The following is a 57,671-nucleotide window of genomic DNA, read 5'->3' as shown; positions in this document are numbered from 1 at the left end:
TTTATTATTTGATAATATTTGTCAATTCCGGAAATCATTAACAATTGCTTAAACAATTGTGGAGATTGTGGTAAAGCATAAAATTTTCCTAAATGGTTTCGACTGGGGACTAAATAATCTCTAGCGCCTTCAGGAGTAGATTTGGTTAAAAATGGTGTTTCAATATCTAAAAAATTTTTTTTTGTCATAAAAGTTCTTATTAAATAAGTAACTTGACTTCTAACTTTTAAATTTTCAAACAAATTCAATTGGCGAAGATCTAAATAACGGTATTTTAATCTTAAATCATCACTATTATTATTTAAATGATCTAATGGAAGTGGTTGTGAAATATTAAAAATATTTATTTTTTTAGCTAATATTTCTATTTCTCCAGTATTTATTTTTAAATTTCGATTTTTAACATCTCTTTTTTTTACAATTCCTATAATTTGAATACATGATTCATTTTTTAAACTTAATGCTTTTTTGAAAGCAGAATGATTATCGGATTCAAAAATAACTTGTACAATTCCCGTATAGTCTCTCATGTCTATAAAAATAAATTGACCAAAATTTCTTATTTTATTTACCCAACCAGATAACACTACGGATTTGTCTAAATCAATTATTCTAATATTTCCACAATATTTAGTACGCATAAATTGTCTGTAAAATTTTATTTCTAATAATTTCTTCTTATAAGAGTTTGTTATATAAATTTTTACTAAAATTAGTTTTTAGAAGAAATAATTAAAAGAATTAATTAAAAAATTTCTAGGTAATTATTATAGTTTTTGATAAAATTAATAGATTTTTTAAAATTTTTAGAGTCGTTAAATTAATATTAAAAATTTTATATAAATTAACGACTTCTAAAAATAATTCTACCTTTTGTTAAGTCATACGGTGTTAATTCAATCGTAACTTTATCACCTGTTAATATTCTAATATAATTCTTTCGCATTTTTCCTGAGATATGCGCTGTAATAATATGTTTATTTTCTAGTTCTACACGAAACATTGTATTTGGTAATGTATCAATAACTATTCCTTGCATTTCAATATTATCTTCTTTAGGCATTTTTTTTCTCTGGAATGATAAAATAATAAAATATTTTTTATAAAATTATAACTGATACTAGTCACTTTGACTAGTATGTTTTTAGAGTATAGAAATATTTGATTTTTTTAATTATAACAATTTAAGTAACGTTCACTATCTATTGCTGCCATGCAGCCACTAGCAGAAGATGTAATTGCTTGTCTATATACATGATCTGTAACATCTCCTGCTGCAAAAATACCTGGAATACTTGTTTGTGTGTAGTTTCCATGCTTTTCTTGTTTAATTTTAATATATCCATTTTCTATTTCTAATTTATTTACAAAAATATCTGTATTTGGAACATGACCTATTGCAACAAATAATCCAGATACAATTAATTTTTTTTGAATATTTTCTTTTAAGTTCATGTTATTTATTATTAAATGTGTAACACCTGATTTATTTCCTAATATTTCTTTTATAGTATGATTTAAATAAAGTATTACTTTTTTGATTTTCACTAATTTTGCTAATCGATCAATTAATATTTTTTCTGCTTTAAAATTATTTCTTCGATGTATTAAATATATTTTTTTTACAAAATTTGATAAATATAATGTTTCTTCTATAGCTGTATTTCCTCCACCAACTACTGCTATTTCTTTATCTTTATAAAAAAAACCATCACATATAGCACAAGTAGAAACGCCTCTTCCTTTAAACTCTTCTTCTGAATTTAACCCTAAATATCGAGGATTTGAACCAGTAGCAATAATTACTGAATCAGCTGTATATTTATCTTTTTCACCTAATAAAAAAAATGGTTTTTTATTAAATTCTACTGAAATAATTTTATCAGGTATAATTTTTGTTTGATATTTTATTGCATGTTCATACATACGATGCATTAATTCTGACCCAGTAATTTGATTTTTATCTCCAGGCCAATTTTCAATTTCATTAGTATTCATTAATTGGCCTCCTTTATTATCTCCAGTAATGAGCACTGGATTTAAATTTGCTCGTGCTGCATATATAGCGGCAGTATATCCAGCTGGACCTGATCCTAAAATAATAATTTTAGTATGTTTTATATTTTGCACGTTGCTTCCTTTTATAATAAAAATATTAAATTAATTGTTATAATTATTTTTTGCAACTTTATGAACGATAAATATATACATTCATATAAAAACTTTATTATTTAATTTTAGCATTACTATAGTGTAATATAGTAAGATAAAATCATAAAATAAAAAATTTTTAAATATTTATTTGATTAATATAATTAAATCGTTAATTATAAAGAAAAATATAATCAACATATCTAAAATTTTTATCATTTTGTTAAAAAGATATAAAACTATGTTAAATCCTTATTTATTACGTAACGAATTACTTTCAGTAGCAAAAAAACTGTTAAAAAAAGGTTTTAAATTAGATATTTCATTAATATCTAAGATGGAAAATAAAAGAAAAAAAATACAAATACAAACTGAAAATTTACAATATGAACATAAATTATTATCAGATTTATTCAGAAAATCAAAAATTTTAAAAGAAAATAATGAAACTTTAAAAAATAAAATAGCAAAATCTAATCAAAATTTAGATATATTAAAAAATGAATTGAATCTTTTAAAAGAAAAAATTTATAATTTTTCTATATCCATACCTAATATACCATCTCAAGATGTTCCAGAAGGAATTGGGTCACATAATAATAAAGAAATAAAATATTGGGGTAAGAAAAAAAAATATGACTTTATTGTTCAAGATCATATAGAAATAGGTAATAAACTGAATCAAATAGATTGGAAATCTGCAGCTAAAATATCAGGTTCAAAATTTGTTGTTATGAAAGGAAATATTGCGCTTTTGCATAGAGCATTGAGTCAATTTATGTTAGATTTTCATACTACTCAACATGATTATATAGAAACACATGTTCCTTATTTAGTAAATTATGATTCTTTATATGGTACAGGACAATTGCCTAAATTTAGTGATGATTTATTTCATGTTAATACTGCAGATAAAAAAAAGTATATGTTAATACCTACAGCTGAAGTTCCTTTAACTAATTTATTTAAAAATGAAATATTAGATGAAAAATATTTACCTATTATGTTAACTGCTTATACACCTTGTTTTAGATCAGAAGGTTCTTCTTATGGGCGTGATAATAAAGGTTTAATTCGATTGCATCAGTTTGATAAAGTAGAACTTGTGCAAATTGTTCAACCAGAATTATCTATGCAAGCATTAGAAATATTAACTAATCATGCAGAAAAAATTTTACAACTTTTAGAGCTTCCCTATAGAAAAGTTTTATTATGTGGTGGAGAAATGGGCTTCTCTGCAGCTAAAACATATGATTTAGAGGTATGGTTTCCTTCTCAAAAAAAGTATAGAGAAATTTCATCTTGTTCAAATATGACTGACTTTCAAGCACGTCGCATGAAAACTAGATATCGAAAAAAATTAGAAAAAAATAATCATTTTGTACATACATTAAATGGATCTGGTTTAGCTGTAGGAAGAACACTAGCAGCAATATTAGAAAATTATCAACAAGAAGATGGTCGGGTAAAAATTCCAAAGATATTACAAAATAAATATATGAAAAATATCAAATTTATAAACTAATTATATTTATAATAATTATTGGTGAGATGATGAATTCAATTTATAATTTTAGTGCTGGACCAGCTATGATTCCTAAAGATGTTCTTAAGAAGGCGCAAAAAGAATTAAAAAATTGGAATAATTTAGGATGTTCTGTTATGGAAATTAGTCATCGTACTAAAGAATTTCATCAAGTGATTAAAGAAGCAGAAGAAGATTTAAGAGATTTATTAAACATACCTGACACTTATAAAGTATTATTTTGTCAAGGAGGAGCTAGAGGTCAATTTTCAGCGATTCCTATGAATTTATTAGGGAATCTTTCAAGAGCTGATTATATTAATAGCGGTTATTGGTCTAATTCTGCATTTTTAGAATCCAAAAAATATTGTAATTCTAAAAATATATTAATTAGGAAAACAAAAAATAACAACATTTATCTTTTAAAGCCTTCAGAATGGAATATCAGTAATATTTCTGCTTATATTCATTATTGCCCTAATGAAACTATAGATGGATTATCATTATATGAAGAACCAAGTTTCCAAAATAAAATAGTTGTTGGAGATTTTTCATCATTTATTCTATCACGATCAATTAATATTAACAAATATGGATTAATTTACGCTGGTGCTCAAAAAAATATTGGTCCTTCAGGAATTACAATCGTTATTATTAGAAAAGATTTAATAGGATATGCTTCTAAACTATGTCCATCTGTTTTTGATTATAATATTATGCATCAATATAATTCTATGTTTAATACACCACCTACATTTGCTTGGTATTTATCAGGTTTAGTATTTAAGTGGCTTAAACAACAAGGTGGAATAAAAAAAATTGAACAGTTAAATAAAAAAAAATCAGACTTATTATATCAAGTGATAGATAATAGTCATTTTTATATTAACAATATAGATAAAAAAAATAGATCTCAGATGAATGTTGTGTTTCATTTGTTTAATTCAGAATTAGATAAGATATTTTTACAGGAATCAAATAAATTTGGTTTATATGCTTTGAAAGGACATTTTATAGTTGGTGGTATGAGAGCTTCAATTTATAACGCCATGCCTATCGAAGGTGTAAAAAAATTAGCAAAATTTATGTTATTTTTTGAAAAAAAATATGGATAAAAGTTTTTTATTTCCAAAATAAAGAGTGTATATGTACTATGCAAAATTTTTTAAAATTAAATCCAGTATCTTTTGTTAATGGTATTATTTATTTACCTGGATCAAAAAGTATTTCAAATAGAGTTTTATTATTATCAGCCTTAACTAATGGCACAACTACTATTAGTAATTTACTAGATAGTGAAGATACTCAATATATGCTATCTGCTTTAAAAAAAATAGGCATTTTTTATTCTTTGTCAGATAAAAATAAAACTTGCTACATTCATGGTAACAGTCAATCATTTGAAGTAAAACATCCTATTTCATTGTTTTTAGGTAACGCTGGAACAGCTATTAGACCACTTCTTTCTGCTTTTTCATTATACACAAATAATGTTACTTTAACAGGCAACAATAGAATGCATGAAAGACCTATTAAACATCTTGTTAATGCTTTACAACAAGGTGGCGCAATTATTGAATATAAAAATAATTTAGGATATCCCCCAGTTTCTACAAAAGGCGGTTTTATAGGTGGTTTAATTACATTAAATGGAAGTATTTCTAGTCAGTTTTTAACTTCATTATTAATAATTGCTCCACTGGCATTAAAAAATACAACTATATTTATAAAGGGAAATTTAGTTTCTAAACCCTATATAGATATTACAATAAAATTAATAAAATTATTTGGCATAGATATTAGACATGATTCTTATTCTGTATTTTATATTACAGGAAATCAACAGTATAAAACACCAGGTAATTATACAATTGAAGGAGATGCTTCTTCAGCTTCATATTTTCTAGCTGCTGCTGCAATTAAAGGAGGATCAGTTAAAGTTGTTGGAGTTGGAAAAAAAAGTATTCAAGGTGATATAAAATTTGCTACTGTTCTTGAAAAAATGGGGGCAATTATTAATTGGGGTGATTCTTTTATTATATCTACTAAAAGTAAATTAAAAGCAATAGATTTAGATATGAACCATATTCCTGATGCAGCTATGACTATTGCTATAGTAGCTTTATTTGCTCAAGGAACGACTATTCTTAGAAATATATATAATTGGAGAGTTAAAGAAACAGATAGATTGTCTGCTATGACAAAGGAATTAAAAAAAGTTGGAGCAATAGTTAAAGAAGGTAAAGATTTTTTATCTATTACTCCCACTGATAGTTTAAAATCAGCTGAAATTAATACTTATGATGATCATCGTATGGCGATGTGTTTTTCATTATTATGTTTATCTAATGTTGGTGTTAAAATAATTAATCCTAATTGCGTAATTAAAACTTATCCAAAATATTTTCAAGATTTTTTAACTATTTGCAAGAGTCAATAAATATAATAAGTTTTTTAAAATAATAATACTTAATAGGTAATATCTTGTTTATTTCAAATATTTTATATGTATAAAAATATGAATAATAATATTCCTGTAATTACAATTGACGGACCAAGTGGTTCTGGAAAAAGCACTTTATGTAATGTAATAGCAAATAAATTAAATTGGTGTATTCTGGAATCTGGTGTAATATATAGACTATTAGCAGTTCTAATATTAAAAAAAAATATTCCTATTATTGAAAAAAATATAATTTCTATTTTAAACAATTTTAATTTTGCTTCATTTAAAAAAAAAAATAAAACTTCTAAAATAATTCACTTGCAAATAGTTGGAGAAATAGCTTCTAAGTTAGCTACTTTTTCAAAAATTAGAGAAATTTTGCTTTATAAACAAAGATATTTTCGAAAATTACCTGGTTTAATAGCAGAAGGAAGAGATATGGGAACAATAGTATTTCCTGATGCTATTATTAAGTTCTTTTTAACTGCTAATTTGGAAACTCGTGTTGATCGAAGAATACAACAATTGAAAAAAACAGGATTAACTGTTAGTTATAAAGAATTGTTCCAACAAATACAAATTCGCGATGAACGCGATCAAAATCGATTAATTTCTCCTTTATACCCATCAAAAGATGCTATAATATTAGATTCTACTAATATGACACTTTCTGAAGTCATCGAATACTCTATGAAAGAAATTAATAAAAAAATAATTATATGATTCAATGTAAAATTTAGAATTTAAATTCCAAAAAATAAACTTTATAATAAGGATTATTATAATATATAAAACAAGCTCATTTTAACATGAAGTTAAAGTGAACATTAATAAAAATTTTTTAACATTATTAATATGAATGAATCTTTTGCTCAATTATTTGAAGAATCACTAAAAGAAATTAAAACACGTCCTGGTTCTATTATTCGTGGTGTTATTGTTTCTATAGAAAAAGATATAATTTTAGTTGATGCTGGTCTTAAATCCGAATCTGCAATTCCATTGGAACAATTTAAAAATTCTCAAGGTTTAATTGATGTAAAAGTTGGAGATTATGTTGATGTTGCTTTAGATGCGATTGAAGATGGTTTCGGGGAAACACTTTTATCTCGTGAAAAAGCAAAAAGACATGAAGCATGGCTAGTTTTAGAACAAGCGCATGAAACATCAAAAACTGTAACTGGTATAATTAATGGAAAAGTTAAAGGTGGGTTTACTGTTGAATTAAATGATATACGTGCATTTTTACCTGGTTCTTTAGTTGATATTAGACCTATTCGAGAAACTATTCATCTTGAAGGCAAAGAATTAGAATTTAAAGTTATTAAATTAGATCAAAAAAGAAATAACGTAGTTGTTTCACGTAGAGCTGTTATTGAGTCAGAAAATAGTGCTGAAAGAAATCAATTGCTTGAAAACTTGCAAGAAGGTATTAAGATTAAAGGAATTGTAAAAAATCTTACAGATTATGGAGCTTTTGTAGATTTAGGTGGTGTAGATGGATTATTACATATTACAGATATGGCATGGAAAAGAGTTAAACATCCAAGTGAAATAGTTAATGTTGGTGATGAAATTCATGTTAAAATTTTAAAATTTGATAAAGAAAAAACACGTGTATCTCTTGGACTAAAACAATTAGGAGAAGATCCATGGATAGCTATTTCTAAACGTTATCCTGAAGGAATTAAATTAAGTGGTCGTGTCACGAATCTTACAGATTATGGTTGTTTTGTTGAAATCGAAGAAGGTGTAGAAGGATTAGTGCATGTATCAGAAATGGATTGGACTAATAAAAATATTCACCCTTCTAAAGTAGTTGTTGTTAATGATATAGTAGATGTTATAGTTTTAGATATTGATGAAGAACGTCGTCGTATTTCACTTGGATTAAAACAATGTAAAATTAATCCATGGCAAGAATTTTCTGAAACTCATAAAAAAGGAGTTCATGTTGCTGGCAAAATTAAATCTATTACAGATTTTGGCATTTTTATTGGTTTAAAAGGCGGGATCGATGGGTTAGTACACTTATCTGATATTTCTTGGATAGTTCCTGGTGAAGAAGCAGTTAAAGATTACAAAAAAGGCGATGAAATTTCAGCAGTAGTATTACAGGTAGATGCAGAACGAGAGCGTATTTCATTGGGTATCAAACAATTAGGAGAAGATCCTTTTAATACATATATTTCAAATTGTAAAAAAGGAACGATAATTAACGGAAAAATTAAATCTTTTGATAATAAACAAGTTATTGTAAAATTATCAGAAGGTGTTGATGGAAATGTTAAATTTTCCGACTCTTCTATTCAATATGAAGAGTTTATAAAAAAATTTAAAATAAATGATAATATTTCAGTAAAAATTTCTAATTTTGATCGAAAAAATAGAAATATCAGTTTAAATATCCATGTTATAGATAATAATGATGACAAAAAAGATATAAAAAATAAATTAAGCAATAAACAAAATGATGAAATATTCTCTAATGTAATGGCAGAAGCTTTTAAAGCTGCTCAAAATACTGAGTAATTACTTAAAAGTAAAAATATATTTTTTATAATTAAAATTATCTAAAGTAAATAAATTTTAAAATAGAGGATATATGATAAAGTCAGAGCTATTCGAAAGAATTTCAAAAAAAAAATCATATTGAAAATAAAATAATAGAACTAGCTGTAAAAGAAATGTTAGAACATATGTCTTTCGCATTGGCTCACGGTAAAAGAATAGAAATTCGAGGATTTGGAAGTTTTTCTTTACGTTATCGAGTCTCTCGTGTAGGTCGAAACCCTAAAACTGGAGAAATAATTAAGTTGAGTGCAAAATATGTGCCTTACTTTAAACCAGGAAAACAATTACGCAACCGAGCTAATATATATAAATAAAAATTTTTAACATTTGATTTTAGAAACTAAGTTAATATATTTTTATAAACAACTTAGTTTCTATATTTTATCACATTTATTTAAGCATTACTTAAATATTATCAAAGAGTATTAAAATGAAAAAAAACTTTATTGTAGCAAATTGGAAATTAAACGGAAATATTGAAACAATTTCTAATTTCTTAAAATATTTAAAATTAAAAATACCACTTTATTCACAGTATAATAAAATTGTCATTGCACCTTCAACTATATATCTTGAAAGAGTTTATAGAAAAATAAAAGATATAAATGTTTTTCTTGGTGCTCAAGATGTCGATATAAACAAAAAAGGAGCTTTTACAGGAGAAACATCTATATTAATGTTGGAAGATATTGGTGTTAAATATGTTATTGTTGGGCATTCTGAAAGACGTTTTTTTCATAATGAAACGGATAAATTAATTGCAAAAAAATTTGGTTTAATTAAAAGTTTAAATTTAATTCCTATTTTATGTATAGGAGAAAGTGCAAATGAAAAAAAACAAAATAAAACTGAAAAAATTTTAAAAAATCAATTAGATGTGATATTTGAGTATTTTGGAGAAAAAGCGTTTATAAATGCAATAATTGCATATGAACCTATTTGGGCAATTGGAACAGGCGTATCAGCCGATCCTATATATGTTCAATCAATACATAAACTTATAAAAAATCATATTAATAAATATAATGCAAACAATATAGAAAAATTAATTGTTCAATACGGTGGTTCTGTTAATTCTAAAAATGCTAAAAGTTTTCTTGAGCAACCTGATATTGATGGATTACTAATTGGTAGCGCTTCTTTAATGCATAAAGAATTTTTAAAAATTCTTAAAATATCAAATGATATTTTATGTAAATAACTAATTATTTATAAATTTTTTATATATCCATCCACCTAAATTTATACCTGATATTGGCGCAATTATAGATGTTAAAAAATATGAGAAATAACTATTATTTACTCCAGTAAAAGCTATTTTTCCCCATCCTATTAAACTTAAAAAAATTCTAGGACCTAAGTCATGCGCTGGATTTAAGGTAATGTTATTTAAAGATCCTAAAGATATATTAATAATCGCAACTAATATTCCTATTAAACATGGGTTAAATTTTTTTTGAATAACAAAAAAATTTTTTTTATCATTAATTATCATAAGTGCAATAATAAAAAATATTGAAATAATTATTTCTAATATAAAATTACGTATAAGAATATAATTTTTTTGAGGATAAACACAAAAAATTGAAGCTAATTGCAGACTTTCTTTCGTTCCCCGTGTGATATTATATTTATGTTCGAATGATATTAGTAAATTATGATAAATATAATATATTAATATTGTAAAAAAAAAAGCACCAGAAATTTGAGAAATAATATATGGAATTACTTTTTTTTTATTAAATTTATAAAATAACCAAAAAAAAATAGTAATAGCTGGATTTAAGTGGGCTCCAGATATTGAAATACTTAAATAAATTGACAAAGCTACTGAAAAACCCCAAATAATACTCATTTCATATTTATTAAAATGAAAATTTGTTAATTTTGATGCTGCTAAACATCCAACTCCAAAAAATATTATTAAACCTGTTCCTAAAAATTCAGCAATGCACTGTTGTAATATATTTTTTTTACTACATATATTCATTATTTTAATACCTATATAATTTTATTATATAATTGTTTTTTTAGATTAAACAATAAAAATCAAAATTTAGAGCGCCGGAAAAACCGGCACTAATTTTATATTAATAAAGTTTTTTAGCAGTAATTAACCAATCTTTTTTAAACACACGTTTCATATTTTTTAGCGCATTTGTGATGTCATTAAACACCATTTTTTCGTTTTGAATACCAATACATTTACCCTTATAACCTTTAATTAATAACTCTACAGAATAAGCACCCATTCTAGAAGCTAATATACGATCATATACTACTGGAGCACCTCCTCTTTGTATATGACCTAATATGGTAGCTCTAGTTTCACGGTGAGTTTCATTTTCAATATATTTAGCTAATGCTTCCACATCACATATATATTCTGTAATTGCAACTATTGCGTGTTTTTTGCCTTTTGCAATACCTGCTTTTATTTCTGAAACTAATTCTTCTTTTGTATATTTAATTTCTGGAAGCACAATAAATTCACAGCCACCTGCAATTGCTGCAGCTAATGTTAAATCGCCACAATATCTTCCCATAACTTCTACAATAGAAATACGCTGATGAGATGAAGAAGTATCTCTTAACCTATCAATGGCTTCAACAACAGTCTCTAAAGCAGTAAAATAACCAATAGTATAATCAGTACCTGCTACATCATTATCTATAGTCCCTGGAATGCTAATACATGGCATTCCCATCTTCGTTAATTTTTGAGCACCTATATAAGATCCATCACCTCCAATAACAACCAATGCATCTATCTTTCTTTTTTGAAGATTTTTGATAGCTATACTTCGTATTTCATTTTTATAAAAACCAGAAAATCTAGCAGAACCAAGAAATGTTCCACCTCTATTAATCATATCTGATACACTATATCTATCTAATTGTATCATTCTATTTTGATATAATCCTAAATACCCATCATAGATTCCAAATACTTCTAATTTTTCACTTAATGCTGTTCTTACTACTCCCCTAATTGCCGCGTTCATTCCAGGAGCATCGCCACCACTAGTTAATACTCCAATTCTTTTAATCATAATAATCTCGTTTTTAACTACTATAAAAAATTATTTTCTATATATTTAATATTTAAAAATATACGTCTATAAATATATTTTAAATATTTTAAGATAATATATTAATTTATATTGAAATTAAGAATTAAAGATATTAAAAACTTTTAGCTAATTCTGATTGCATAATTTAAATATATATGTTTTATCAAAAATATATCTTCTCTTATGTAAATAAGAGATAATATATAATATGTGTTGATTTTAAATCGAAAAATGTGTTTTTAAATAATTTATTTTAAATAATACCATTTAGTAGGAATGTATTTTTTATCAAATTCTAAAACAATTGGAACTGCGGTTGGGATTTCTAATTCTATAATTTTTTTATTATCAATTTCTTTCAAATATTTTATTAATGCTCGTAATGAATTTCCATGTGCTACAATTAGTATTTTTTTTCTATTTTTTAATTGCGGATAAATAATTTTTTCCCAATAAGGAATTACTCTTTTTATAGTTATTTCTAAACTTTCTCCTTTCGGAAGTTTATTGATATCAACATTAGAATAACGTATATCATTTCCTGGGAAACGTTTATCTTTTATATCAATTTGAGGAGGGATAATATTAAAACTACGTCTCCATAAAAGAACTTGTTCATGTCCATATTTTTGAATGATTTCATTCTTATTAAATCCTTCTAAGGCACCATAGTGTCTTTCGTTTAAACGCCATGATTTTTGAACTGATAACCAAGGTTGATTTATTTTTTTAAGAATATATTGTAAAGTATATATTGCTCTTTTTAACATAGAAGTATGTGCTTGATCAAAAAAAAATTTTTCTTTTTTTAATAATAAACCTGCTTTTTTAGCTTCATTTTTTCCACGCTCACTTAGATCCGAATCATGCCATCCAGTGAATTTATTTAATTGATTCCATTCACTTTCGCCATGTCTAATTAAGACTATTTTATTCATTACTTCATCCTTTTTATTTATATAGATAAGATGTATTTTTTATCAAAATATTTTAATCAATTTTTATTCGTATGTCATTATTTCTTTAAAATAAAACATATTTTTATATGTATTAAAAAATTAAAGATTATATTTTATGAAAAAATAAAAAAATTTTTTTAAATTAAATATTTAGATAGAAAATAATAAAAGTACAGTTTATTTTTAAATACTGTACTTTTAATATGTATGAAAAATGAATTGTTAAAATTTTTTAATTTTTTTAAACATCAATTAAAATACGATTAAAATCTTCTAATATATTTTTTATTTTATTTAAAAAGCTTACAGATTCTTTACCATCAATTAAACGATGATCGTAAGATAATGCTAAATACATCATGGGAAGAATTTTAATTTTTCCGTTTATTGCCATTGGACGTTCTTTGATAGCATGCATTCCTAGTATAGCTGTTTGAGGCGGATTGATAATTGGTGTAGACATTAAAGATCCAAAAACACCACCATTAGTTATGGTGAAATTTCCTCCAATTAGTTCTTCTATTTTTATTTTATTGTTAAGACTTTTAATAGAAAATTCTTTTATTTTTTTTTCTATATCTGCCATTGACATTTGATCGGCATTTCTTAACACTGGAGTTATTAAACCTCTAGGTGTTGAAACAGCAATACTAATATCAAAGTTTTTATAAAAAACAATATCTGTATTATCAATAGTAGCATTTATTTCCGGAAAAATTTTTAATGCTGCTATTACTGATTTCACAAAAAAAGACATAAATCCAATACGAACACCATATTTTTGCTCAAAAGATTCATTATATTTTTTTCGTAAAGAAATAATTGACTGCATATTTACTTCATTAAAAGTAGTAAGCATAGCTGTATTATTTTTTGTTTGTAATAATCTTTCAGCTATTTTTTGACGTAATCGAGTCATTTTGACTCTATAGGTATTATTTGAATTATTAAACGTATTATTTAGATTAGAATTTTCGTGAACATTTTTTTCAATATCTTGTTTTCTAAATATATAATTTAACTGATTAGGTATAATAGAAGATTGATCGATATTATTAATTTTAATAAAACGTCTAGCAGAAGGTGTAAAATAATGGTTGATATTTTTATTTGAAGCAAAATTAATATGCTTGTTTCTTTCAGGGGTATCAATTTTATTTATAGAAATTTTTTTTTCTTTTGTTGTTGATTCTGTTTTTTTTTTTCAATGTTACTTATTTTAGTTATATTTCCTATTATTTGAGTTGATTTAACAATTGAACCTGTTTTTTCTAAAATAACACTTAATATTCCATCACATGGAGATGATACTTCTAACATTATTTTATCTGTTTCAATATCGACTATATTTTCATTAGAATATACTGTTTCTCCTATTTTTTTATGCCATTTTGCTATTACTGCATCACTCACAGAATCTGGTAGATCTGGAACAAGAATATTAATTTTATTCATTTTTTATTCCTATTATTTAAGTAAGCGTTAAATTTAAAGCATTATATATTAATTGTTCTTGTTCTTTTTTATGTAGTGTAATATGACCTACTGCCGGAGCTGCAGAGGATGAACGACCAATATAATTTAGTCTAGAGGAAAATGGTAAAATATCATATAAATAATTTTTTATATAAAACCATGCGCCTTGATTATATGGCTCTTCTTGACACCAAATAAAATCTTTAATATAAAAATATTTTTTTAATATATTTGATATTTCACTAATAGGAAATGGATATAATTGTTCAATACGAATTATAGCAATGTTCATGATGTTATTTTTATTTCTATATTCTAAAAGATCATAATATATTTTACCAGAACAAAAAATTACACGTTTAATTTGTTTTAAATTATTACTAATTTCATCTATTATTTTTTTAAAACTATTTTTTATTATATCTTTTAAAGAAGAAGCAGCCATCGAATGTCGCAAAAGAGATTTAGGAGTAAAAATGATCAATGGTTTATAAATATTTTTGAATGCTTGTTTTCTTAACAAATGAAATATTTGGGAAGATGTAGTAGGAATACAAATTTGTATATTATTTTGGGCACAAAGTTGAAGAAATCGTTCAATTCGACCTGAAGAATGTTCTGGCCCTTGTCCTTCATAACCATGAGGTAAAAAAATAACTAAATTAGATTTTTTATTCCATTTTTGCTCACCAGAGCTAATAAATTGATCAATAACTACTTGTGCTCCATTAACAAAATCTCCAAATTGTGCTTCCCAAATAGTCAAAGTATTTGGAGAATATAATGAATATCCATATTCAAAAGCTAAAACTGCTTCTTCTGATAAAACAGAATCCCAAATTTCAAACTTTCCTTGATTATTTTTAATATGTTGTAATGGTATGTAAATAGATCCATTGCTTTGGTCATGAATACAAGCATGACGATGAAAAAAAGTTCCCCGACGAATATCTTCACCTGAAAGACGACATGAAATACCTTCATTTAGTATTGTTGCATAAGCTAAAGATTCAGCAGCACCCCAGTCAAATAATTTTTTTTCTTCAGACATTTCAATTCTATCTTGATAAATTTTTTTAACTCGTCTATGTACTTCAATAGATTCAGGGAGAGTATTAATCTTATAAAGCAATTTTTGAATATCTTGAAAATTTAACTTTTTTAAAGTTTTTTCTATTTTGAAAATATTTATATTTTCGCTTTGAAAATTTATATCTTTCTCTTGACAAAAAATTGTTTTTCCTGTCGTTAATTTATTAGAATATTCTTCTACTATTTTATTAACATCATTAATTGTAATTAAGTTTTGATTAATTAATAAATTCGAATATATTTTACTTATAGTAGGATGATTTTGAATTTTTTTATACATAGCAGGTTGGGTTACAAAAGGATCATCAACTTCATTATGACCATGTCTTCTATAACAAACTAAATCTATAAAAACATCTTTATTAAATTTTTTCTTAAAATCTAAAGCTAATTGAGTAGCAAAAATAGAAGCTTCTATATCATCAGCATTTACATGAAAAATAGGTGCTTGAATTAATTTCGCAATATCAGTACAATATTTGCTAGATCGAAGATATTTAGGATTTGAAGTAGTAAAACCAATTTGATTGTTAATTACAATATGAACTGTACCTCCTATTGTGTAACCTTCGGTTTGAGACATATTTAATGTTTCTTGTACTACACCTTGTCCAATAATTGAAGCATCTCCATGAATACTAATAGATAAAACTTGATTTTTTAAACATTCTGATTGATCTATCGATGCTCGTGTGACCCCAAGAATCACTGGATTGATTATTTCTAAATGTGATGGATTGTATTCTAATTTTAAATTAATTATTTTACTTTGATTTTGAATATATGAAAAACCTCCTGAATGATATTTAACATCTCCGCTTTTTTTTGTAGATATATTAATGCCAGAAAATTCATCAAATAATATTTTAGGGTTTTTATTTAGAACATTTACTAATACGTTTAATCTACCTCTATGAGCCATTCCTATAATAATATCTGAAATATCATTATTTTTCGAATAACGTATTATTTCACGTAACATTGTAATAAGTGTTTCTGCTCCTTCTAAAGAAAATCGTTTTGCACCAGAAAATTTTTTTCCTAAATATTTTTCTAAAGTTTCTGCATAAATGACTTCTTTTAAAAATTCTATTTTTTTTTGTTCTGAAATCAAGTTTTCTTTAAAGTATAATTCTATATATTCTGTAATCCATTTTTTTTGATATACATTATCAATGTACATATATTCAAAACCAATAGAATTACAATATTTTTTATTTAACTTATTATATAAATCTATTACTTTTATTTTATAATTAGGATTTTTTTGGAAATTAATTTCTACTGTTGTTTCTAATTCACTTTTATTAAATTCATAAAATAAAAGTTCTAAATATGGATATTTTTTTTGTTTTTTTAATTTAATAGGATCTATTAAAGATTTTTTATAACCTTTTTTTTTAAAAAAATTAATCATTCGATTAATTTTTTTATCTAATTGATTATTATTTTTTTTATTTGATTCTTTAAATTCTATTTTTTCATTTTTATTTAAAATATGATTTAAAAAATTATTGTTTTCTATAGTATGTTTATTATTATTAGATAAGTTTATAAATGCTTTTTGCCATGAATCATTGATAGATAATGGATTTTTTAAAAATTCTTGATATATAAATTCAATATATTTTTGATTCTCGCAAGATAACCAAGAAGAGTCGAATAATTTTTTTATTATATTTTTACTCATAATTTTCATCTAAAGTTTTAACGAATTGTTTTTAAATTTAAATAATGCATTTTAAATAATTATGCAGGATTATAAATATCAATAAAAATAACATCTAAATTATGTGTTTTTTGTAACCATTTACCTAAAGCTTTAATTCCATATTTTTCACTACAGTAATGCCCAAGTGCAAAAAAATGTATGCCTAATTCTTTAGAAATATATATCGTTTCTTCAGAAACTTCACCTGTTAAAAAAGCATCAATACCGAATTTATATGCCTGTTTAATAAAATTTTGTCCTTTTCCAGTACACCAAGCTATACGACTAATGTAATCTGGAGCATTTTGATAAAAATGTATAGGTTTTTTTTTAAAAATTTTTTCTATTTTTTTTGAAAAATCAAAACCACTTATTTTAGGTTCTAACACACCCCATAAAACATAGGGAAAAACTTCACCTTTAACAGAAATATTTAGTTTTTTAGAAATTTGTATATTATTGCCTAATTCCGGATGAATATCTAATGGTAAATGCCAACTATATAAATTAATATTATTAGTAAGTATAGTTTTTAACCTATTTTTTTGAACATGATGAATATATTTAGAATCTTTACTCCAGAAATATCCATGATGAACAATAATAGCGTTAGCTTTATGGTATAAAGCTGAATTTAATAAATCTTGACATACACTTACACCTGTAATAATTTTTTTAACTATTTTATCGCCTTCTATTTGCAATCCATTAGGTACTATATCTTCATTGTATTTATTAAATAATTTTTCATTAATAATTTTTTCTAAAACAAAATTTTCCATATAATTTGATCTTTTTTTATTTTAAAATAATTGAGCCAATTGATATGTCGACAAAAACTTTTCTTTACTATTTTTGTAATTTATAATTGGTTTTGGGTAATCTATTTTACAACCATTATTAATAATCCATTCATGTGGACTATGAATATGATTATCTGGTATTATTTTTAATTCAGGTAAATATTTTTTTATGAATATACCCGATTTATCAAAAATTTTAGACTGGCGTAATGGGTTGAATATACGTATATAAGGAGTTGAATCACTACCGATTGATGCAGACCACTGCCATCCTCCATTATTTAATGCGTAATCCCCATCAATTAAATTGTACATGAAATATTTTTCACCTTCTCTCCAATCTATTAAAAGATTTTTTACTAAAAAACTCGATGTAATCATTCTTAATCTATTATGCATCCATCCTATTTTATTTAATTGTTTCATAGCTGCATCAATTATAGGAAAACCAGTTTGTCCATTTTTCCAGGCATTAAAATAATTTACATTATTTTCCCAACTTATTTTCTTTTCCCATTGTAATAATGATTCAGATTTTCCAAGTATAGGAAAATTAATTAATAAATGATAATAAAATTCACGCCATATTATTTCATTTATCCAAGATGAATTGAGCGCTATAGTTAATGATTTTTTTTTATATTCTTTTAAAAATATTTGTAAACAATGCCTTACAGATATCACTCCCAAGGATAAATAAGGAGAAAGCATACTAGTATTATTTAAATACGGAAAGTTTCTTTTTAATAAATAATCTTCAATTTTATTACTACAAAAATATTTTAGTTTATTAATCGCTGCTTTTTCTCCAACAGGAAATAAATTTTCATTAAAATTTATATTAACATTTTTAATAAAATGTACTGGATATATATTGTAGTTATTAAAATTTCTTTTTTTCGGAATAGGAAAACATATTGGAATTTTTTTTGATAAAGAATCTATTATTTTTTTTTTAAAAAAATAAAATTTTTTATAAGATTCATTATTTTTACTTCTTATTTTAATAGGTTCAATTAAAATATTATCATGAAAACCTTCAACAGAAACACCTTGTTCAGATAATTTTTGTGTTATTAAATAATCTCTATTTTTTTCGTTGATCTCATATTGATAATTATAAAATAAACGATTAATTTTATTTTTATGACAAAAATAAAATAAATATTCTGCAGAATTTAAAAAATCAGTACATTCATGATGATGCAAGATAATATTTAATTTTAATAGTTCTTTTTGTAAAAAAATTAAATTTTGATAAAGAAAAGATATTTTTTTAATAGATACATAATGTTTATCCCATTGTTTTGGAGTAAAAATAAACAAACCTATTACTTGATCTGTATCAGATAAGCACGCTTTATATAATGCTGTATTATCATAGATACGAAGATCATTTCGAAACCATATTAAATTTTTATTCATTATTTCAATTTTAAAGTTTTTGTATTTATAATAAATAACATATTATAGTTTTATTAAAAATTTTAGTAAATTTTTAAAAATTTTTTCTTTTAAAATAGAAATAAAAAATTTTTAAAATATTAACTTATCAGAAGTGCAACAAAAATAAATTATAAAAATTTTATAATTTAAATAAATTTAATTTTATATACTTTAAAAGTATTTTGTGAGTTTGTATATTTAAAGTTAGAAATTTAATTTTTAAGAAATTTTTTAATATATAGGTAAAAATATGGAAAAAATAGGTATTTTTTTTGGAAGTGATACTGGAAATACAGAAAAAATAGCAAAAATTATTCATCAAAAAATAGGGAAAAATAACTCGATTTTATTTGATATTAGCAATACTTCTAAAAAAGATATAGAAAGTTTTAACAATTTAATATTTGGCGTCCCTACTTGGTATTATGGTGAAGTTCAATGTGATTGGGATGATTTTTTACCTATTTTAAAAGAAATAAATTTTTCAAATAAAACTGTTGCACTTTTTGGATGTGGTGATCAAGAAGATTATAGTGAATATTTTTGTGACGCATTAAGCGTAATATATAAAACTATAAAAAAAAATAAAGCAAAAATAATTGGCGAATGGCCAACAAAAGGATATATTTTTGATTCTTCTAAAGCTCTATTAAATAAAGACTATTTTGTAGGATTAATTTTAGATGAAGATCGTCAATCAGATCAAACTACATATCGTATTAAACAATGGATAAAAAACATAATTTCTAAATTTTATTAAAAATATTATATAATTATTACAAATAATTTATTTTTATAAGTATAAAAATATAATAATTTATCTATCTAATATGCAAAAAAAATAATATGGTTATTAAAATAAATCAATTTAATTTGTTAAAGAGTATACCAAGAAAAAAACATCGCGAAAATATTAAAATAAATCATATAAATCTTCCGTTTTTAGGTAAAGATGTTTGGACGTTATATGAATTATCTTGGTTAAATTTAGATGGGTTACCACAAATTGCTATTGCTAGAATAGAATTTGATGTTACCACTATAAATATTATTGAATCTAAAAGTTTAAAACTATACATAAATAGTTTTAATCAAATTAAATTTTCAAAAAGTATTCATTTAATCGAACAACTTAAACATGATTTAAATCAATGTGCAATGGGAAAAGTTTGTATAAAATTATTTAATTTAAATGAAGTTGAAAACGCAGGTATATCAAAATTTTCGGGTATTTGTATAGACAATAAGAATATTTCAATAAAATCATATAATTATAACAAACTATTACTTAAAACTTCTTCTAAAACTCAACAAGTAGTTACTGAGTCTTTATATAGTGATTTATTTAAATCAAATTGTCCTGTAACTAATCAACCTGATTGGGCATCAATAAATATTATATATACTGGTCAAAAAATTAATCATATTGCGTTATTAAAATATTTAATTTCTTTTCGCACTCATAATGAATTTCACGAAGAGTGTATTGAAAGAATATTTAATGATATTCAAAATATTTGCTGTCCTAAAAAACTTACTGTATATGCTAGATATAATCGAAGAGGAGGTATTGATATTAATCCATGGCGTAGTAATATTTTTTTTGAACCTTCTTTTGTTAGATTAGCTAGGCAATAAAGTTATCTATTAAATATTTTATATTTTTTGAATATGCAGTATTAAGTAAAAACTTAATACTGCTATTGCATCAAATATAAATATAAATTTATTTCATAGAAACTAATGCAACTAAATCTAAAACTTTACTAGAATAACCAGTTTCATTATCATACCATGCGATAAGTTTTGCAAAATTTTTATTTAATGATAAACCTGCTTTTATATCAAATATTGAAGTTAATTCTTCTCCATTAAAATCTGATGATACTACTTCATCTTCTGTATAACCTAAAATTCCTTTCATTTCTTCTTTTGAAGCTCGTTTAATAACAGAACATATTTCTTCATATGTTGCTGATTTTTGGAAGCGCACTGTTAAATCTACAACAGATACATTAGATGTAGGAACGCGAAAAGCCATACCTGTTAATTTTCCATTTAAGCTTGGCAAAACTTTGCCTACAGCAACCGCTGCACCAGTCGAAGAAGGAATAATGTTTTGTAATGCTCCTCTGCCTCCTCTCCAATCTTTATTTGAAGGCCCATCAACAACTTTTTGAGTAGCTGTTGTAGCATGTACAGTAGTCATTAAACCTTCAATAATATTAAAATTATCATCTATTACTTTAGATAAAGGAGCTAAACAGTTAGTTGTACAAGACGCATTAGATACAATATTTTCACCATTATATTTATCAAAATTAGCTCCTTTAACAAACATAGGAATATCATCTTTAGAAGGACCAGTTATTACAACTTTTTTTGCTCCTGCTAAAATATGTTGATAAGCGGTTTCTCTTGTTAAAAACAGTCCTGTAGATTCAATTACTACATCAATTGATAAATCATTCCACATTAACTCTTTAGGGTTTTTTATTGAAGTAATTCTAATTTCTTTTCCATTAACAATAATATTTTTATTTTTTACTTCAATATTTTTTTTAAAAACACCATGTGTAGAGTCGTATTTTAACATATAAGCTATATATTTAGGATCCATTAAGTCATTTATTGCTAAAATTTCAATATTTTTTCGTTTTTGAGCTAGTCGAAATAAAACACGTCCAATACGACCAAAACCATTTATACCTACTTTAATAGTCATTATTTCACCATTATTTTGTTAGTAAATTATAAATTAGTATTAAATTTATAAAAAATTTTAATTAACTAAAAAATATTTTTTAATGATATTAAAAAACTAAAATTTTTTTAATATCTCACTCGGATCTATTTTTGAAGCGTAATATGAAGGATACCAATTGGAAATAATGCCTATTATTATAGTGCTAATAAAAATAATGATTATATCTGATAAATTTAATTTTAATAATAAAAAGTGGTGGTAATAAATATTATTTATTAATAATTTATTACTAAAATATTTCTCTAAAAAAAACATAATCTTTTTACTGTTAAAAACAGTTATAATTCCAGCGGCTGAACCTATCAAATTACCTATTAAGATCAAACGAAAACCATAATATAGAAAAATTGATTGAATAAGAAAATTATTAGCACCTATACTACGTAAAATAGAAATATCTTTTGTTTTTTTAGAAATAGATAATAATGATATAGATATAACACTAAAAGAAGATATAATTATTAGAAAAAATAATATAATATATATTATTATTTTAATTTTTTTAATATCATCATATACATATCTATAATCATTTATCCAGGTATATAAAAAAACAGAAGTGTGAATTTTTTTAGCTATATTTAAAATAATTTGATTAGCTTCTAATGGATTAGACATATATAATTCAATAGCATTAATATTATTTTTTATATTAAAATTATCTTGAAAAAAAGAAAAAGGAATTAATCCTATGTTAGAATTTGAAATTCCATTAGAATTAAATATAGATTTAATTTGGAAAGAAAATATTTTTATTTTATTTAATTGAAAAGGAAATTTGTCATTTAAAATTACTATATCAATCCAATCTCCTTTTTTTATTAATAAATCTTGAGCTAAATCAGAAGAAAGAATTATTTGATTATTCTTAAAATTATTTAAATTTGATAAATAATGCGTCTTTTTCTGAAAAGAAAAATATTTTTTTATATATTTAATATTTTTAAAGCTTTTAATATTAAATAATTTAATATTATTATTTTTTAATAAAACTCCATTCATTAAAATATATGGTTCAGAATAATTAATGCCTTTTATACAATTAATTTTTTTTATAATTTCTTCCCAATAAAAAAATGGTTGATTTGTTGATTTTATAATACCATGAGGCAAAGATGATAAAATATTTTTATTGACTAATATCTTAAAACCATTCAAAGCGCTTATACTAATAATTAATATAAAAACACTAATAGAAATTCCTATTTTAGATAAAACAGAAATTAAAAACATTATGTGATTTTTATTATTTTGAAAATATAATCGTTTTGCAATAAAAAAAGGTAAAAAATTCATTTAATGTTTTTTTTTTATATTTAGTTGAGCGTTTTTTATTTCATATAAAATATGCGCTTTATTTGCGAGAAAAAGATCATGCGTTACAATTAAAAAAGAAGTATTTAAATTATTATTTAATTCGAATATTAAATCAAAAATTATTCTTGCATTATAAGCATCTAAATTACCAGTAGGCTCATCTGCTATTATTAGTTTGGGTTTGTTTACAAAAGCTCTAGCAATAGCTACGCGTTGTCTTTCTCCGCCAGATAATTCAGATGGATATTTATTAATTTTTTTCCCTAAATTAATCTTCATTAATATTTCATATGATTTTTCTTTAGCTTCTTTAATACTTTTATTACTAATTAACAATGGCATTGCAACGTTTTCAAGTACATTAAAATCTAAAAGTAAATGATGGAATTGATAAATAAATCCTAATTTTGAATTTCTTAATTTAGCTATTTGATTAGAAGACATTGAGTTTAACGGTATATCATCAAATAAAATAGTTCCAAAAGTAGGTTTTTCTAAACCACTTATCAAGTGTAAAAAAGTGCTTTTTCCAGATCCTGATTTTCCAATAATAACTGCTATATCACTTTTATTAAGACAAAATGATACATTTTTTAGAATATGAATTGTTTTTATATCATCTTGATAAGATTTACTTAGATTAATACACTGTAGAATTATATTATTCATTAGATAAAATTTTAGAAGGTGTTGATTTAGTAATGCTCCAAATTGGATATAATGTAGATAGGATGGAAATTGATATAAATATAATATTAATTAAAAAAATTTGAAAAGGGAAAATTTCTATTGGAATACTGATATCATTAAAAAAAATATTTGTTAATAGATTTAAAAAATTTTTTTGTAAGATTAATACAAAACTAATTAATGTTCCTAATAAATTTCCAATCACAGTAGTACTTGATCCTAGTGTAATAAATATTAACATAATTTTTTTTCGACATAATCCTTGTGTTTGTAAAATTGCAATAATATTTTTTTTTTCTATCATATTTACTGTTAAAGTAATAACTACATTAAGTCCTACAACTAATAAAATTGAAATAAAAAAAAGTAATGTAATATATCTTTCGATTTGAACTGCTTTAAATAATTCACCTTGTTTTAATTGCCAATCCAAAAAGAGCAAATTATTTTTTTTGGTTTCAAATATATTTATATTAAAAGAAAATGGATCTTTTAACCAAATCCTCCAACCAGTAACATAATTGTTATAATAATGTAAAAAATTTAAAGCAATTTGAGTATTAATTAATATTTGATAATTATCTATTTCATTATTTGTACTAAAAAATCCAGTTACTTTAAATATTTTTTCATTAAATTTTTTTGTCAAAAGATTTTTTTTACTATTAGGAAAAACTATTAGCTTAATTAAATCATTAACATTTATATTTAATTTTTTTGCTAACTGTTTTCCTATAATAATGTTATTTTCTTGAGAATTTAGTGTATATAAAATATTTTTAATATTATAATTTCTAAAAAAATTATAATTATTTTCTTTAAAAGCAACAATTTCACCTATACCTATATTTTTTTTATTTTTTATAAGAACTTTACTACTAATAAAACTAGATACTTTTTGAATATTTTGTAATTTTAAAATATCTTTAGGAAAATCAGATTCATTTATATAATAGTTTTTGTTAGTAATAATTAAATGAGGAATAAATGATAAAATATTTTTTTTAAATTCATTTTGAAATCCATTAACTAAAGATAATGTAATAATAATAGATAATATACCAATACTAATCCCTATAATAGACAAAACAGTAATAATTTTTTTAAAACTTGTTAAACGAGAATTCCATAAGTAACGTAAACCAATAAATAGATATATAGGCTTATACATTAAGAATATCTTTTATAGTTAAAATTTTTTGTTAATAAAAAATAAATTAATTAAATAGGAAGTGGTATTTTACCATAATTAAAAAAATATTTTTATATTTAACATATTAATTTTAAAAATTTAAATAATAACTTTAATTAAAAAATCAATTTAAAACATATATGTATAAAAAATAAATTATAATGTTTCTTTTAAGTTTTATAATTTATTTGTTTTATATGTTTTTTATTATTAATATTTTAATTTATAAAAAATAAATCATATTTTATTTTTTTAAAAAATATCTTAATGTAATCTTAATGTAATAAAACATAAATAAAATTATTTTATAGTATTGATTATATTTTTAAAATATATAGATTTACTTGTATTTTATTAAAAAAATTTTGAAAAGAACTACAACGTTTTAACTATTAATAATATTTAATTAAAAATTTAATTTTTATAACTATTTTTAAAATTTTAATTAAAATTAAAGAACTTTCATTTTATTTAAAAAAATATTATATTATGAAAAAATCTTTTAAAAATATAGAAAATAAAAATTCTGTTAGTGATAGATATCAGAAACTACCAATTTATTTTCAAAAAAATAACAATAAAATAAATTATAATAAAATTTTTTCTTTTTTATATGATTTTTCGGGAAAAACTATTTTTTTTATAACAAAAAAAGAATGTTTAATAACAGTTTTAAAAAGTTTAAATTTAAAAAATATTTATCCTAAATATATAAAAAATATTTATGAAATTAATGATAAAGATAATTTTTTTTACATTATAGGTAACTTATATAATAGTTTTATAGACACCCAAAAAGATTTATTGTTTCTGTCTACAAAAGAAATATTTAAAATAAGTAATAATAAAAATATCTCACTAATCAAAAATCAATTTTTATATCAATTAAAAATCAATGATCTTATCATACATATCCAACACGGTGTTGGAAGATACCAAGGATTGGCTACAATAAAAACTGCTAGTTGTGAATCTGAATATTTAGTTATTTTATACGCAGAAGAAAATAAGTTATATGTACCTATTTCATATTTACACCTTATTTCACCATATGTTGGAAATATAGAAAAAAATGTTGTTTTAAATAAATTAGGACATGATAAATGGAATAAAGAAAAAAATAAAATTAGTAAAAATTTATGCGATCATGCTGCAATTTTATTAAATATTTATGCAAATAGATTATCAAAAAAAGGTTTTGCATTTAAAAAAAATGAAAAAGAATATAATCTTTTTTGCAAAGAATTTCCATTTAAAGTTACTTTAGATCAAAAAAAAGCTATAAAATCTGTGCTAAACGATATGTATAAATCTATTCCTATGGATAGATTAATCTGTGGTGATGTAGGTTTTGGAAAAACAGAAGTTGCAATGCGAGCTGCTTTTATATGTATATCTAATAAAAAACAAGTTATTGTTTTAGTACCTACAACATTATTAGCGGAACAACATTTTAATAGTTTTAAAAAACGATTTTATAATTGGTCTGTAAATATAGACATATTATCTAGATTTAGTAATGCAAAAGAAAAAGAAAAAATTTTAAAAGATATTAAACTTGGTAATATTAATATATTAGTAGGTACTCATAAAATTTTATTTGAAAATATTACATGGTATAATCTTGGTTTATTAATTATTGATGAAGAGCATCGATTTGGCGTGACTCATAAAGAAATAATTAAAGAAATATATTCTCACATTGATATATTAACTTTAACAGCAACACCAATTCCTCGTACATTAAATATGGCAATGAACGGTATAAAAAGCTTATCTATTATATCAAATCCACCAGAAGAAAGAAAAAAAATAAAAACTTTTATAGAAGAATATAATCCTATTTTAATAAAAAAAGCAATTTTCCGAGAAATTTCTCGAGGTGGACAGGTATATTATATATATAATAAAGTTCGAGGTATTAATAATATAGCTATGAAATTGCTAAATTTAGTTCCTGATGCAAAAATTAAAGTTAGTCATGGTCAAATGAATCATAATGAATTAAAAACAATAATGAATGAATTTTATCAAAATCATTTCAATATATTAGTTTGTACAACTATTATAGAAAGTGGAATTAATATACCGAAAGCAAATACTATTATTATTGAAAATTCAGATTATTTTGGATTGTCTCAATTACATCAACTAAGAGGTAGAATTGGACGATCTAGTACTCAAGGATATGCTTTATTACTTGTAAATAATTTAAAAAAAATTACAATAAATGCAAGAAAAAGACTAGAAGCAATTTCTGAAACAAACAATTTTGGAGGAGGATTTAATTTATCTAATAGAGATTTAGAAATTAGAGGAATAGGTGAGTTACTTGGAAAAGAACAAAGTGGTCATGTAAATGGTATAGGAATTAATTTATACATAAAACTATTACATCGAACCATTAAACTTTATAAGAATGGAGAAAAAAAGATATTATTAGAAGATTTAATAAAAAAATCAGACATTGAACTACATGTGCCTTCGTTATTACCAAAAAATTATATTCATGATGTAAGTCAACGATTATTTTTTTATGAAAGAATCGAAAACGCTAACAATGAAAAAGAAATTGAAAAAATATATTTTGAACTTTTAAATCAATTTGGAAAATTGCCAACATTTGCTGAAAATTTAATTTTAATTGCTAAAATTAAATTATTAACAAAAAAAATTGGAATTTCTTATATTAAATCTAGTAAAAATATAGGAATTATAAAGTTTAATAAAATTAATTCAATTAATATGGAATACTTACTTTCTAGATTTAATAAAGAACCTCATCTTTGGAAAATGATTGACTCTACAAAACTAAAATTTATTCATAATTTTAAAGATGATTTTTTACGTTTAAATTGGATTTTTAATTTGTTAAAAAATTTAAAAAAAATATCAAATAAAAAACATGAATTATAAAAAATGTTATATTTATACTAAATATGTTAATATTTAATAAAAGGAACAATATGAAACAAATTATTTATATTGCCAACTCAACAGGTCAAAATATAGAAGCGTGGAATTTATATCAAGATGGAAATATGAAATTAATTCACAAAGTTATTACTCATAGTCAAGTACAACCAATAAATTATATAAAAAATAAAAGCTTACTATATGCAGGTGTTCGACCTGATAATCGTATATTTGTTTATAGTATAAAAGAAAATGGTCATTTAGAAAAAAAAGGTGAAAGTCGTATTCCAGGAAGCCCTAATTATATTTCTTTTAGTTCAGATAAAAAATTTTTATTTTGTAGTTCATACCATGATAATTCAATAAGTGTTATACCATTAAATGAAAATGGTATTCCTAAAGAACCAATTCAAATTATTTATAATATTAACGGTTGTCATGCAGCATTATTTAATGCTAAATATAATATATTATTTGTAACTTCATTAAAAGAAGATTGTATCTATTTATACCACTTAACAAAACATGGTATATTAAAAAATACAGAACAAAAACTTATTCAAACTAAATTTAGTGCAGGTCCCCGTCATATCAGGTTTCATCCTAATGAGGATTTTGTTTATACTATAAATGAATTAAATGGTACTATAGATGTCTGGGAAATATATATACAAAAAAATATACAAAAAGTAAAAAATATACAAAACATTTCAATAGTAGAAAATTATATTGCTTCTAATAAATATTGGTCTGCTGATATTCATATAACATCGTGCGGTAATTTTTTATATGCTTCTGATAGAATATTAAATAGTATTTCACTTTTTTATATTAATAAAAATAATGGTAAACTTTCTTTTATAAAAATATATCCTACAGAAATACAACCTAGAACATTTTGTATTGATATTAATAATAAATATGTAATAGTTGCAGGTCAAAAATCTAATAAATTTACTGTATATAGTATTCACGAAAAAACAGGATATTTAAAAAAATTAAATACATATTCTACAGGGGAAGAGCCACTATGGACGCTTGCTTGTACAATTTAAAAGTTTTTAAATAAATAAAGTATTTTCATTTAAAGATTTTGCAATAACGTTAACAAGTTTTTTTAAATTATTTATACTTATAACATAAGGTGGTACAATATAAATTAATTTTTTAAAAGGCCTTATCCAAACACCATTATTTACAAAAAATTTTTGTATTAATTCTAAATTAACCTGTTGTTTACATTCAACTACGCCTATAGCACCTAAAATTCGAACATCAAGCACTCTTGGATGGTTTATTAAAGGCAATAAACTTTTACACAGCTCTTTTTCAATGTTAAAAACTTGTGTTTTCCATTCATTTTTTTCTAATATTTTTATATTAGCATAAGCTACAGAACATGCTAATGGATTTCCCATATATGTTGGACCATGCATAAAACAACGAATATTACTGTTACTAATGGTATTAGCAATATTTCGTGAAGTTAAAGTTGCAGCCAATGTTATTGTACCCCCAGTCATAGATTTACCTAGACATAATATGTCAGGAACAACATTAGCATGTTGAAAAGCAAAAAATTTTCCAGTTCTTCCAAATCCTGTAGCAATTTCATCAAAAACTAATGGAATTGAGTAATATTTGCATAATTCTTCAACTTTTTTTAAAAACATAGGATGATAAAACTTCATACCTCCTATACCTTGTACTATCGGTTCTAATATTACACCGGCTATATTTAATTTATTTTTTTCTATTATTTTTTGAAATGATATAATATCATTAGAATTCCATTCCTCATGAAAATTAGAACAAGGAGCATTCGCAAATAAATTTTTTGGTAAAAACTGGTTATATATTTTATGTATAGAATTATCAGGATCAGAAACAGACATAGCCCCAAAAGTATCACCATGATAAGAGTTTCTAATAGTTAATATTTTTGTTCTATTTTGTCCTAAAGATTCCCAATATTGTATTAACATTTTTATTGCTACTTCAATCGATATTGATCCAGAATCTGAAAGAAAAATACAATCTAATTTTTCTGGAGTTAATTTAATTAATTTTCTACACAATAAAATTGCTGAAGGATGTGTTATTCCTCCAAACATCACATGAGATATTTTTTTAATTTGTTTTCTTAAAGATTTATTTAGTATAGGATGATTATATCCGTGTATAGTAGACCACCATGAAGACATTCCATCTATTATATTTTTTCCGTTTTTTAATTTTAAATATACTCCTTTAGCTGATATAACAGAATAACAAGGAAGTGGGTTTATCATAGAAGAATATGGATGCCAAATGTGTTTATAATCAAATAATATATCAGATTTATTCATTAAAATTTATATATAAAAATATTAAATATCTTATTATAAGCATTTAATTAAATAAAATCATATTTTTTTGGAGATTATATGAAACAAAAATGGACTCTAAAAGATACACGACTATTATTTAAAAAACCTTTTTTTGATCTCATTTTTGAAGCTCAAAAAAAACACCGTGAAAATTTCAATCCAAATGAAATACAAATTAGTACATTATTATCTATTAAAACTGGTGCATGCCCTGAAGATTGTAAATATTGCCCACAAAGTGCTAGATACAAAACAGGATTAAAAAAAGAACCATTGTTAAAATTAAAACAAATTTTACAGTCTGCAAAACACGCTAAAGCTTCAGGTTCTACTCGTTTTTGTATGGGTGCAGCATGGAAAAATCCTAATGAAAAAGATATTCCATATTTAGAGGAAATTATTAAAGAAGTCAAAAAAATGGGCATGGAAACTTGCATGACTTTAGGAACCATTAATAATATTCAAGCAGAAAAATTATCAAAAGCAGGCTTAGATTATTATAATCATAATTTAGATACATCTGCTAATTTTTATAAAAAAATTATCACTACAAGAACATATGAAGAACGTTTAAAAACTTTAAAAGTAGTTCGTGATGCTGGAATGAAAGTTTGTTCTGGAGGAATTATTGGTCTTGGAGAACAAAAACAAGATAGAATGGAATTACTAATGCAATTATCTAATCTTCCTATACAACCTGAAAGTGTTCCAATAAATATGTTAGTAAAAATACCAGGAACTCCGATGGAAAATAACTTAGATGTAGAACCATTTGATTTTATTAGAGTAATAGCAGCCACTCGTATAATGCTACCAAAATCTTATATTCGATTATCAGCTGGTCGAAAAGAAATGAATGAACAAACACAAGCTATGTGTTTTATGGCCGGAGCAAATTCTATTTTCTATGGATGCAAGCTATTAACTTCCAATAATCCAAAGGAAGAAAGTGATTTAAAACTTTTTAAAAAATTAAATTTATTTCCTGAGTATAAAAAACACGATTCCATAAAAGAAAATAATTTTAACTTAACTAATTCAAAGTTAAGCAAAGAAAAATATTATAATGCTGCAATTTAAATATAAAAAAGTTTTTTAATATTTTAAATAAAATAACTGTTTATTAAGTAACCAACCATTATATTCTTGTATTGATCTAATTATCATATACATAGAATAAACTGGTTTGAGTTACCTTTTTTAAAATTTATAAAATTAATTATTTTAAAATAAACATATTATTTCTTAATCAATATAAAAAAATCATTATGATAAAAAAATTTTTTATTACTGGTACTGATACAAATATAGGAAAAACTACTGTAAGTAGTATTTTATTAAAAAAAGCCAGAAATTATGGTTATAAAACGGCAGGTTATAAACCAATATCTTCTGGAGCGATAAAACATAAAAACGTAGTTTCTAACATTATGCAAAATAAATATCAATTTATTAACGAAGATGCTTATATTTTAAAAAAAAATAGTTCTATTTCATTAACTTATAAAGAAGTTAATCCAATTTCATTTATTGAAAACGCTCCACCTAATATATTAAGTCTCATGAGTAAAATAAAAATAGATAAGAAGCATTTATCTTTAGGTTTAAAAAAAATTGCTATAAAATCTAATTGGATCTTGATTGAAGGTGCAGGTGGATGGCATACACCTATATCAAATAAATACACTTTTTCAGATTGGGTAAAAGAAGAGAAGTTAAAAGTTATTTTAATTGTAGGAATAAAATTAGGATGTATTAACCATGCTATTTTGACTGAAAAGTCTATTCTTTCAGATAATTTGATATGTTCAGGGTGGATTGCTAACAATATTTATCCAAATGATAAATACACTTCGTGTTATATCCAAACTTTGTTAAATTATATTAAATCGCCGTTATTAGGAATAGTTCCTTATTTAAAAAATATAAATAAAATAAACATTAATGAAATTAAAATTAAATTACCTAAATAAAAATATTTTTAGCAAAATTAATATTATTTTTAACAAAGATGGATAAATTTATAAAATTTAAATATATACAGGATATTTAGAGCATAGTTTTAAAACTTTATTTTTTATATTTAAAATATTTTTTGTATTTTGAATATCATTTAAAATACTTATAATCCAAAATGCAACTTGGGAAACTTCTAATTCTTTAAAACCTCTCCTTGTAACTGCAGGCGTTCCAATACGTATTCCTGAAGTAATAAAAGGACTTCTAATATCATCAGGAATAGTATTTTTATTTACAGTAATATTAGCTTTTCCTAAAGCAATATCAGCATCTTTACCTGTAATTTTTTTATTTGTTAGATTTATTAAAAATAAATGATTAAAAGTATTTCCTGAAATAATTTCAAATTTTTCTTTTATAAATATTTGAACCATAGTTTTAGCATTTTTTAATATTTGTTTTTGATATTCTTTAAAATCCGGTTCTAAAGCTTCTTTAAAAGCAATTGCTTTCCCTGCGATTACATGCATAAGTGGGCCGCCTTGTCCGCCTGGAAAAACAGATAAATCTAATTTATTATAAAACGTATTATCTCCGTTTTTAGCAAGAATAAGACCTCCTCGAGGTCCTGCTAATGTTTTATGTGTAGTACTAGTTACCACATGCGCGTGTTCTATTGGATTTGGATAAAGTTGTGTAGCAACTAATCCGGCAACATGGGATATATCAACAATCAAATACGCATTTACTTCATCAGCAATATCACGCATTTTACACCAGTCACAAATACCAGAATACGCAGAAAATCCGCCAATTATCATTTTAGGTCGATATTTTTTTGCTAGTTGATGTATTTCTTTATAATTAATATTTCCGTATTGATCTACTCCGTACGTAACTACTTTATATAATTTACCTGAAAAATTCACAGATGCGCCATGTGTTAGATGCCCTCCATGAGATAATTTAAGCCCTAAAATTATATCCCCAGGTTTTAAAAGAGCAGTATAAACTGCAAAATTAGCTTGAGATCCTGAATGAGGCTGAACGTTCGCATAATCAGCATTAAATAATTTTTTTGCACGATCAATAGCTAATTGTTCTATAACATCTACATGTTCACAGCCACCATAATATCGTTTTCCTGGGTAGCCTTCTGCATATTTATTAGTTAATTGAGAACCCTGAGCATGCATTACGTAAGTGCTAGCATAATTTTCCGATGCAATTAACTCTATATGATTCTCTTGTCTTTCTTTTTCTTTACACATTGATATCCATAGTTCTGGGTCATATTTTTCAAATTCTATCTGTTTATTAAACATTTTTTTCCTAAAATAAAAATTAAATAAATTTTAAAAATAATTAATTATTATCTTTAAAAAAGTTATCTTCTAAAAATATTATTAATTTTTAGCATTAATTCACTTTTAAATAAATAAAATTCTTTTTTTGTTTCTAATTCTTTTATTAAATAGCATTTTTTTTTGATTTCATTTGCACCTATTAAAATAGCAATACGAGATAATGATTCAACAGCATGTTTAATTTTTTTTGAAAGACTTAAATTTGAAAAACTTACAAATGTTTTTAATTCAGGATACCTATCTCTTATTTCTTCTGATAAATTGATAGCATGAATTTTGTTTTCTTCTCCTATAAAAATAATATAAATATTAATTCTTGCTATTTTTATAGAAAAGATATTTAATGATTTTATTAATAAAATTAAACGTTCAATTCCTATAGCAAATCCAATTGCTGAGGTTTTTATTCCGCCTAATTCTTCAACTAAAGAATTATATCTACCTCCAGCACAAATAGTATTTTGTGATCCTAATCTGTCAGTTTTCCACTCAAATACAGTGTCATTATAATAATCTAAACCGCGTATTAAATTAGGATTGTATTTGTATTTAATGCCATATAAATTAATCATATGACATAAATTATTAAATTGATTTAACGATTTTTTGTTAATATAATTGCTTAATAATGGAGCTTTATTTAATATATGTTGTATATTTAAATTTTTAGAATCTAAAATTCGAAATGGATTAGAATATAAACGTTGTTTCGATTCTTCATCTAAAAAAGATTTATTCTTTTCAAGAAATAAAACCAATTCTTTTTGATATTTGATACGATCTAATTGAGAGCCAATTGAGTTTACTTCTAAAATCAAATGAAAATTAATACCAAGAATTTTCCATAAACGATTTGTTAATAAAATTATTTCTAAATCAATGTCTGTTGTATTTAATCCAAAAACTTCTGCACCTAATTGATAAAATTGACGATATCGTCCTTTTTGAGGACGTTCGTATCTAAACATAGGCCCTAAATACCAAAATTTTAATTTTTTTTTACATAATAAATTATTTTGTATAATGGCTCGGACACAACCTACAGTTCCTTCAGGTCGTAAAGTTAAATTATTTCCTTTTTTATCATGAAATGAATACATTTCTTTTTCTATAATATCTGTAACATCACCAATAGCTCTCTGAAAAATCTCTGTTCTTTCTAATATAGGAAGCCTGATTTCTTCATAAGAATAACTATTTAAGACCTGTTTAAAAACTTTTTCTAATTTATGCCAAATATCTAAATCTTCAGAAAAATAATCATGCATTCCTCTAATTGAATTAATTTTTTTATTCACTATAATCTCTTGTTATGAATATGTTAATAAATCATTAATAATTAAATATCATTTTCATTTACAGTCCGAATTTTTTTTAATTCATCTGATTTTTTTCGAATATGCATTTCTAATTCTTCAATTATATTTTTATTGTTTAGTTTATTTTTCTGACGTATGCCATCTTGATATAATCCGCTTGTTTTATATCCTCCAGTAACACCTAAATGAGCCATTTGAGCTTCTCCTATTCCATTTACAACACATCCAATAATAGAAACATTCATAGAAGTTTCGATATCTTCTAATTTTTTTTCTAATTCTTCCACTACTTTAATAACATTAAATTCTTGACGAGAACAAGTAGGACATGCAATAAAATTAATTCCTCGGAATCTAATTCCTAAGACTTTTAAAATATCATAACCTACCTTTACTTCTTCAGTGGGATCAGCAGCTAAAGAAATTCTTAAAGTATCACCAATGCCATCTGAAAGCAACGAAGCAATCCCAATAGATGATTTAACTGTTCCATTACGCAAACTTCCTGATTCTGTTATTCCAATATGTATTGGTTGTGTAATTTTTTTTGCTAATATTTTATTAGCTTTAACTGCAGAAAAAACATCAGATGCCTTTACACTAACTTTAAATTGATTAAAATTTAAACTATCCAAATATTCTACATTTCTTATAGCAGATTCTACTAAAGCTTCTGGAATCGGAGATTTATACTTTTTAAGTATATCATTTTCTAATGAACCAGAATTTATACCTATTCTAATTGGAATATTATTGTGCTTAGCGCAGCTAACTATTTCATTAATTTTTCTTTTTTTTCCAATATTTCCAGGATTAATTCTTAAACAATCAGCACCATATTCTATAGATTTTATAGCTAGTCTATAATCAAAATGTATATCAGCTATTAATGGAACGTTTACTTTATTTTTAATAATTTTAAATGCTTCTGCTGCTTCTGTCGTAGGAATAGAAATTCTTACAATATCCACCCCAACTTTTTTTAATTGATTAATTTGATTAATTGTATTTATAATATCTGTAGTTCTTGTATTTGTCATAGATTGTACAGAAATAGGTGCATTATTTCCAATGGGAATATTTCCTACATAAATACGATCAGATTTTCTTCTATTAATAGTTTTATATTTATTCATTTTATTATATATGTTTTGTTAAAATTAAAAGAAATATCTAATTTTAAATGTTTAATTATATTTAAGTTAGAGTAACTATATTAATATATAATATTGTTTGAAATTTATAAATGATTTTTACTACGATTAATTATATTTCCCGTTAATTGACCACAAGCAGCATTAATATCTTCTCCTCTATTTTTTCGGATTGTTGTACTAAATCCTTTTTTTCTTAAAATATTTGCAAAAATATTAATTCTATTTATAGTGCTAGATGTAAAACTTGAATTTTTAAAAGAATTCCAAGGAATGAGATTTATTTTACTAGGTATTTTTTTTAAAATATAAGCTAATTCTTCAGCATTTTTAATAGAATCGTTAATATTTTTAAGCATTACATATTCTATAGTAACTCCATTTCGATTTGCATTAGAATTTTTTAAATATCGAGATACCGAGTTTAAAAGAAGTTCAATATTATATTTTTTATTAATAGGCATGATTAAATTTCTAATATCATTATTTGAAGCATGTAAAGAAATGGCTAAATTAACATCAACTTTTTGACTTAACTTATCTATTGCAGGTATAATTCCTGAAGTTGATAAAGTAATTCGACGTTTAGATAAACCAAAACCATTTTTATTTAAAATAATTTTTAACGCTGCAATAACATTATTTAAATTTAATAGCGGTTCTCCCATCCCCATAAATACTATATTAGTTAATTTTTTATCTTTTAATTTTTTTTTAGCTTGCAAAATTTGAGAAATAATTTCAGATGTTGTTAAATTTCTATTAAATCCTTGTTTTCCTGTTGCACAAAAATCACATTTTAAAGCACAACCAATTTGTGATGAAATGCATAGAGTAGAACGTTTTTTTTCTGGTATATAAACTGTTTCTATTTTTTGTTCATTTAAAGATGTAATCCATTTTTTTGTACCATCAGAAGATACTTTTTCTTCTGAAAAATTTGATATTTTTATATAAGCAATTTGGTTTAATTTTTTTCTAATATTTTTACTAATATTTAACATCTTATTAAAATCATAGCAATTATGGTTGTAAATCCATTTCATAATTTGATCAGCAGCAAAATTTTTCGCCCCAATTGATGTAAGAAACAATTGCATCTTTTTAGGGTCTAAATTTAGTAAATTTACTTTAGAATGAAAAACATTTAAATTGATATTTGTATCCATTTAAGAAACCTTAATTAAAAATAAATTTAATTAATATTTAATTTTAAATAACATAAATTAATTTAGAAGATTAAGAATATTAAATATATTTAAATTATGATATTATTAATTTGATATAAAATATATTTTTATAAAATAAATTATTTTTAAATTAGGAGAATTTAATGCATCCCATGTTAAATATTGCAATTCGTGCAATTCGAAAAGGAGGGGATATCATTATACAAAATTACGATACTCAAAAATTTATTAAAGAAAATTTTGAAAAAAAACAATATTTTATTAAAAAAGTAATGTATAAAACATATCAAGTAATTAGTGAAATTATTTATAAGTATTATCCAAGTCATATTATTATCAAAAAAAATACTAACTATATAGTAAATGATAAAAAAATTTTATGGGTTGTAAACGAATTAGATGGTAAAAAAAACTTTATTAAAAGTTTTCCACATTTTTGTATATCAATAGCAGTAATAATAAAAAAAAACACAGAAATATCAGTAATATATGATCCTATAAAAAATGATTTATTTACCTCTGTTAGAGGTCAAGGATCACAATTAAATGGTTATCGTACTCGATGCACTAATATAAATACTTTAACTGATATTACAATATCAACAAATTTATCTTTCCAAGCAAGACAATCTCAATATTATTTTGAGATATATAAAAAATTAATTCTATCTGGTATTTCATTTAGATATACTGGTTCAACTTTGCTTGATTTAGCATATGTATCTTCTGGAAAAATAGATTGTTTAATTATTAATTATAATTTATCAAATTCTACTAATTTTATTGCGGGTCAATTACAAGCACGAGAATCTGGATGCTTAACAAGTAATTTTCAAGAAAAAAACATTGATCTTATTTTAAATTTAACTAGTAATCCTAAATTTATTAAATTGATTACTGAAAAAATACGTCAATGTACAGATTGAAAATTTAGTTATGTTTTATTAGAAATAATCCATTTATTTTTAATAAAAAACGCTGACCAACCTGTAAATTTATTTTCTTTTTTAGAAGCTACGTATTGTCTTTTATTTAATTTATCAAAACAAACTATAGCTTTATTTCCTTCTTCATCTATTTTTGGAGCATCCGCTAAATAATGTAATCTCTCAGGTAACAAATGTTTAAACTGAAATAATTCTTCTACATAAGGAGATCTAGTTTCCTTTGATCTAGGAAAAGTGTGAGCGGCAAAAAAAATACCAGATATTCCTTCTCTTAAAACAAACCATGCGTCAGATTTAGTACATAATATATTTGGAAATGGAATAGGTGCTAATTTAGGTTTTGATATTTCACCATTAGGAAGAATTTTTCTTGTATTTTTACATGTTTTATTCACACACATGAAAAATTTACCAAACTTTCCTATTTTTAATAACATATTATTTTGACACTTTTCACAATATAGTTTTTTAGATGAATTAAAAAAACTTTCAAATTTACCTTTTTCGATATAATAAATTGTACATATAGGGCTATTACAACAAATATAAATTTTTAAATTTTCATTAATTAAATAGTCATCCATTATTAAATTACATTTTTCGCATTTTCTTTTTGGTTCTTTTTTAAAACAATCGTTTTTTTTAGCTAAATTAAAATCATTTAATGAAATTAAATTTATAGTATGTTTACAACGTTCTTCAGATTTTAAATTATATCCTGAACAACTTAAAAATACACCTGTAATAGCAGTTTTAATGCCCATTTTTTTGTTACAATTATCACAATTAATATTTGTGAGAATAGTAATATTATTTGCCATTCCACCATTTTCTGGAGGTTTTTTAGCTTGTTCAAATTGTTTTAAAAAATTTTTGAAAAACATATCAAGTACTTTTTTCCAAGAAATTTTATTATCAGAAATTTGATCAAGTTTTTGTTCCATGCGAGCAGTAAAATCGTAATCAACTAAATCAGTAAAACATTTTTTTAGTTGAGTAATAAGAATTGCACCTATTTTAGTAGCATAAAACTTGTTTTTTTCAACTTTTAAATATCCTTTATCTTTTATTCTTGTAATTATATTTGCGTAAGTAGAAGGTCTTCCAATGCCCTTTTTTTCTAGTTCTCGAACTAATGATGCTTCATTAAATCTAGGAGATGGTTTAGTAAACATTTGAATTGGTAAAAATTTTTCTATAAATAAATTATCGCCTATCTTACAATCTAAAAGTCGATTTTGAATTGACTTTTGCGTTTTTAATATTTTTGTCCAACCTTCAAAAAGCATCATATTTCCAGAAGTTTTTAGTTTAAATTTATCTACTATTACTTTTATTATAATAGATTTATATTTTTCTGGTTTCATTTGACAAGCTACAAATTGATTCCAAATTAATTTATATAATTTAATACTATCAGAATTCATTTTGTTTTGATTAATATCAGTTATTTCTATATCTGTGGGACGTATTGCTTCGTGTGCTTCTTGAGAATTTTTTTTATTTAAATATATATTAGGTGTTTCAGGTAGAAAATTAATACCATAATAATTTTTTATATAACTTCTTACTTTTTTAATTGCATAATCGCTTAAGAAAAAAGAATCAGTTCTCATATAAGTTATATACCCTTCTTCATATAACTTTTGTGCTAAAAACATAGTTTTTTTTACACTAAATCCTAAATGAAGACTAGATGCTTGTTGTAGTGTAGATGTTATGAAAGGAGCGGGTGGTTTTCTATATAAAATTTTCTCTTTACGATCAGTAACAAAAAAAGATTGATTTTTAAGTTTTTCAATAATTAAATTCACTTCTTTTTCATCATGTAAAGTAAGTATTTTATTTTTATAATGCGTAACTTCCATAAGAATATTTTTTTTTTCAAACGAAATAAAACTAACATTCAGTTTCCAATATTCTTTTGATATGAAATTTTTTATTTCATCTTCTCGTTCTGTAATAATTCTTACAGCTACTGATTGTACTCGACCTGCAGATAAACCTCTACAAATTTTTTTCCATAATAAAGGAGAAATCATATATCCTACGATTCGATCCATGAATCTACGAGCTTGCTGTGCATAAACTCGATTCATATTAATTTGACCGGTATTTTGAAAAGCTTTTTCAATTGAATGTTTGGTTATTTCATTAAAAACTACACGAATAAATTTAGAGGAATCTCCACCTATTACTTCTTTTAAATGCCAAGCTATTGCTTCTCCTTCTCTATCTAAATCTGTAGCAAGATATATGTGATCTACTTTATTCGCAATATTTTTTAATTCATTAATAATTTTTTCTTTACCAGGTAAAATATGATATTCAACATTCCAATTTTCATATGGATTAATTCCCATTTGTTGAATTAAAAGTTTTTTTTCATGATGTTCAAAAAAAGAATTTTTAGTTTTTTTTATTTTTTTAGGTTGATTTTTTAACAAGTCTCGAACATGACCAATACTAGATTTAACTATATATTTATCACCTAAATATTGATTTATAGTTTTTGCTTTAACTGGTGACTCAACTATAACTAGAGATTTGTACATTAATTTAATCCAATGAATAATGTAAATATTATATAATCATTATAGTTAAAATTTATATTTTATAATTTATTTAAAACGTTTGAAATATAAAAAATAAAAATATAAATTTTTATGTTTTAAAAATTATTTTATTTACAAAGATTTAATATTATTTTATAAATACTTTTTATATCAACTAATAAGTTTAATGAAATAATTTGAATTTATTTTTTAATCAAATTACATAAACTATTTAATAGTTTAAAATTTAATTTTTTGCACTGTCCTTCTTTTAAATTTTTTGGTAAAAAAATATTTCCATATCGGACTCTAATTAATTTGCTTACTTGACATTGAACTGCATTAAAAATTAATCTAATTTCACGATTCTTACCTTCACATAAAACACCTTTAAACCATTTATTTTTATTTTTATTATTTGAAATTAACTCAATACTTTTAAATGCAAAATAATTATTTTGAACTTTAACTCCTTTTTTCAAAACATCTATTGTATTTTTATTTATCTTCCCAAAGACACGTATGAAATATTCACGTTCAATTTGATTTTTTGGATGCATAAGCTGGTTAGCTAGTTTTCCATTATTTGTAAATAGCAGTAATCCTTTAGTATTGATATCTAAGCGCCCAATACAAACCCATCTACTTAATTTTAAAATAGGTAATTTATTAAATACAGTCAATCGTTTTTTCGGATCATTTCTAGTACATATTTCGCCTATAGGTTTATTATAAATAATTACTTTCAATTTTTTATTTTGTTCAAAAATTATTTTTTCTTTATTCATAAAAACTTCTTCAACATTTTTTTGATCTAAATATTGACCAATAATTGCTTTTTTTCCATTTACAAATACGTTTCCTTTTTTAATTGTTGATTCTATATAGCGACGAGAACCATATCCTAAATTAGAAAGCATTTTTTGTATTTTTTCTGCCATGGGAACGCCTTTTAATATTTTTAAAAAAATTTATTGGAAGTAACGTTAATAAAATCCCTATAAAAAGCGGAAAAATACAGAATAATTCATATAAAAAAAATGTTTTTTTATAAAAATAAATTTCTAAAATATAAGAAATTAAAGGAAAAATTAAAAAAACAGTAGAAGCACAAAATGGACTAACTTTTTTTTGTAAATAAAAATAAGATAAAATACCGAAAACGCCAGAAAAATCTCCAAGATAAAAAATAGCTAAAATTGATTTATTAGAAAATAAATTAATATTAGGGTTTTCTAAAAACCAAGAGATAGTGGATAAAAATATTCCAGATATTAAAGATGGTAATGCATTAAATGTAATAACGGAAACATTAGTACATTTTCTTTGACATTCTATATAAATTAAAGCATGACTAAATAATGCTAAAATTAATGCTAAAATACCTTTCCATTGAAAAAAGCATGCTGACTTTAAATCAATAAATAAAATAATAAATAATGTAATTAAAGAAATAATTATGCCAATTTTTTTAATTAAATCTATTTTTTTTTTAAAAAAAAAGAAGAAAGCATTAATATAACAACTGGCATATTTGCAAAAATAACTGAAGCAACAGAAGAAGTTACATATTTTCCTCCATATAACATAAGCGTAAAAGGTATTAAAAAATAAAATAAAGAAATAATAATTTGAAAACCTCTTTGACCATATGGAAATAAAAGAGGTGCTTTTGTAATATAAGAAAATAGAATTAGTAAAGGAGAGGCAACTAAAAATCGTATTCCGGTAGCAAATAATGGAGGAATTGTTTCTACAGCGACTTTCATAGCTATCCAAGTAGTTCCCCAAGTAATAGATACTACAGAAAATAATAATATTATTATTATTTTATTCATTTTAAATTTCCAATAATAAAATTATTATATATAACATATTATATTAATAGTTATATATTATTTTTAATAAAAAATTTTTTAAAGATAAAAATATTATAAATAAATTTTTTTTAAATTTAAATTGAATTATTTAACTCAATCGATTATTGTGAAAAATCATAAAAACAATAAAAAATATTAATTTTTTAATTAAAATGTTAAAAGGTGATTAATGCAAAATATATTTAAAAAAATTTATAAGCTGAAATTTTTAAATCAAGAAGAAAGTTATAGATTATTTAAATCTATTATTTCTGGAACAATAAATGAGATACAATTATCATCTATTTTAACAGCTATGCATATTCGCAATGAATCAATGGAAGAAATATTAGGTGCAATTTATGCTTGTTTAGAAACAATGAAGTTATTTCCTAGGCCTAATTATGTGTTTTCTGACATAGTTGGAACGGGAGGAGATAACAAAAATACAATTAATATTTCAACTGCTAGTGCTTTTGTTGCATCCTACTGTGGATTTAAGATTATTAAACACTGTAATAGAAGTATCTCAAGTACATCGGGTTCATCTGATATTTTAAAAAAATTTAAAATTAATTTAAATCCATCCTTAAAAAATTCTTTAAAAACTCTAGATAAATTAAATATTTGTTTTTTATTTGCACCGCAATATCATGATGGTTTTCAATATGCTATGAATGTTCGAAAAATTTTAAAAATTAAAACTATTTTTAATTTATTAGGACCATTTTTAAATCCTTCCCGTCCTTTTCACACAGTAATAGGTGTTTATAAAAAGGATTTAATGAATCCTATGATTGAAATTTTAAAAAAATTAAAATACCAACAAGGTATTGTGTTACATGGTAATGGAACTGATGAAGTTGCATTAGATGGTGTTACATATATTTCAGAATTATTAAATAAAAAAATTTACTCATATCAATTAGAAGCAAAAGATTTTGGTTTAAAAACACATTCTAAAAAAACACATATAGTAAGTTCTTCAGAAGAAAGCTATGATATTATTAAAAAAACTATGCAAGGAAAAGGAGATAAGTTTCATGAAGAATTAATTGCTGTGAACGTTGCAATTTTATTAAAAAATTTTGGATATGCAGATTTAAAAAAAAATACAATAATGGCATTAAACTATATTCGAAGTGGTGAAGTTTACAAACATATCATTAAAATTTCTAATATGTTAAAAGAAGATAAATAAATATGCAAGAAACAATACTCAATAAAATTGTAAAAGATAAAATAGCTTGGATTAAAGATAGAAAAAAAAAAGAACCTTTCAAAGATATTAAAAATAAAATTAACATAAAAACTCGTAATTTCTATAATGCGTTAAAAAATAAAAATTGTTTTTTTATATTAGAGTGTAAAAAATCATCTCCTTCTTTAGGGATCATTAAAAAAAATTTTAATTTAATTGAAATTTCTAATACATACAAGAAATATGCTTCTGCTATTTCAATTTTAACAGATGAAAAGTATTTTCATGGAAATTTAAAATTTATAAATATTGTAAGAAATTATGTTTTTCAACCAATTTTATGTAAAGATTTTTTTATTGATCCATACCAAGTTTATTTAGCTCGATATTATAACGCAGATGCTATTTTGCTTATGTTATCTATTTTGAATAATGAACAATATATTACATTATCCAAAATAGCAAAAAAATTAAATATGGGAATTTTAACAGAAGTTAACAATATTGAAGAATTAAATCGTGCTATTAAATTAAATGCTGAAATTATTGGAATTAATAATCGTAATTTACATGATTTATCAATTGATTTAAATCGTACTCGAATTTTATCTCCATTAATAAAAAACAAAATAATTATCAGTGAATCAGGAATAACTAAAAATTCTCAAATAAAAGAGCTAAGTAAAATAGTTAATGGTTTTTTAATTGGATCAAGTTTAATGTCAAAAAAAAATTTAGAAATAAGCACTAAATCTTTAATTTTCGGTCATAATAAAGTATGCGGATTAACTCGTTCTATTGATGCTCAAGTAAGTGAGAAATATGGTGCGATTTATGGAGGTTTAATTTTTGCAGAAAATTCACCTCGTAAAATTACAAAAAATATCGCAAAAAATATTATTTTTAATAGCAATTTAAAATATGTAGGGGTATTTCAAAATCAAGATATCAGTATTATTTTAGACATTGCTAATGAATTAAATTTATATGCTATACAATTACATGGCGATGAAAATCAAAAATATGTTGATTTATTAAGAAATAAATTACCTAAAAATATTAAAATTTGGAAAGCATTTTCTATTCAATCTAAAGTGCCTTTACTTAATTGGAATTATATAGATAAATATTTATTTGATTCCTATTCTGGAGGAAGCAATACATCATTTGATTGGGGTATTTTAAAAAATTGTGTATTAAATAAAGTAATTTTAGCCGGAGGTATTAATATTAAAAATTGTACTATTGCTTCAAAATTAAATTGTGCTGGACTAGATTTAAATTCTGGAGTAGAAATATCACCTGGTATTAAAGATCATAGAAAAATAAAATCAATTTTCCAGAAATTAATATCTTAAAAATCGTTTTTCATAAAAAAGAGGAATAATTTTAAATGACTTTACTCGATCCTTATTTTGGAGAATTTGGAGGTATGTATGTTCCTCAAATATTAATGCCAGCTTTATATGAATTAGAGCGTAATTTTATTGCCGCAAAAAAAGATATAAATTTCCAAAAAAAATTTTTATTTTTATTAAAAAATTACGCAGGAAGACCAACACCATTAACTTTATGTAAAAATTTGACTCAAGGTACAAAAACACATATTTATTTAAAAAGAGAAGATTTATTACATGGAGGAGCACATAAAACTAATCAAGTACTAGGACAAGCAATGTTAGCAATTCAAATGAACAAAAAAGAAATTATTGCTGAAACTGGTGCAGGTCAACATGGTGTAGCTACTGCAATTGTTTGTGCACTGCTAAATTTGAAATGTCGAATTTATATGGGTTATAAAGATATTGAACGTCAAAAACCAAATGTATTTCGTATGAAATTAATGGGTGCAGAGGTTATATCTGTTAAAAATGGTTCTGGAACTTTAAAAGATGCATGCAATGAAGCATTACGAGATTGGTCTGGTAGTTATAAATATTCACATTATATGATAGGAACAGCTGCAGGTCCACATCCTTATCCAAGAATTGTTAAAGAGTTCCAAAAAATAATTGGAGAAGAAACAAAAAAGCAAATTTTAGAACAAGCAAAAAGATTGCCAGATTCTATTATTGCATGTGTTGGAGGAGGATCAAATGCTATTGGTATGTTTTCTGATTTTATAAATGAAAAAGTCAATTTAATTGGCGTTGAACCAGCTGGTCAAGGTATAAGCACAGGAAAGCATGGAGCACCGCTAAACCATGGCAGAACAGGAATTTATTTTGGAATGAAGTCTTACTTAATGCAAAATGAAGAAGGTCAAATTCAAAAATCTTGGTCTATTTCTGCTGGTTTAGATTTTCCTTCAGTGGGTCCTGAACATGCTTGGTTAAATAGTATTAAACGTGCTCAATATGTTTCAATTACTGATAAAGAAGCATTAGAAGCATTTCAAATTTTATCTAAAAAAGAAGGTATTATTCCAGCTCTAGAATCTTCTCATGCAATAGCTTATGCATTAAAAATAATGAATATGCATCCTGATAAAAGTCAAATTTTAATCGTTAATCTTTCTGGTCGTGGAGATAAAGATATTTTTACAGTAAGTGAGATTTTAAAAACAGGAAAAAATTGTGAGCCGTTATAAAAAAATATTTCAAACAAAAACTTTACTTAAAGAAGGCTGTTTTGTTCCATTTATAGTCATAGGCGATCCTTCTTTAGAAATGTCAATAAAAATTATTGAAGCATTGGTTGAAAATGGAGCGGATGCATTAGAACTAGGAATTCCATTTTCAGATCCTTTAGCAGATGGTCCTATTATTCAAAAATCAAATTTACGGGCTTTATCTAATAATTATGGTGTTTCAAAGTGTTTTGAAGTAATTCAAACATTACGCAAAAAATATTTAAATATACCTATAGGTATATTATTATATGCTAATCTTGTATATAGTCAGGGCATTAAAAATTTTTATAAAAAATGTTCAAAATGTGATTTAGACTCAGTATTAATAGCTGATGTGCCCATTGAAGAATATAATATTTTCTATAAATATGCTAATGAATTTAACATTGACTCTATTTTTATTTGCCCTCCTGATGCAGATGATCATTTTCTTTCTCAACTTGCTTTATATGCAAAAGGTTATATTTATTTATTATCTCGTCCTGGTGTAACTGGGTTAGAAACAAAAAGAACTGCTCTTTCAAGCAAGTTTATAAAAAAAGTAAAAAAATACAATACTCTTCCATTATTGCAAGGTTTTGGTATTAATAATTCTATTGCAGTTAAAAAGTCAATTTTATTAGGTACTAATGGTGTAATATGTGGTTCGGCAATTATAAATATTATTGAAAAAAATTTAAATGAAGAAAAAGAAATGATAAAAAAAATAAAAAATTTTAGTTTTAAATTAATACAATCTACAAAATTTATTTAAATAAATTTTTAAAAATTTTATTTTTTTATATCTTAAAATTACTTTCAAAGAATATATTAATCTAAAATAATATGTATTATCTTAAAATTTTATAAAATATTTATAGGGGATATACATATGTTTATTACAATCCGTGAATTGTATAATGATACATGTCACTTTGTATCTAAAGAAATAAAAACTATTTTTTTTATATCTGTCATAACTACTTTTATAAGTATTCTAATAAATATGTTAATTAAACCAGATATGCATATTATTTCTATAATAGAAAATAATAGGTTTATAAATTCTTATTCAGTTTTTGATTTTATAAATAACATGACAGAATACGAAAAAAAAGAATTGTTAAAATATTCTATATTCAAAATAATTGAATTTTTAACTAGTAAAACTTTTTTATTAGGAAGTATAATTACTTTGATTACATATTTGTCTAATAGAAAAAAACAGAAAATTACATCTTCAATAATGTTTTTAGCTAAAATTTTACCAAGTTTATTTATATTAAATTGTATTACTAATATTATTATTCAAATAGGTTTTATGTTTTTTATTTTACCAGGTATATTTTTATCGATATTACTTGCTTTATCGCCTATTATTTTTTCATTTCAAAAAAACACTTTAATAGAATCGATACGATTAAGTATTGCTATTTCTTGGAAATATATAAATATTATAGGTACGGGAGTATTACTTTGGATGTGTGTAAAATTTATTTTAACAAAAATTTTACTAAATATTCACTTGATGAACAAAAATTTTATTTCTTTTATATTAAATATTAATATGAATATATTTTTTTCTATTTTAATTATATATTTATTTAGATTTTATATGTTATTTTCACGAACTGAAAAATAAAAAATTTTTTAGGTCTCAATATGCAAAAAATACTAAATTTATTACCAATAATAACTTTTTTTATATTCTATAAAATATATGATATTTTTATAGCATCTAAATTTTTAATTATTATATCAGGTTTTACTTGTATATTAGATTGGATTATCTCCAAAAAAATAGATAAAATTAATTTGATAAGTTTTATTTTAATTGCAGTTTTTGGTTCGCTTACTATATTTTTTCATAATAGCCAATTTATTAAATGGAAAATAACAATAATTTATATATTTTTTTCTATTGTATTATTAATAAGTCAATTTTATAAAAAAAAACCAATAATACAAAAATTTTTAGAAAAAAATATAAAACTTGATGATATTTATTGGAAAAAAATTAATTTTTTTTGGGCATTATTTTTTTTATTTTGTAGTATTTTAAATATTTATATAGCATTTTATTTTTCAGAAGAAACTTGGGTAAATTTTAAAGTTTTTGGACTCTCAATTTTAATGCTTTTTTCTATTTTAACTACAAGTGTTTATATAAAAAATAAAATATTAAAAAAGAAATAATTTTTTATATAATTTAAATATATAATAGAGCGAATATTTTAATAATGCAAAAAGAAAATAAATCACTACCCAAAGGAACAATTGTATTAAAAACTCTTGCAATGCCTTCAGATACTAACGCAAATGGTGATATATTTGGAGGTTGGATTATGTCTCAAATGGATATGGGAGGTGCTATATTAGCAAAAGAGATAGCAGGAGGAAAAGTTGTTACCGTTAGAGTAGATGGAATTACTTTTTTAAAACCTGTTTCAGTAGGTGATATTGTAAGTTGTTATGCAAATTGTATTAAAATTGGTAAAAGTTCAATAACTATCAATGTAGAAGTTTGGATTAAAAAAATTTACTCTAAACCATTAGGACAATACTATTGTGCTACAGAAGCAATATTTATCTATGTCGCAATTGACCAAACAGGAAAACCTCGTGAATTATTACCTATGAGTATTATTTAAAAATATTTTAAATTAAATAAATTTTTTAATAAATATAATAAAAATTAACACTTTAAAAAAGTAATAATCTAAAATAATTAATTTAAAAATATTACTTTTTTAAAAGTGTTGAAAAATAAATTTAATTTTAAACACCTCATAAAAAATTAATAATTTTTTATTATTAAACAAATAAAATTTTTTGTTAAATATAAAAAATTCAATTAAATACAAAAACTTTTTTAAAAAAAGTATAAATAGGACCTTAAAATGAATGGATATTTTTTATGATTCAACTACGTGTTTAGTTGTTTTAATATACTGGTTGCTAATTGTTCATATTACCTACTGTATTTTAGTTAAACGTCGTAGTATACCTTCTTCTATGTCTTGGTTATTAACTATTTATATTATTCCTTTTATTGGAATTGCAATTTGGTTTTTTTTCGGTGAGTTTTATTTAGAAAAAAGACATAAAAGAATAGCTAAAAAAATCTGGTCTATATCTAATCAATACCTTAATCAACTTAAATCTTGTAAATATATTTTTCAAATCAAAAATAGTGAAGTTGCAACTTCTTTATTTCAACTTTGTAAACATAGACAAGGAATTTCTGGTATCAAAAATAATAAAATTACACTATTAAGTGATAATAAAAAAACAATTAATATTTTAATTCGTGATATTTATTTAGCGCGTAAAAATATTGAAATGGTATTTTATATTTGGAAACCAGGAGGTCTTGCTGATGATGTAGCAATGGCGCTTATTGATTCAGCGAAACGAGGGATACGTTGTAGACTTATGCTAGATTCAGCTGGTAGTCTTGATTTTTTTAGAAGTCCTTGGGTTCAAAAAATGAAAAAATCTGGTATTCAAATTGTAGAGGCATTAAAAGTTAATTTAGTAAGAATGTTTTTACGTCGATTAGATTTAAGGCAACATAGAAAAATAATATTAATTGATAATTATATATCATATTCTGGAAGTATGAATTTAGTCGATCCAAATTTATTTAAAAAATCTTCAGGAATTGGTCAATGGATTGATTTAATGACGCGAATCGAAGGACCTATAGCTACAACAATAGGTATGATTTATTCCTGTGATTGGGAAATTGAAACAGGTTGTAAAATTTTACCTAAATTACCTAATAAAGAAATGTTACAAAACGTATCAAATAAAAATTCTAGTATTCAAGTAATTGCATCTGGACCTGGTTTTCCTAAAAATGTAATTCATCAAGCTTTATTAACAGCAATTTATTCAGCAAGAAATGAACTTATTATGACTACACCATATTTAGTTCCAAGTGATGATTTATTACATGCTATTTGTACAGCAGCACAAAGAGGCGTAAAAGTTAGCATTATTATACCTTTGTATCACGATTCTGTTTTAGTAAAATGGGCAAGTAGAGTTTTTTTTAGTGAATTATTAGAAGCAGGAGTAAAAATTTATCAATTTAAAAATGGATTATTACATAGCAAAAGCATATTAGTTGATCGTCAACTTAGTTTAATTGGTACAGCTAATTTAGATATGAGAAGTTTATGGTTAAACTTTGAAATTACTTTAGTTATTGATGATACTAATTTTAGTAAAAAATTGTCTTTAATACAAAACGAATATATTTCTAATTCTGAATTATTAGATAAAGATCTTTGGTATAATCGCGCATATTGGAAAAAAATATTAGAAAAAATTTTTTATTTTTTAAGTCCATTGTTATAAAAAATCAATTATATATTTATATTAATTATTTTAAAAAAAGAAAATAATAATTTTTAAAATTAAAAAACTAAATAACTTAAATAATTTAGTTGGGGTTTATAAAAACCCCTTCTACTTAAAATAGTATAAAATTTTTTAAAACATACATGTAATACTATTAAATAATATATTAAAGTTAACTCAATAAAAATTTTATTATATATTTTTATTGTATTATATATATCTTTTTAAAAATTTTTACTTAAATAGTAAATGACCCATTTTTTCTGCTTTAGTTTTTAAATAGCTATAATTTTTATCATTTTTTTGAGCTATAAGAGGAACTCTTTCCACAACATCAATTCCAGCAGAAACAAGCATATTTACTTTATATGGATTATTAGTTAACAATCTAATTTTTTTTATATTTAGAATATTAAAAATATCAGCGCATAACGAAAAGTCTCGTTCATCTGCAGAAAAACCAAGTTTTAAATTAGCTTCTACAGTATCTAATCCTTGATCTTGCAAAGCATACGCTTTAATTTTATTAAGAAGACCAATATTTCTTCCTTCTTGACGATGATATATTAATATACCACTACCTTCATGTGCAATTTTATTCATCGACATTTTTAATTGATCTCCACAATCACATCTTAAACTAAAAAATGCATCTCCTGTTAAACATTCGGAATGTATTCTAGAAAGAATAGGTATATTCTTTTTTATATCTCCATAAACAAGAGCAATATGATTTTTCCCATTCTTTTTTTCTTCAAATCCGAATATAATGAAATTTCCCCAACGAGTAGGCAATATAGCTTTTTCGATTTTAATCAATTGCATGAAAACTCCTTTATTTCTATTTATATTTTTAAATTTAAATTAATAAAAAATATTTTTAAATATTAAAATATTATTGCATAGATTGTATTATAAAATTCAGTTTTTTAATTGGATTTTTTGAACAAGTGATAGAACGTCCTACAACTATATAATCAATTGGAAATGTTTTAGCTTGTTTTGGAGTGATAATTTGATATTGATCAAAAGCAGAGTCATTAAAACATCTAATACCTGGAGTTATTATTTTATGTTCATTTCCACATAACAATTTAATTTTTTTTGCTTCTTTCCCCGGACAAACAACACCGTCTAAACCACAATCACGAGATAATTTAGCTAGAATTAAAATATAATCTTGTAATGATATTTGAATACCAATATCTTTTAAATCTTCTTGTTTTAAACTAGTAAGTGCTGTAACTGCTATTAATAAAGGACGTTTTTTAAATGATTGTAATGCCTTTTTGGCAGACATTAGCATTTTTTTTCCACCAGAAGCATGAACACTTAACATCCATATTCCTAGATCTGCCGCTGCTTGTGTTGCATAAAAAACAGTATTAGGAATATCATGAAATTTCAAATCTAAAAATATATTAAACCCTAATTTATGTAATTCATTAATAAATTTTTGTCCTAAAATTGTAAACATTTCTTTTCCAATCTTTAAATAAAATAAAGATGGATTGAGAAGATCTACTAATTTCATAGCTTCTTTTTTACTATAAAAATCTAATGCAATAATAATTTTAGGAATATTAGAATAATTAACTTTCAATGCTATTTAACCTCTACGGTAAAGGATTAAGTATTAATTTTTTAAAATATTTAGAAAACTGAAATAACTTATATTTTATTATTTTTAAATATTTAATTTTTAATAACAATAAAAATATTTTTAAAGAAATATAATTAATCATTTTTATATATTAATTTTGAATACTAGCGTGATATGATGAACGTACAAAAGGCCCGCAATAAGCGTTTTTAAAACCAATAGATATTGCTTCTTTTTTAATATTTTCAAATTCTAAAGGTGATATATAACGTTCTACTGGAAGATGATTTTTACTAGGTTGAAGATATTGTCCCACTGTTAGTAATGTAACACCACTTGAATAAAGATCTTTCATTACTTGAATAATTTCCTTATCTTTTTCGCCTATACCTACCATTAAACCTGATTTAGTAGGAACTTGATTATATTTTTTTTTAAATGATTCTAATAATAATAATGATTTTTTATAATTAGCACCAGGACGTATTTTTTTATAAAGTCGAGGAACATTTTCTATATTATGATTAAAAATATCAGGTAACTCTGAATTAAAAATTTTTAAAACTAATTCAATTCTACCTCTAAAATCAGGAACTAATATTTCAATTTTTACTTTATTTTTACTTCTAATAGAATTCATGCAATTAACAAAATGTTGAGCACCACCATCATATAAATCATCTCTTACAACTGAAGTAATTACTACATAATTGATTCTCATATCAAATATAGTTTTTGCTAATTTTTTAGGTTCTTCTAAATCTAAATTTTTAGGTTTTCCATGCGATACAGCGCAAAATGGACAATTTCGAGTACATATGTCTCCAAGAATCATAAAAGTCGCAGTACCATTATTAAAACATTCTGATAAATTTGGACAATTCGCTTCTTCACAAACAGAGTATAAGTTATTTTTACGTAAAGCATATTTTACTTGATTAATACGAGATGTATTAACAGGTAATTTAATTTTTATCCAATTTGGTTTATTTAATTTATTTTTTTTTACTAAAATGTTCTTAATAGGTATCAAATTTATTTTTTTATTCATAAACTTTATTATCGTTAAATTAGAAATATATATATATTGTAGTTAATAAAAAATATTTTTAAAATATTTAAAAATTTTTAAAAATCTGATTTTTTTATGATTTTAACATTGAATAATTGAGCTAATTTTTTTATTAAAATAATACGAATATCTTTTAATGTTAAAAAAGAATTAAATTCTTTTATTTGTGTCATTTTCATATATATATCTCCACAAGGATAAATATAATCAAAAGGAGTTAAATCCATATCAACATTTAATGATAAACCATGTAAAGTACAGCCTTTTTTAATCCTTAATCCTAAAGAACATATTTTTTTATTTTTCACATAAACTCCTGGAGCTTTTTTTTTAATATTTGATTTAATGGAAAAATAATTTAAAGTATCTATTATTAAAATATGCATAATATCCATTAATTCACGAATATTAATTTTTCGACGTTTTAAATCAATTAAAAAATATAATATTTGTTGTCCAGGACCATGATATGTTATTTGACCACCTCTATTAGAGGTTACTATAGGAATATTATTAATAAAATTATTTTTAGATATTATTGAATAATTTTGCTTTAATAAACCCTGTGTGAAAATAGGATAATGCTCTACAAACCAGATTTCATCGAATGTAAAACTGTTACGTGTGTCTGTAAAAGAATTCATTTCACTAACAATTTTAATCCAATCTATTAATCCAATATTTTTAAAAAAAATAATTTTATTTTCCAACGAAGTTTCCAATATTATATTTAACAAGTAAAATATCAAATAATATTTTTTAAATTAATGTAATAATTCATTAAAAATAGATTTTATTCCAATACTAACAAATTCAATTCCTAAAGACATTAACAATAAACCCATAACACGTGTAATAATATTGATTCCTGTTTTTCCTAATATTTCAACTACACATGGAGCAGCTCGAAAGCATAGCCAACAAAACAAAGAAAATAAAAAAATAGATATAGTACACCCAACTAAATTTAACCAAGTAGAATAATAAGTACTCCAAACAATTGTTGAACTAATAGCGCCTGGACCTGCAATTAAAGGCATTGCTAAAGGAACAACACTGATATTTTCTTGGACTTCTTCTCTATTTTTGTTAATTTGTTTATTTTTTGTAAATTTTCCATTAATCATAGAAAAAGCAATACCCATAATTAATAAACCTCCTGCGATACGAAAAGAATTAATAGATATACCAAAAATATTTAAAATACTATTACCTAAAAATAATGATATTAATAATATTAAAAATGCAGAAAAATTTGCTACTAAATTAGTTTTTTTTCGCTCTAATATATTTTGATGAGCTGTCATAGTAGTGAAAATAGGAATCATTCCGATGGGATTTACTAGTGCACACAAACTTATAAAAAACTTTATATATATAGAAAAATCAAAAATTGAAATATGCATATTGAACTCTTAATTAATATTAAAATTCTTTTAATTTTATTATCAAAAGATTTTAAAAAATATTTAAAAAATAAATTATTTTAATTTAAAATCATTTTAAAATATTAAATTCATATTTAATACTCTGGTTTAGCAATAATACTTCTAGTTTTAAATCGAATCTCACATAATATTATTTGAATTAAATCAGAAACTTTATAACATAAATTACCATTAATAAACACTTGGCCTATTTCTTGGTTTAAGATTAATTCTTCTCGAATAGGATGTAAAAATAATGCAGGAATGAAAACATTTGCACCATTTTCTATTATCTTAGCGCGTATTCCACTTCTAGAAACATCAATAATTTCAGCAGAAAATTTTTTATTTTGATATTCTTTCTTTTGCAAAAGTATTGTATAAAGCCAATCTGTAATATCTCTTTCAGCTATTCTATTTTTTCGTCTTTGTTCACTGATTTTTAATTTTATTTCTTCATTAGGTTTAATAGTTTTTTCTTTTGTGATAATGGATTTTAATAAACGATGATTAATCATATCACTATATTTTCGAATAGGTGATGTCCAAGTAGCGTATTCTGAAAATCCTAACGCAAAATGTGGACTAGGCGTAGTACTAAAATCTCCAAAAGATTGATATCGTCGAACACGACTATTAATGTAATCATTTGATAAAATATTTAAAACACGTCTAAGATTGCAAAATCCTTTTAATGTCATTATTTCTTTAGCAGTAAATTTTAAATTATAATTTTTTAAAAAAGAAACTGTATTTTCTGCATTAATACAATCAAAACCAGAATGTATATTATATATCCCAAATCCAAGATTTTTTGATAAAAAATTTGCAGCTACAATATTTGCTATTATCATTGATTCTTCAATGATTTTATGAGCAATTCGTCTTTTCTCAACAACTACATTTTTTACTTTTCCAGTTTCAGAAAACTGAAATCTATATTCCAAGCTATCTTTAAATAATACAGCATGTAATTTTCGCCATTTTATACGTGATAAACATAATTGATATAAAAGTAAAATTTGATTTTGAATAGATTTTTTCGATGGCTCCCAACATCCCTTCTTTTCAATCCAATTTGATACGTCTTCATAAGATAACTTTTCTTTTGATATAATCCATGCTAAAAAAAAATCAGCTATATTAGAAATATTTCCATTTTTATTAATTGTTATAGAGCATGCTAAAACTGGACGACGTTCGTTAGGGATTAATGAACATATGTTTTCTGATAACTCCCTAGGTAACATAGGAATATTAAAACCTGGTAAATAATTTGTAAAACCTCTTTTAGAAGCGATTATATCTAATTTACTTCCACTTTCTATATATGCAGTTGGATCTGCAATAGCTACAGTTAAACAAAAATTTCCATCATTAGTTTCTTTGATAAATAAAGCATCATCAATATCTTTTGTATTAAGATTATCTATTGTAATAAAATCAAGATTTGTTAAATCTCTTCTTTTAAAATGATTATCTTTTAATATAAAATCTTGATTTTTAATTAAAGGTTCTTTTTTATCGAGGTTATGACGTGATAAAGTTACCCACCATGGTGTTAATGGATCGTTGCTTTTGACTATTTCTTCAATTAATTCAGCAGAAAATACAGAATGTCCATTAAGCTTATGTTGTACTAAATTAGCTACAGCCCAATCTCCAGTTTGAAATAAATTAGTACAATTTTTTTTAGGATAACATATTATAATTAGATCTTTTAAAAAAGGATAATCTGGTAGAATAAATAATTTGTTATCTTTTTTTTCAATTTTTCCCACAAATCTTTTTAAAAAAGGTTCGATTAATATTTCTGGATCAACTATTTCACGATCTTTTTCAATTTTTAATAAAGCAGATATTTTATCTCCATGCATAACCTTTTTCATATTTTTAGGTGGTATAAAATAACTTTTTTGTGGATCAACTTCTAAAAAACCAAATCCTCTTTCTGTGCTTTTTACTATTCCTTCAACCCGTGGTGTTTGTTTATGTAAATTTTTTTTTAATTGTTTAAGTAATGGATTGTTTTGGAACATAATTATAAGACCTAACTATTTAACAAATAATTTTATTATTTAAGAAATTTTAATATATAACTTATTTATAAATTATCATAGATAAATTTTATTAAAAAACTTTTTGATTTTAAATTATGTTATTGGGCACATTTACATTAAAACCATTATCAACATAAATAATTGAACCAGTTATTCCAATAGATAAATTTGAGCATAAAAAAGCCGCAACATTTCCTATTTGTCTACTAGTGATATAGCTTTTAATAAACGAAACTGATTTTTGATATTTTTGTATTTTAGAAAAATTTTTGATCTGATAAGAAGATACAGTTTTTATAGGTCCAGATGAAATCCCATTAACTCTAATATTTTTTTTGCCTAATGCATGAGCCATATATCGAACATTAGATTCTAAAGAAGCTTTAGCGAGTCCCATCATGTTGTAATTAGATAAAACCCTTTGCGATCCTAAATAAGATAATGTAATTAGAGAAGAAAATTTATTTAACA

The 57,671-nt window shown here is 23.5% G+C and carries 48 protein-coding genes and 3 pseudogenes (2 of these 51 only partly in view); 22 read left to right on the top strand and 29 right to left on the bottom strand.

Annotated features, from left to right (window positions below; genetic code table 11):
• The 3 genes from aspS to trxB form a co-directional block, all read right to left on the bottom strand.
• Positions 1–641, bottom strand: the 5' end (the start) of a protein-coding gene (aspS, locus tag D9V60_RS01600) for an aspartate--tRNA ligase (RefSeq protein WP_158360611.1). 1,120 nt of this gene lie to the left of the window's left edge; 641 of the gene's 1,761 nt are visible here — the first part of the coding sequence; it begins with the start codon at positions 639–641; its stop codon lies off the left edge, out of view.
• Between the two features lie 203 nt (positions 642–844).
• Positions 845–1,063, bottom strand: a complete 219-nt coding sequence (infA, locus tag D9V60_RS01595; protein WP_053940270.1) for a translation initiation factor IF-1 — start codon at positions 1,061–1,063, stop codon at positions 845–847.
• A gap of 107 nt (positions 1,064–1,170) precedes the next feature.
• Positions 1,171–2,130 carry a thioredoxin-disulfide reductase gene (gene trxB, locus D9V60_RS01590; protein ID WP_158360610.1) on the bottom strand — a complete coding sequence of 320 codons (960 nt, stop codon included), beginning with the start codon at positions 2,128–2,130 and terminating at the stop codon, positions 1,171–1,173.
• 262 nt (positions 2,131–2,392) lie between these two features.
• Between trxB and serS the strand changes: the two genes are divergently transcribed.
• The 7 genes and pseudogenes from serS to tpiA all read left to right on the top strand — a co-directional run bounded on the left by serS (position 2,393) and on the right by tpiA (position 9,897).
• On the top strand, positions 2,393–3,676 hold the full coding sequence (gene serS, locus D9V60_RS01585) for a serine--tRNA ligase (protein WP_158360609.1): 1,284 nt from the start codon (positions 2,393–2,395) through the stop codon (positions 3,674–3,676).
• Between the two features lie 29 nt (positions 3,677–3,705).
• Positions 3,706–4,791 (top strand): 3-phosphoserine/phosphohydroxythreonine transaminase, encoded by a 1,086-nt coding sequence (gene serC, locus D9V60_RS01580; protein ID WP_158360608.1) that lies wholly within the window; start codon positions 3,706–3,708, stop codon positions 4,789–4,791.
• A 38-nt stretch (positions 4,792–4,829) separates the two neighbouring features.
• Entirely contained in the window at positions 4,830–6,116 is a 1,287-nt protein-coding gene (aroA, locus tag D9V60_RS01575; RefSeq protein ID WP_158360607.1) for a 3-phosphoshikimate 1-carboxyvinyltransferase, read from the top strand.
• Between the two features lie 78 nt (positions 6,117–6,194).
• Positions 6,195–6,845, top strand: coding sequence for a (d)CMP kinase (gene cmk / locus D9V60_RS01570; protein ID WP_180818816.1), 651 nt, complete (start codon positions 6,195–6,197; stop codon positions 6,843–6,845).
• Between the two features lie 132 nt (positions 6,846–6,977).
• The gene (rpsA, locus tag D9V60_RS01565; RefSeq protein WP_158360605.1) at positions 6,978–8,654 is read left to right on the top strand and encodes a 30S ribosomal protein S1; all 1,677 of its coding nucleotides are present in this window, start codon (positions 6,978–6,980) and stop codon (positions 8,652–8,654) included.
• A 73-nt stretch (positions 8,655–8,727) separates the two neighbouring features.
• Positions 8,728–9,010: pseudogene (gene ihfB / locus D9V60_RS01560) on the top strand (integration host factor subunit beta).
• Between the two features lie 116 nt (positions 9,011–9,126).
• Positions 9,127–9,897, top strand: a complete 771-nt coding sequence (gene tpiA / locus D9V60_RS01555) for a triose-phosphate isomerase (RefSeq protein ID WP_158360604.1) — start codon at positions 9,127–9,129, stop codon at positions 9,895–9,897.
• Here the strand turns inward: tpiA and D9V60_RS01550 are convergent, their stop codons facing one another.
• From D9V60_RS01550 to phrB, 7 genes and pseudogenes are all read right to left on the bottom strand, one after another.
• Positions 9,898–10,686: an MIP/aquaporin family protein gene (locus D9V60_RS01550; protein WP_158360603.1), complete on the bottom strand. Its 789-nt coding sequence runs from the start codon at positions 10,684–10,686 to the stop codon at positions 9,898–9,900.
• Positions 10,687–10,786: 100 nt separating this feature from the next.
• Positions 10,787–11,749, bottom strand: a complete 963-nt coding sequence (gene pfkA / locus D9V60_RS01545; RefSeq protein WP_158360602.1) for a 6-phosphofructokinase — start codon at positions 11,747–11,749, stop codon at positions 10,787–10,789.
• 269 nt (positions 11,750–12,018) lie between these two features.
• The gene (gene gpmA / locus D9V60_RS01540) at positions 12,019–12,708 is read right to left on the bottom strand and encodes a 2,3-diphosphoglycerate-dependent phosphoglycerate mutase (RefSeq protein ID WP_158360601.1); all 690 of its coding nucleotides are present in this window, start codon (positions 12,706–12,708) and stop codon (positions 12,019–12,021) included.
• Between the two features lie 262 nt (positions 12,709–12,970).
• Positions 12,971–14,184: pseudogene (gene sucB / locus D9V60_RS01535) on the bottom strand (dihydrolipoyllysine-residue succinyltransferase).
• Between the two features lie 16 nt (positions 14,185–14,200).
• Entirely contained in the window at positions 14,201–16,987 is a 2,787-nt protein-coding gene (locus tag D9V60_RS01525; RefSeq protein ID WP_158360598.1) for a 2-oxoglutarate dehydrogenase E1 component, read from the bottom strand.
• Between the two features lie 59 nt (positions 16,988–17,046).
• Positions 17,047–17,790 (bottom strand): Nif3-like dinuclear metal center hexameric protein, encoded by a 744-nt coding sequence (locus D9V60_RS01520; protein ID WP_158360597.1) that lies wholly within the window; start codon positions 17,788–17,790, stop codon positions 17,047–17,049.
• 21 nt (positions 17,791–17,811) lie between these two features.
• Entirely contained in the window at positions 17,812–19,236 is a 1,425-nt protein-coding gene (phrB, locus tag D9V60_RS01515; protein WP_158360596.1) for a deoxyribodipyrimidine photo-lyase, read from the bottom strand.
• A gap of 271 nt (positions 19,237–19,507) precedes the next feature.
• On the opposite strand from phrB, the gene fldA reads away from it, so the two are divergent.
• Together fldA and queF are read left to right on the top strand one after the other, a co-directional pair.
• A complete protein-coding gene (gene fldA / locus D9V60_RS01510) occupies positions 19,508–20,017 on the top strand; it encodes a flavodoxin FldA (RefSeq protein WP_158360595.1) in 510 nt (169 codons plus the stop codon).
• Between the two features lie 86 nt (positions 20,018–20,103).
• Complete coding sequence (gene queF, locus D9V60_RS01505) at positions 20,104–20,895, top strand: NADPH-dependent 7-cyano-7-deazaguanine reductase QueF (RefSeq protein WP_158360594.1); 792 nt, start codon at positions 20,104–20,106, stop codon at positions 20,893–20,895.
• 88 nt (positions 20,896–20,983) lie between these two features.
• On the opposite strand, the gene gap is transcribed toward queF, so the two are convergent.
• The 4 genes from gap to D9V60_RS01485 all read right to left on the bottom strand — a co-directional run bounded on the left by gap (position 20,984) and on the right by D9V60_RS01485 (position 25,202).
• Positions 20,984–21,982 (bottom strand): type I glyceraldehyde-3-phosphate dehydrogenase, encoded by a 999-nt coding sequence (gap, locus tag D9V60_RS01500; RefSeq protein ID WP_158360593.1) that lies wholly within the window; start codon positions 21,980–21,982, stop codon positions 20,984–20,986.
• 96 nt (positions 21,983–22,078) lie between these two features.
• A complete protein-coding gene (locus D9V60_RS01495; RefSeq protein WP_158360592.1) occupies positions 22,079–23,320 on the bottom strand; it encodes an FtsX-like permease family protein in 1,242 nt (413 codons plus the stop codon).
• Positions 23,321–24,010, bottom strand: coding sequence for a lipoprotein-releasing ABC transporter ATP-binding protein LolD (lolD, locus tag D9V60_RS01490; RefSeq protein ID WP_158360591.1), 690 nt, complete (start codon positions 24,008–24,010; stop codon positions 23,321–23,323).
• The gene (locus D9V60_RS01485) at positions 24,003–25,202 is read right to left on the bottom strand and encodes an ABC transporter permease (protein WP_158360590.1); all 1,200 of its coding nucleotides are present in this window, start codon (positions 25,200–25,202) and stop codon (positions 24,003–24,005) included. Before D9V60_RS01485 ends, lolD begins: the two co-directional genes overlap by 8 nt.
• A gap of 426 nt (positions 25,203–25,628) precedes the next feature.
• On the opposite strand from D9V60_RS01485, the gene mfd reads away from it, so the two are divergent.
• Complete coding sequence (mfd, locus tag D9V60_RS01480) at positions 25,629–28,139, top strand: transcription-repair coupling factor (RefSeq protein ID WP_315984303.1); 2,511 nt, start codon at positions 25,629–25,631, stop codon at positions 28,137–28,139.
• A gap of 50 nt (positions 28,140–28,189) precedes the next feature.
• Positions 28,190–29,194, top strand: coding sequence for a 6-phosphogluconolactonase (gene pgl, locus D9V60_RS01475; RefSeq protein ID WP_158360588.1), 1,005 nt, complete (start codon positions 28,190–28,192; stop codon positions 29,192–29,194).
• A 6-nt stretch (positions 29,195–29,200) separates the two neighbouring features.
• On the opposite strand, the gene bioA is transcribed toward pgl, so the two are convergent.
• The gene (bioA, locus tag D9V60_RS01470) at positions 29,201–30,487 is read right to left on the bottom strand and encodes an adenosylmethionine--8-amino-7-oxononanoate transaminase (protein WP_158360587.1); all 1,287 of its coding nucleotides are present in this window, start codon (positions 30,485–30,487) and stop codon (positions 29,201–29,203) included.
• Between the two features lie 78 nt (positions 30,488–30,565).
• On the opposite strand from bioA, the gene bioB reads away from it, so the two are divergent.
• A complete protein-coding gene (gene bioB, locus D9V60_RS01465) occupies positions 30,566–31,588 on the top strand; it encodes a biotin synthase BioB (RefSeq protein WP_158360586.1) in 1,023 nt (340 codons plus the stop codon).
• 188 nt (positions 31,589–31,776) lie between these two features.
• On the top strand, positions 31,777–32,481 hold the full coding sequence (bioD, locus tag D9V60_RS01460; protein WP_158360585.1) for a dethiobiotin synthase: 705 nt from the start codon (positions 31,777–31,779) through the stop codon (positions 32,479–32,481).
• Between the two features lie 57 nt (positions 32,482–32,538).
• Here the strand turns inward: bioD and glyA are convergent, their stop codons facing one another.
• The 4 genes from glyA to rlmN form a co-directional block, all read right to left on the bottom strand.
• On the bottom strand, positions 32,539–33,792 hold the full coding sequence (gene glyA, locus D9V60_RS01455) for a serine hydroxymethyltransferase (protein ID WP_158360584.1): 1,254 nt from the start codon (positions 33,790–33,792) through the stop codon (positions 32,539–32,541).
• A 62-nt stretch (positions 33,793–33,854) separates the two neighbouring features.
• The gene (hisS, locus tag D9V60_RS01450; RefSeq protein ID WP_158360583.1) at positions 33,855–35,132 is read right to left on the bottom strand and encodes a histidine--tRNA ligase; all 1,278 of its coding nucleotides are present in this window, start codon (positions 35,130–35,132) and stop codon (positions 33,855–33,857) included.
• A 41-nt stretch (positions 35,133–35,173) separates the two neighbouring features.
• On the bottom strand, positions 35,174–36,289 hold the full coding sequence (gene ispG / locus D9V60_RS01445) for a flavodoxin-dependent (E)-4-hydroxy-3-methylbut-2-enyl-diphosphate synthase (protein WP_158360582.1): 1,116 nt from the start codon (positions 36,287–36,289) through the stop codon (positions 35,174–35,176).
• Between the two features lie 104 nt (positions 36,290–36,393).
• Positions 36,394–37,476, bottom strand: coding sequence for a 23S rRNA (adenine(2503)-C(2))-methyltransferase RlmN (rlmN, locus tag D9V60_RS01440; RefSeq protein WP_158360581.1), 1,083 nt, complete (start codon positions 37,474–37,476; stop codon positions 36,394–36,396).
• A 164-nt stretch (positions 37,477–37,640) separates the two neighbouring features.
• Between rlmN and D9V60_RS01435 the strand changes: the two genes are divergently transcribed.
• Positions 37,641–38,423 (top strand): inositol monophosphatase family protein, encoded by a 783-nt coding sequence (locus tag D9V60_RS01435; RefSeq protein ID WP_158360580.1) that lies wholly within the window; start codon positions 37,641–37,643, stop codon positions 38,421–38,423.
• Between the two features lie 8 nt (positions 38,424–38,431).
• On the opposite strand, the gene topA is transcribed toward D9V60_RS01435, so the two are convergent.
• From topA to D9V60_RS01420, 3 genes and pseudogenes are all read right to left on the bottom strand, one after another.
• Positions 38,432–40,999, bottom strand: a complete 2,568-nt coding sequence (topA, locus tag D9V60_RS01430) for a type I DNA topoisomerase (protein ID WP_158360579.1) — start codon at positions 40,997–40,999, stop codon at positions 38,432–38,434.
• 203 nt (positions 41,000–41,202) lie between these two features.
• A complete protein-coding gene (locus D9V60_RS01425; protein ID WP_158360578.1) occupies positions 41,203–41,940 on the bottom strand; it encodes a pseudouridine synthase in 738 nt (245 codons plus the stop codon).
• Positions 41,909–42,837 (bottom strand): annotated as a pseudogene (locus tag D9V60_RS01420) (DMT family transporter). The gene D9V60_RS01425 and the pseudogene D9V60_RS01420 overlap by 32 nt, the downstream one beginning before the upstream one ends.
• Positions 42,838–43,048: 211 nt before the next feature.
• On the opposite strand from D9V60_RS01420, the gene trpD reads away from it, so the two are divergent.
• The 8 genes from trpD (at position 43,049) to cls (ending at position 51,035) form a co-directional block, all read left to right on the top strand.
• Positions 43,049–44,059 carry an anthranilate phosphoribosyltransferase gene (gene trpD / locus D9V60_RS01415; RefSeq protein WP_158360577.1) on the top strand — a complete coding sequence of 337 codons (1,011 nt, stop codon included), beginning with the start codon at positions 43,049–43,051 and terminating at the stop codon, positions 44,057–44,059.
• A gap of 2 nt (positions 44,060–44,061) precedes the next feature.
• Entirely contained in the window at positions 44,062–45,417 is a 1,356-nt protein-coding gene (gene trpCF, locus D9V60_RS01410) for a bifunctional indole-3-glycerol-phosphate synthase TrpC/phosphoribosylanthranilate isomerase TrpF (RefSeq protein ID WP_158360576.1), read from the top strand.
• Positions 45,418–45,452: 35 nt separating this feature from the next.
• Entirely contained in the window at positions 45,453–46,649 is a 1,197-nt protein-coding gene (trpB, locus tag D9V60_RS01405; protein WP_158360575.1) for a tryptophan synthase subunit beta, read from the top strand.
• Entirely contained in the window at positions 46,636–47,445 is an 810-nt protein-coding gene (trpA, locus tag D9V60_RS01400; RefSeq protein ID WP_158360574.1) for a tryptophan synthase subunit alpha, read from the top strand. Before trpB ends, trpA begins: the two co-directional genes overlap by 14 nt.
• A 117-nt stretch (positions 47,446–47,562) precedes the next feature.
• Positions 47,563–48,312: a YciC family protein gene (locus D9V60_RS01395; RefSeq protein WP_158360573.1), complete on the top strand. Its 750-nt coding sequence runs from the start codon at positions 47,563–47,565 to the stop codon at positions 48,310–48,312.
• Between the two features lie 20 nt (positions 48,313–48,332).
• Positions 48,333–48,866, top strand: coding sequence for a septation protein A (locus D9V60_RS01390; RefSeq protein WP_158360572.1), 534 nt, complete (start codon positions 48,333–48,335; stop codon positions 48,864–48,866).
• 44 nt (positions 48,867–48,910) lie between these two features.
• Positions 48,911–49,321, top strand: a complete 411-nt coding sequence (yciA, locus tag D9V60_RS01385; RefSeq protein WP_158360571.1) for an acyl-CoA thioester hydrolase YciA — start codon at positions 48,911–48,913, stop codon at positions 49,319–49,321.
• Positions 49,322–49,574: 253 nt separating this feature from the next.
• Positions 49,575–51,035 (top strand): cardiolipin synthase, encoded by a 1,461-nt coding sequence (gene cls / locus D9V60_RS01380; RefSeq protein ID WP_158360570.1) that lies wholly within the window; start codon positions 49,575–49,577, stop codon positions 51,033–51,035.
• A 237-nt stretch (positions 51,036–51,272) separates the two neighbouring features.
• Here the strand turns inward: cls and ribA are convergent, their stop codons facing one another.
• From ribA to D9V60_RS01345, 7 genes are all read right to left on the bottom strand, one after another.
• Complete coding sequence (ribA, locus tag D9V60_RS01375) at positions 51,273–51,863, bottom strand: GTP cyclohydrolase II (RefSeq protein WP_158360569.1); 591 nt, start codon at positions 51,861–51,863, stop codon at positions 51,273–51,275.
• A gap of 70 nt (positions 51,864–51,933) precedes the next feature.
• Positions 51,934–52,641, bottom strand: coding sequence for an orotidine-5'-phosphate decarboxylase (pyrF, locus tag D9V60_RS01370; protein WP_258013338.1), 708 nt, complete (start codon positions 52,639–52,641; stop codon positions 51,934–51,936).
• Positions 52,642–52,792: 151 nt separating this feature from the next.
• Positions 52,793–53,692 carry a lipoyl synthase gene (gene lipA / locus D9V60_RS01365; RefSeq protein ID WP_158360567.1) on the bottom strand — a complete coding sequence of 300 codons (900 nt, stop codon included), beginning with the start codon at positions 53,690–53,692 and terminating at the stop codon, positions 52,793–52,795.
• Between the two features lie 77 nt (positions 53,693–53,769).
• Entirely contained in the window at positions 53,770–54,423 is a 654-nt protein-coding gene (gene lipB, locus D9V60_RS01360; RefSeq protein WP_158360566.1) for a lipoyl(octanoyl) transferase LipB, read from the bottom strand.
• Positions 54,424–54,477: 54 nt separating this feature from the next.
• The gene (locus D9V60_RS01355) at positions 54,478–55,119 is read right to left on the bottom strand and encodes a YchE family NAAT transporter (RefSeq protein ID WP_158360565.1); all 642 of its coding nucleotides are present in this window, start codon (positions 55,117–55,119) and stop codon (positions 54,478–54,480) included.
• A gap of 116 nt (positions 55,120–55,235) precedes the next feature.
• Positions 55,236–57,179: an exoribonuclease II gene (gene rnb, locus D9V60_RS01350; protein ID WP_158360564.1), complete on the bottom strand. Its 1,944-nt coding sequence runs from the start codon at positions 57,177–57,179 to the stop codon at positions 55,236–55,238.
• 109 nt (positions 57,180–57,288) lie between these two features.
• Positions 57,289–57,671: the final stretch of an enoyl-ACP reductase gene (locus tag D9V60_RS01345; RefSeq protein WP_158360563.1), read on the bottom strand. It continues 400 nt past the right edge of the window; only the last 383 of its 783 coding nucleotides appear in the window; its start codon lies beyond the right edge, outside the window; the stop codon is at positions 57,289–57,291.

Source organism: Buchnera aphidicola (Aphis craccivora) (genome assembly GCF_005082145.1).
Classification (GTDB): Bacteria; Pseudomonadota; Gammaproteobacteria; order Enterobacterales; family Enterobacteriaceae; genus Buchnera; species Buchnera aphidicola_U.
This window is presented reverse-complemented; position numbering and strand designations above follow the sequence as displayed.

Coding starts and splice junctions, on each gene's coding strand:
- D9V60_RS01485 (WP_158360590.1), bottom strand. CDS start 25,202: ATGTATAAGCCTATATATCTATTTATTGGTTTACGTTACTTATGGAAT.
- gap (WP_158360593.1), bottom strand. CDS start 21,982: ATGACTATTAAAGTAGGTATAAATGGTTTTGGTCGTATTGGACGTGTT.
- trpCF (WP_158360576.1), top strand. CDS start 44,062: ATGCAAGAAACAATACTCAATAAAATTGTAAAAGATAAAATAGCTTGG.
- rlmN (WP_158360581.1), bottom strand. CDS start 37,476: ATGGATACAAATATCAATTTAAATGTTTTTCATTCTAAAGTAAATTTA.
- gpmA (WP_158360601.1), bottom strand. CDS start 12,708: ATGAATAAAATAGTCTTAATTAGACATGGCGAAAGTGAATGGAATCAA.
- infA (WP_053940270.1), bottom strand. CDS start 1,063: ATGCCTAAAGAAGATAATATTGAAATGCAAGGAATAGTTATTGATACA.
- cmk (WP_180818816.1), top strand. CDS start 6,195: ATGAATAATAATATTCCTGTAATTACAATTGACGGACCAAGTGGTTCT.
- lolD (WP_158360591.1), bottom strand. CDS start 24,010: ATGAATAATATAATTCTACAGTGTATTAATCTAAGTAAATCTTATCAA.
- lipA (WP_158360567.1), bottom strand. CDS start 53,692: ATGAATAAAAAAATAAATTTGATACCTATTAAGAACATTTTAGTAAAA.
- pfkA (WP_158360602.1), bottom strand. CDS start 11,749: ATGATTAAAAGAATTGGAGTATTAACTAGTGGTGGCGATGCTCCTGGA.
- bioD (WP_158360585.1), top strand. CDS start 31,777: ATGATAAAAAAATTTTTTATTACTGGTACTGATACAAATATAGGAAAA.
- fldA (WP_158360595.1), top strand. CDS start 19,508: ATGGAAAAAATAGGTATTTTTTTTGGAAGTGATACTGGAAATACAGAA.
- glyA (WP_158360584.1), bottom strand. CDS start 33,792: ATGTTTAATAAACAGATAGAATTTGAAAAATATGACCCAGAACTATGG.
- D9V60_RS01525 (WP_158360598.1), bottom strand. CDS start 16,987: ATGAGTAAAAATATAATAAAAAAATTATTCGACTCTTCTTGGTTATCT.
- pgl (WP_158360588.1), top strand. CDS start 28,190: ATGAAACAAATTATTTATATTGCCAACTCAACAGGTCAAAATATAGAA.
- tpiA (WP_158360604.1), top strand. CDS start 9,127: ATGAAAAAAAACTTTATTGTAGCAAATTGGAAATTAAACGGAAATATT.
- D9V60_RS01355 (WP_158360565.1), bottom strand. CDS start 55,119: ATGCATATTTCAATTTTTGATTTTTCTATATATATAAAGTTTTTTATA.
- yciA (WP_158360571.1), top strand. CDS start 48,911: ATGCAAAAAGAAAATAAATCACTACCCAAAGGAACAATTGTATTAAAA.
- D9V60_RS01550 (WP_158360603.1), bottom strand. CDS start 10,686: ATGAATATATGTAGTAAAAAAAATATATTACAACAGTGCATTGCTGAA.
- aroA (WP_158360607.1), top strand. CDS start 4,830: ATGCAAAATTTTTTAAAATTAAATCCAGTATCTTTTGTTAATGGTATT.
- serS (WP_158360609.1), top strand. CDS start 2,393: ATGTTAAATCCTTATTTATTACGTAACGAATTACTTTCAGTAGCAAAA.
- trpD (WP_158360577.1), top strand. CDS start 43,049: ATGCAAAATATATTTAAAAAAATTTATAAGCTGAAATTTTTAAATCAA.
- D9V60_RS01395 (WP_158360573.1), top strand. CDS start 47,563: ATGTTTATTACAATCCGTGAATTGTATAATGATACATGTCACTTTGTA.
- bioB (WP_158360586.1), top strand. CDS start 30,566: ATGAAACAAAAATGGACTCTAAAAGATACACGACTATTATTTAAAAAA.
- ribA (WP_158360569.1), bottom strand. CDS start 51,863: ATGCAATTGATTAAAATCGAAAAAGCTATATTGCCTACTCGTTGGGGA.
- cls (WP_158360570.1), top strand. CDS start 49,575: ATGGATATTTTTTATGATTCAACTACGTGTTTAGTTGTTTTAATATAC.
- D9V60_RS01390 (WP_158360572.1), top strand. CDS start 48,333: ATGCAAAAAATACTAAATTTATTACCAATAATAACTTTTTTTATATTC.
- D9V60_RS01520 (WP_158360597.1), bottom strand. CDS start 17,790: ATGGAAAATTTTGTTTTAGAAAAAATTATTAATGAAAAATTATTTAAT.
- rnb (WP_158360564.1), bottom strand. CDS start 57,179: ATGTTCCAAAACAATCCATTACTTAAACAATTAAAAAAAAATTTACAT.
- D9V60_RS01425 (WP_158360578.1), bottom strand. CDS start 41,940: ATGGCAGAAAAAATACAAAAAATGCTTTCTAATTTAGGATATGGTTCT.
- D9V60_RS01495 (WP_158360592.1), bottom strand. CDS start 23,320: ATGAATTTTTTACCTTTTTTTATTGCAAAACGATTATATTTTCAAAAT.
- serC (WP_158360608.1), top strand. CDS start 3,706: ATGAATTCAATTTATAATTTTAGTGCTGGACCAGCTATGATTCCTAAA.
- ispG (WP_158360582.1), bottom strand. CDS start 36,289: ATGAATAAATATAAAACTATTAATAGAAGAAAATCTGATCGTATTTAT.
- D9V60_RS01435 (WP_158360580.1), top strand. CDS start 37,641: ATGCATCCCATGTTAAATATTGCAATTCGTGCAATTCGAAAAGGAGGG.
- topA (WP_158360579.1), bottom strand. CDS start 40,999: ATGTACAAATCTCTAGTTATAGTTGAGTCACCAGTTAAAGCAAAAACT.
- phrB (WP_158360596.1), bottom strand. CDS start 19,236: ATGAATAAAAATTTAATATGGTTTCGAAATGATCTTCGTATCTATGAT.
- queF (WP_158360594.1), top strand. CDS start 20,104: ATGGTTATTAAAATAAATCAATTTAATTTGTTAAAGAGTATACCAAGA.
- rpsA (WP_158360605.1), top strand. CDS start 6,978: ATGAATGAATCTTTTGCTCAATTATTTGAAGAATCACTAAAAGAAATT.
- trpB (WP_158360575.1), top strand. CDS start 45,453: ATGACTTTACTCGATCCTTATTTTGGAGAATTTGGAGGTATGTATGTT.
- bioA (WP_158360587.1), bottom strand. CDS start 30,487: ATGAATAAATCTGATATATTATTTGATTATAAACACATTTGGCATCCA.